Annotated in this window: 44 protein-coding genes and 2 pseudogenes (1 of these 46 running past the window's edge); 22 read left to right on the plus strand and 24 right to left on the minus strand. The window is 64.5% G+C overall.

Features of this window, described 5'->3' with window-relative positions:
• Nucleotides 1–784: pseudogene (locus GCT13_RS25680) on the minus strand (hypothetical protein); the annotation flags it as partial.
• 1,097 nt (nt 785–1,881) lie between these two features.
• Nucleotides 1,882–2,094 carry a hypothetical protein gene (locus GCT13_RS25685; protein WP_152762900.1) on the minus strand — a complete coding sequence of 71 codons (213 nt, stop codon included), beginning with the start codon at nt 2,092–2,094 and terminating at the stop codon, nt 1,882–1,884.
• 216 nt (nt 2,095–2,310) lie between these two features.
• On the opposite strand from GCT13_RS25685, the gene GCT13_RS25690 reads away from it, so the two are divergent.
• The 3 genes from GCT13_RS25690 to GCT13_RS25700 all read left to right on the plus strand — a co-directional run bounded on the left by GCT13_RS25690 (nt 2,311) and on the right by GCT13_RS25700 (nt 6,308).
• Nucleotides 2,311–3,270, plus strand: coding sequence for a substrate-binding domain-containing protein (locus tag GCT13_RS25690; RefSeq protein ID WP_152762902.1), 960 nt, complete (start codon nt 2,311–2,313; stop codon nt 3,268–3,270).
• 89 nt (nt 3,271–3,359) lie between these two features.
• Entirely contained in the window at nt 3,360–4,625 is a 1,266-nt protein-coding gene (locus GCT13_RS25695; protein ID WP_152762904.1) for a leucine-rich repeat domain-containing protein, read from the plus strand.
• Between the two features lie 303 nt (nt 4,626–4,928).
• A complete protein-coding gene (locus GCT13_RS25700) occupies nt 4,929–6,308 on the plus strand; it encodes an MFS transporter (RefSeq protein WP_152762906.1) in 1,380 nt (459 codons plus the stop codon).
• An 83-nt stretch (nt 6,309–6,391) separates the two neighbouring features.
• Here GCT13_RS25700 and GCT13_RS25705 read toward each other — a convergent pair.
• A pseudogene (locus GCT13_RS25705) lies at nt 6,392–7,039 on the minus strand (FMN-dependent NADH-azoreductase).
• A gap of 123 nt (nt 7,040–7,162) precedes the next feature.
• Here GCT13_RS25705 and GCT13_RS25710 point away from each other — a divergent pair.
• Together GCT13_RS25710 and GCT13_RS25715 are read left to right on the plus strand one after the other, a co-directional pair.
• Nucleotides 7,163–8,065: a LysR family transcriptional regulator gene (locus tag GCT13_RS25710; RefSeq protein ID WP_152762908.1), complete on the plus strand. Its 903-nt coding sequence runs from the start codon at nt 7,163–7,165 to the stop codon at nt 8,063–8,065.
• 62 nt (nt 8,066–8,127) lie between these two features.
• Nucleotides 8,128–8,721 carry a CDP-alcohol phosphatidyltransferase family protein gene (locus tag GCT13_RS25715; RefSeq protein WP_173819623.1) on the plus strand — a complete coding sequence of 198 codons (594 nt, stop codon included), beginning with the start codon at nt 8,128–8,130 and terminating at the stop codon, nt 8,719–8,721.
• A 13-nt stretch (nt 8,722–8,734) separates the two neighbouring features.
• Here the strand turns inward: GCT13_RS25715 and GCT13_RS25720 are convergent, their stop codons facing one another.
• The 4 genes from GCT13_RS25720 to GCT13_RS25735 all read right to left on the minus strand — a co-directional run bounded on the left by GCT13_RS25720 (nt 8,735) and on the right by GCT13_RS25735 (nt 23,855).
• On the minus strand, nt 8,735–9,040 hold the full coding sequence (locus GCT13_RS25720) for a DUF4148 domain-containing protein (protein WP_152762912.1): 306 nt from the start codon (nt 9,038–9,040) through the stop codon (nt 8,735–8,737).
• A gap of 363 nt (nt 9,041–9,403) precedes the next feature.
• Nucleotides 9,404–10,921: a sensor domain-containing diguanylate cyclase gene (locus GCT13_RS25725; protein ID WP_193727762.1), complete on the minus strand. Its 1,518-nt coding sequence runs from the start codon at nt 10,919–10,921 to the stop codon at nt 9,404–9,406.
• A 239-nt stretch (nt 10,922–11,160) separates the two neighbouring features.
• Nucleotides 11,161–22,893 carry an LWXIA domain-containing protein gene (locus tag GCT13_RS25730; protein WP_152762914.1) on the minus strand — a complete coding sequence of 3,911 codons (11,733 nt, stop codon included), beginning with the start codon at nt 22,891–22,893 and terminating at the stop codon, nt 11,161–11,163.
• A 314-nt stretch (nt 22,894–23,207) separates the two neighbouring features.
• On the minus strand, nt 23,208–23,855 hold the full coding sequence (locus GCT13_RS25735) for a DsbA family oxidoreductase (protein WP_152762916.1): 648 nt from the start codon (nt 23,853–23,855) through the stop codon (nt 23,208–23,210).
• Nucleotides 23,856–24,027: 172 nt separating this feature from the next.
• Here GCT13_RS25735 and fusA point away from each other — a divergent pair, with 172 nt between their 5' ends.
• A complete protein-coding gene (fusA, locus tag GCT13_RS25740) occupies nt 24,028–26,073 on the plus strand; it encodes an elongation factor G (protein ID WP_152762918.1) in 2,046 nt (681 codons plus the stop codon).
• Between the two features lie 125 nt (nt 26,074–26,198).
• Here the strand turns inward: fusA and GCT13_RS25745 are convergent, their stop codons facing one another.
• The 6 genes from GCT13_RS25745 to GCT13_RS25770 all read right to left on the minus strand — a co-directional run bounded on the left by GCT13_RS25745 (nt 26,199) and on the right by GCT13_RS25770 (nt 32,825).
• Nucleotides 26,199–26,888, minus strand: coding sequence for a DUF2894 domain-containing protein (locus GCT13_RS25745; protein WP_152763068.1), 690 nt, complete (start codon nt 26,886–26,888; stop codon nt 26,199–26,201).
• A gap of 35 nt (nt 26,889–26,923) precedes the next feature.
• Complete coding sequence (locus tag GCT13_RS25750) at nt 26,924–27,571, minus strand: OmpA family protein (RefSeq protein ID WP_152762920.1); 648 nt, start codon at nt 27,569–27,571, stop codon at nt 26,924–26,926.
• Nucleotides 27,568–29,667 carry a DUF802 domain-containing protein gene (locus GCT13_RS25755; protein ID WP_152762922.1) on the minus strand — a complete coding sequence of 700 codons (2,100 nt, stop codon included), beginning with the start codon at nt 29,665–29,667 and terminating at the stop codon, nt 27,568–27,570. Before GCT13_RS25755 ends, GCT13_RS25750 begins: the two co-directional genes overlap by 4 nt.
• Nucleotides 29,668–29,677: 10 nt before the next feature.
• A complete protein-coding gene (locus tag GCT13_RS25760) occupies nt 29,678–30,430 on the minus strand; it encodes a DUF3348 domain-containing protein (RefSeq protein WP_152762924.1) in 753 nt (250 codons plus the stop codon).
• Between the two features lie 217 nt (nt 30,431–30,647).
• On the minus strand, nt 30,648–31,664 hold the full coding sequence (locus GCT13_RS25765) for an alcohol dehydrogenase (protein WP_152762926.1): 1,017 nt from the start codon (nt 31,662–31,664) through the stop codon (nt 30,648–30,650).
• A 213-nt stretch (nt 31,665–31,877) separates the two neighbouring features.
• Entirely contained in the window at nt 31,878–32,825 is a 948-nt protein-coding gene (locus tag GCT13_RS25770) for a DMT family transporter (RefSeq protein WP_152762928.1), read from the minus strand.
• A gap of 248 nt (nt 32,826–33,073) precedes the next feature.
• Between GCT13_RS25770 and GCT13_RS25775 the strand changes: the two genes are divergently transcribed.
• A complete protein-coding gene (locus GCT13_RS25775) occupies nt 33,074–33,415 on the plus strand; it encodes a zinc ribbon domain-containing protein YjdM (RefSeq protein WP_090870449.1) in 342 nt (113 codons plus the stop codon).
• A gap of 94 nt (nt 33,416–33,509) precedes the next feature.
• On the opposite strand, the gene GCT13_RS25780 is transcribed toward GCT13_RS25775, so the two are convergent.
• Complete coding sequence (locus GCT13_RS25780) at nt 33,510–34,019, minus strand: DUF1269 domain-containing protein (protein WP_152762930.1); 510 nt, start codon at nt 34,017–34,019, stop codon at nt 33,510–33,512.
• 148 nt (nt 34,020–34,167) lie between these two features.
• Entirely contained in the window at nt 34,168–34,452 is a 285-nt protein-coding gene (locus GCT13_RS25785; RefSeq protein WP_152762932.1) for a hypothetical protein, read from the minus strand.
• Nucleotides 34,453–34,703: 251 nt separating this feature from the next.
• Between GCT13_RS25785 and GCT13_RS25790 the strand changes: the two genes are divergently transcribed.
• The 4 genes from GCT13_RS25790 to GCT13_RS25805 all read left to right on the plus strand — a co-directional run bounded on the left by GCT13_RS25790 (nt 34,704) and on the right by GCT13_RS25805 (nt 38,078).
• A complete protein-coding gene (locus GCT13_RS25790) occupies nt 34,704–35,189 on the plus strand; it encodes an adenosine-specific kinase (RefSeq protein ID WP_152762934.1) in 486 nt (161 codons plus the stop codon).
• Between the two features lie 73 nt (nt 35,190–35,262).
• Nucleotides 35,263–36,189: an ATP adenylyltransferase family protein gene (locus GCT13_RS25795; RefSeq protein ID WP_152762936.1), complete on the plus strand. Its 927-nt coding sequence runs from the start codon at nt 35,263–35,265 to the stop codon at nt 36,187–36,189.
• A gap of 35 nt (nt 36,190–36,224) precedes the next feature.
• Nucleotides 36,225–37,259, plus strand: a complete 1,035-nt coding sequence (locus tag GCT13_RS25800) for a Vgb family protein (protein WP_152762938.1) — start codon at nt 36,225–36,227, stop codon at nt 37,257–37,259.
• A 189-nt stretch (nt 37,260–37,448) separates the two neighbouring features.
• Nucleotides 37,449–38,078, plus strand: a complete 630-nt coding sequence (locus GCT13_RS25805; protein WP_152762940.1) for an MlaC/ttg2D family ABC transporter substrate-binding protein — start codon at nt 37,449–37,451, stop codon at nt 38,076–38,078.
• 86 nt (nt 38,079–38,164) lie between these two features.
• On the opposite strand, the gene GCT13_RS25810 is transcribed toward GCT13_RS25805, so the two are convergent.
• Nucleotides 38,165–38,845, minus strand: coding sequence for a haloacid dehalogenase type II (locus GCT13_RS25810; RefSeq protein ID WP_152762942.1), 681 nt, complete (start codon nt 38,843–38,845; stop codon nt 38,165–38,167).
• 69 nt (nt 38,846–38,914) lie between these two features.
• Nucleotides 38,915–39,544 carry a CGNR zinc finger domain-containing protein gene (locus tag GCT13_RS25815; RefSeq protein WP_152762944.1) on the minus strand — a complete coding sequence of 210 codons (630 nt, stop codon included), beginning with the start codon at nt 39,542–39,544 and terminating at the stop codon, nt 38,915–38,917.
• Between the two features lie 174 nt (nt 39,545–39,718).
• Here GCT13_RS25815 and GCT13_RS25820 point away from each other — a divergent pair, with 174 nt between their 5' ends.
• From GCT13_RS25820 to GCT13_RS25830, 3 genes are all read left to right on the plus strand, one after another.
• On the plus strand, nt 39,719–40,573 hold the full coding sequence (locus tag GCT13_RS25820; RefSeq protein WP_152762946.1) for an alpha/beta fold hydrolase: 855 nt from the start codon (nt 39,719–39,721) through the stop codon (nt 40,571–40,573).
• 71 nt (nt 40,574–40,644) lie between these two features.
• Nucleotides 40,645–41,616 (plus strand): zinc-binding alcohol dehydrogenase family protein, encoded by a 972-nt coding sequence (locus GCT13_RS25825; RefSeq protein ID WP_152762948.1) that lies wholly within the window; start codon nt 40,645–40,647, stop codon nt 41,614–41,616.
• Nucleotides 41,617–41,648: 32 nt separating this feature from the next.
• The gene (locus GCT13_RS25830; protein WP_152762950.1) at nt 41,649–42,419 is read left to right on the plus strand and encodes an SDR family oxidoreductase; all 771 of its coding nucleotides are present in this window, start codon (nt 41,649–41,651) and stop codon (nt 42,417–42,419) included.
• A gap of 64 nt (nt 42,420–42,483) precedes the next feature.
• Here the strand turns inward: GCT13_RS25830 and GCT13_RS25835 are convergent, their stop codons facing one another.
• Both GCT13_RS25835 and GCT13_RS25840 read right to left on the minus strand, forming a co-directional pair.
• Nucleotides 42,484–43,197: a DUF2182 domain-containing protein gene (locus GCT13_RS25835; protein WP_152762952.1), complete on the minus strand. Its 714-nt coding sequence runs from the start codon at nt 43,195–43,197 to the stop codon at nt 42,484–42,486.
• A gap of 185 nt (nt 43,198–43,382) precedes the next feature.
• Entirely contained in the window at nt 43,383–44,147 is a 765-nt protein-coding gene (locus GCT13_RS25840; protein ID WP_152762954.1) for a DUF899 domain-containing protein, read from the minus strand.
• 129 nt (nt 44,148–44,276) lie between these two features.
• Here GCT13_RS25840 and GCT13_RS25845 point away from each other — a divergent pair, with 129 nt between their 5' ends.
• The 3 genes from GCT13_RS25845 (at nt 44,277) to GCT13_RS25855 (ending at nt 46,871) form a co-directional block, all read left to right on the plus strand.
• Nucleotides 44,277–45,497: a helix-turn-helix domain-containing protein gene (locus tag GCT13_RS25845; protein ID WP_152762956.1), complete on the plus strand. Its 1,221-nt coding sequence runs from the start codon at nt 44,277–44,279 to the stop codon at nt 45,495–45,497.
• A 60-nt stretch (nt 45,498–45,557) separates the two neighbouring features.
• Nucleotides 45,558–46,229, plus strand: coding sequence for a Vgb family protein (locus GCT13_RS25850; RefSeq protein WP_152762959.1), 672 nt, complete (start codon nt 45,558–45,560; stop codon nt 46,227–46,229).
• Nucleotides 46,230–46,502: 273 nt separating this feature from the next.
• Entirely contained in the window at nt 46,503–46,871 is a 369-nt protein-coding gene (locus GCT13_RS25855; protein ID WP_152762961.1) for a hypothetical protein, read from the plus strand.
• A gap of 152 nt (nt 46,872–47,023) precedes the next feature.
• Here the strand turns inward: GCT13_RS25855 and GCT13_RS25860 are convergent, their stop codons facing one another.
• The 5 genes from GCT13_RS25860 to GCT13_RS25880 all read right to left on the minus strand — a co-directional run bounded on the left by GCT13_RS25860 (nt 47,024) and on the right by GCT13_RS25880 (nt 52,405).
• On the minus strand, nt 47,024–48,025 hold the full coding sequence (locus tag GCT13_RS25860; RefSeq protein ID WP_152762963.1) for a LysR family transcriptional regulator: 1,002 nt from the start codon (nt 48,023–48,025) through the stop codon (nt 47,024–47,026).
• An 85-nt stretch (nt 48,026–48,110) separates the two neighbouring features.
• Complete coding sequence (locus tag GCT13_RS25865; RefSeq protein ID WP_152762965.1) at nt 48,111–48,938, minus strand: hypothetical protein; 828 nt, start codon at nt 48,936–48,938, stop codon at nt 48,111–48,113.
• The gene (locus GCT13_RS25870; RefSeq protein ID WP_152762967.1) at nt 48,935–49,849 is read right to left on the minus strand and encodes a substrate-binding domain-containing protein; all 915 of its coding nucleotides are present in this window, start codon (nt 49,847–49,849) and stop codon (nt 48,935–48,937) included. Before GCT13_RS25870 ends, GCT13_RS25865 begins: the two co-directional genes overlap by 4 nt.
• A gap of 88 nt (nt 49,850–49,937) precedes the next feature.
• Complete coding sequence (locus tag GCT13_RS25875; RefSeq protein WP_090870416.1) at nt 49,938–50,375, minus strand: c-type cytochrome; 438 nt, start codon at nt 50,373–50,375, stop codon at nt 49,938–49,940.
• A gap of 212 nt (nt 50,376–50,587) precedes the next feature.
• Nucleotides 50,588–52,405, minus strand: a complete 1,818-nt coding sequence (locus GCT13_RS25880) for a methanol/ethanol family PQQ-dependent dehydrogenase (protein WP_152762969.1) — start codon at nt 52,403–52,405, stop codon at nt 50,588–50,590.
• Between the two features lie 385 nt (nt 52,406–52,790).
• Between GCT13_RS25880 and GCT13_RS25885 the strand changes: the two genes are divergently transcribed.
• The 5 genes from GCT13_RS25885 to mch all read left to right on the plus strand — a co-directional run.
• Entirely contained in the window at nt 52,791–53,177 is a 387-nt protein-coding gene (locus GCT13_RS25885; protein ID WP_152762971.1) for a 4a-hydroxytetrahydrobiopterin dehydratase, read from the plus strand.
• Between the two features lie 382 nt (nt 53,178–53,559).
• On the plus strand, nt 53,560–54,633 hold the full coding sequence (locus GCT13_RS25890; RefSeq protein WP_152762973.1) for a beta-ribofuranosylaminobenzene 5'-phosphate synthase family protein: 1,074 nt from the start codon (nt 53,560–53,562) through the stop codon (nt 54,631–54,633).
• Nucleotides 54,634–54,829: 196 nt separating this feature from the next.
• Nucleotides 54,830–55,759, plus strand: a complete 930-nt coding sequence (locus GCT13_RS25895) for an NAD(P)-dependent methylenetetrahydromethanopterin dehydrogenase (RefSeq protein WP_152762975.1) — start codon at nt 54,830–54,832, stop codon at nt 55,757–55,759.
• Nucleotides 55,760–55,778: 19 nt separating this feature from the next.
• Complete coding sequence (locus tag GCT13_RS25900; protein WP_152762977.1) at nt 55,779–57,053, plus strand: ATP-grasp domain-containing protein; 1,275 nt, start codon at nt 55,779–55,781, stop codon at nt 57,051–57,053.
• On the plus strand, nt 57,028–57,671 hold the 5' portion of the coding sequence (gene mch / locus GCT13_RS25905) for a methenyltetrahydromethanopterin cyclohydrolase (RefSeq protein ID WP_152762979.1). 478 nt of this gene lie beyond the right edge of the window; the window shows 644 of its 1,122 coding nt (coding positions 1–644); its start codon is at nt 57,028–57,030; its stop codon lies beyond the right edge, outside the window. The genes GCT13_RS25900 and mch overlap by 26 nt, the downstream gene beginning before the upstream one ends.

The following is a 57,671-nucleotide window of genomic DNA, read 5'->3' on the forward strand; positions in this document are numbered from 1 at the left end:
GCAGCGTGGCCGTGAGCGCGCCGTAGCCCGACCACGTCGACGTACAGGAGATCGTGTTGGTCTGCACGCCGGCGTTCACGGGGAAGCTACCCTGCGTCTTGATCGCGCCATTCGAATCGGCAATCGACCACACCACGGTATCCGCGTTCGGCGCGTTCGTCGTGATCGCGAGCTTGAACGGCGTGTTGTTCTGAAATACGCGCAGGCCGTCGCTCGTCGGCGTGTCGGCCGTGATCAGGCCGTTCGGCGTGCCGCCCGCCTGTTGCGTTGCCGTGCCGCACGAAAGCGTCGAGCTGCCCGACGGCGACGGCGACGGAGCGGGTGCCGGGGCGGGCGTAGGCGTAGGAGTCGGAGTGGGCGTCGGAGTCGGTGCGGGTGCCGGTGCGGGTGCCGGTGCAGGTGCAGGTGCCGGAGCGGGCGCAGGTGCCGGAGCGGGCGCAGGAGCCGGTGCCGGCGACGGGGTGGCCGCGACAGCGCGCACCCAGCACGCCTTGTCATAGCCGACTGCAGGGTCCGTCTGCGAAACTGCGCCGACATAGCAGCCGACGCCGTTGCTAAAAGTACGCGGAGCCGTCAGCATCGCCGATGGCGAGTTAGGCGGCACGGCCCCGAACACGACTGCGCCCGTTCCGAGGAACGAGCAGTTGGCGTTTTCCTGTCCGCACAGCGTGTATTGCTGGCCTGCGACGGTGATCGTCGTGGTCTGAGCCTGCACGTGTTCCGCACCGAACGAGGCCAACACGGTTGCCGACGCAACCCCCAGTAGTTTCCAATATCTCATCATTGTCCGTATGTTTCGCTGAAAAGCAGTTGTCCCCGAAGGTCCAGCAAGATCGATCGGAGTCGTCCCGCCTTGGCGTTATCGAATAGAAGGAGAAGTGAAACGGAGAACACACCGCCTGCGTTCATTGCCTGAGCCGCTTCTTCTTGCGTCGGTTGTGTCTTCACGCATTTGCACGAACACGCACTGCACACAAACCCGCAAACTTGCACCCGTTACAGCTTTTGTTGCGCACTTCGTTACGACGAAGTTCATGGTCCGTCGTCCGTTCTGTGACAGGAAAATATCCAGCGATGCCGTTTTTCAGAAAATTTAGGATCACTGATTGACACGCAAAGTACTTCGCGTTTCTTTGGGCAACACAATGCCATCGCCAAACCTCATCGGTTCAACGACACTCGACACAATCCTGCAAATTGAACAGCCAAGATCCATGCGTCGGTTTCTCGCAAACGAGAACCGGGCAGGAATTGACAACCGGACTTCAAGAACTTCAGGAACCGCCTCTTCGCCGCTGTTCACGGCAAAGTGATGCCTGGCTATGCGCCACGCCCTCTCCAGCAATTATTACCCTGTGGATGGCGGCTTAATGCTTGATCCGGTATTAATTACAGAAAATTTTTTGGGCAGACGAATTATAAACGTTTCATCCTTGAAACGTGAACCGCGCAAATGCAGAAAAGGACTAATCTCAATAGCGCGGGGAGAAATCGGCCCGGTATTTTCTTGATCGGCGGAAGCTGGGGGCGATCTGCCTACGAAGGCCCGATAAAAGGTAAATCTATGATCGATCTGGATATTTTTTTGCAACGGGCGTTTTTATAATATTAATACGAATATCCCTTCAGTGTCTTTCCAAGTGTAATTATTTAATAAATCCGATAGATCACTTCGAAATACGCGACATTATTTTACTTCAGCCATTTACGTAAATAGGCAGGAATTTCCATTAGCGCATTTCATTCGTTTCGTCCGCGCCTCGCAATCAATTCAAACAAGGCGAACATGCCGGTAGGAACGCTCCTCGCACACTTCGCATTCCAGAAGAATTGATTCGGCTGTGACACGCCCGAATGTCTACAGAACGAATCTGCCCGGTGTCACGAACCGCTATCCCAGTGCCTCTTGCCGATCGATCTGAGTATCGAGTATCCGCGGGCAGTCAGATGCAGATGCGCATGACCCGATCCGAGCTTTTCCAGCGAAACCAACTGGCGCTCGTACAACGCGTGCAAATCGTCACGGTCCAGATCGTCCGGATATCGCGTCGTGCCGATCAACATGAGCGCCGCGATCTCGTGTGGACTGAGCATGATTGTCTCCATCGGCTTGATGTCTGTTCAGCGCCTGCACATCGTGTGTGCGGCAGGTCACGTTTCAAGAATAGAATCTCGCCACAGCTTGTCGACGCGCACTTTGTCGCATGCAAAGTTCTTCGTATTCCCCGTAATACCTGCCCTCGCATTGCTGGCATACACTGTCGTATCCCCGCCCGCGCAAACGCCTCGCCGCCTCCAGTTCATTCAGTCATGCCTCACCAACAACGCCGTCGTTTCATTGTCGCGAGCGCGCTTGCCGCCATAGGTACCGTCGTTCCCAAACCATCAAAAGCCGCGAACAGCAATGGCACGATCGCCCTTGCGCTGAAGTCGATTGCCGACCCGTTCACGTCGTCGATGATCGACGCAGCCCGCGCATTCCAGAAGCACTCCCCTTACCCATTCGAACTCGTCGTGCAGGGCACTGCGACGGAAACTGATGTCGACGGCCAGATACGTATGGTCGAGAACCTGATCGCGCAACGCGTCAGCGCCATCGTGCTGGCGCCGATCCATTCGAAAGCGTTGATCCCCGTCGTGAACGAGAGCATCAGGCGCGGCATCATCACGCTGACCATTGACAATCCTCTCGATCCGGAAGCATCGAACGCCGACGGCATGCGCATCCCTTTCGTCGGCCCGGACAACCTTCGCGGAGCGAAACTGATCGGCAACTATCTCGCGCAAAAGCTGCATGGCGGCGACCACGTCGGGATTGTCGAAGGCGTGCCGTCGGACCGCAACGCGCAACAACGCACGACGGGATTCATGGACGAGATGAAGGCTGCGCATGTCGAAATCGTTGCCGTCGAAGCGGGCGACTGGGAATACGCGAAAGGCAAGCGAGCCGCTGCTGCGATACTCGCGCGCAAGCCGGAGATACGCGCGCTGCTGTGCGGCAACGACAATATGGCGATGGGTGCAGTCGACGCGGTTCGCGACGCGCGCAAGACAGGCAGCGTATTGATCACCGGCTACAACAACAGCAACGCGATCAAGCCGCTGCTGAGGAACGGCAGCGTGCTTGCGACCGTCGACCAGTTCGCCGCAAAGCAGGCGGTGTATGGCATCGACGTCGCGTTGCAGGCGTTGCTGCAACAGCGCAGGCAGGAGGACTTGTCCGCATACATAGAAACACCCGTGGCTCTGGTTACGCGCGGCAACGCCTGAATCACGCCGACGCAATCGGGCACGGCGACCGAAATCATCGCAACGCTGTTCGTGTATAAAGAGAGCAATCCAAAGCAAACGGAGCCGCCATGCCCGACACGCCAACCCAGGATTCGAAACCGTCTGCCGAAGCCTTGCGCGCTTCGATCCCGCCACGCGCAAAGCCGTGGATCATCGGTGGCGGCATCGCCCTCTTGCTTGTGATCGTGTTCTCGATCCTCAGGCCTTCGGGAGAAAAGCGCGACCTGCGCGAGCTAACCGATCTCGGATTCTCGATCGACACGTGCATCGACGGTAATCGTTCATCTGCCATTCCCACGTCCGAATGCGTTGCGTTACGAGCGAGGCCCGCACTGACCACATCACAGCTTGCGACAGCGCTGCCGCACCTGAAGGGACTCGATCGCAGGCTCGACCTGAATCTTGCCGGCACCCAGGTCGACAGCATCGATTCATTGAACGGACTCGATGCGCTCGAATCGCTCGATCTGACGGGCACCTCCGTATGGCGCATCGATGCGCTAAAGGGGATGCATTCGTTGAAACGGCTCGTGCTTCACCGAACGGAAGTTGAGAACATTGATGCGCTAAAGGAATTAACGGGATTGCAATCGCTCAGTCTGTGGGATACACGGGTTGCGAATCTCGACGCGTTGAAGAATCTCACCAATCTCCAACTGCTCGATCTGCGAGACACGCAGGTTCGCGATCTCGATCCGCTCGAAGACTTGCCTCATCTGGAAACCCTGAAGCTGGGCGGTGCGAGAAACGTCCGCGACATCGATCCGCTCAGCCAGTTGACCACCTTGAAGACGCTCGATCTCAACGAGACCCAGGTCGACAGTATCGGTGCGTTGAAGAAGCTGCGCGATCTGCAAGCGCTCTATCTCGCGAACACGCCGGTGCGCAACATCGACGCGTTGAAGGGAACGCCGTCGCTGAAAACGCTGGTGCTCGACGGCTCCAGGGTCGAGAACATCGATGCGACGCGCGGACTGACCCAGTTGGAAACGCTCGTTCTTGCACGCACTCAAGTCACCCGCATCGATGCGCTCAAGGATCTAAAGAAGCTGCAAAGGCTTAACCTTGCGGATACAACGATCGACAATATCGACGCGCTCGGAGGTTTGAAAGAGCTTCAATCGCTGAATCTCTTCCGCACGCGGGTTCGCAACATCGACGCGTTGAAAGGCATGACCAGTCTGCGAGAACTGTATCTCGCGAACACGCCCGTCGATGAAGTCGACGTGCTAAAAGGCCTGACCGGTTTGCGCGAAGTCGTGCTCTACGGCACCCGCGCACGAAACGTCGACGAGATCAAATCGGCGCTGCCGAAGACCCGCGTCGTCTGGTGATCGTTCCGTCAGCGCTCGACGTCGAAACGTTCGACGTCGAAGCGCCCGGCGCCTGTTCCCTCATTACATACTCTTTACATCCCGCGACGGCCGCTTCTCGCAGACGTCCGCGCACGCATGTGCCCCCATCCGCTTTCCCTTGATGCGCCTTACGCGCAGGCCTTGGGACGCGCATTCGAACGCCGGCGATACAGGGGAAATCCCCAATACGAACATCGTCCTATGACAAAAGGAAATATATCTGGCGACGTTACCTTAGATCACATCAGCGACCCGACGGGCCGCAGCTAAGCGAGGAAGCCAATGCGTTACGCGCAACCCTGGAATGCCACTCCCGCCGCTCCGTCCTTCCGGGACGAAGCCGATCAACGTGAACGCGCAACCGACGCGTCAAACCTGCTGAAACGTGCCATCACCGCCGCAGCGCTCGGCAATGCAACCGAGTGGTTCGATTACGGCATCTATGCGTATGGCCTCGCCTATATTTCGGCGGCTCTCTTTCCCGGCAACGCCGCAAGCGCGACTCTGTTCGCTCTCGGCACGTTTGCCATTTCGTTTCTGATCCGTCCGCTCGGCGGCCTCTTCTGGGGTCCGCTCGGCGACCGACTGGGACGCAAGCGCGTGCTCGCGCTGACCGTTCTGTTGATGTCCGGCGCGACGCTGCTCGTCGGCGTGATTCCGTCTTATTCGTCGATCGGTTGGCTCGCGCCCGCTGCGCTGATCGTGCTGAGAATGCTGCAAGGCTTCTCGACGGGCGGCGAATATGGCGGCGCCGCGACGTTCATGGCCGAATACGCACCCGACGATCGACGCGGCTTTTGCGGCAGCTTCCTCGAGTTCGCGACGCTGGCCGGCTTCTCGCTCGGCGCGCTGCTGATGCTCGGCTGTTCGCTCGTGCTCGGCGATCAGGCGATGCACTCATGGGGCTGGCGTCTGCCGTTCCTCGTGGCCGCGCCGCTCGGCCTCGTCGGCTGCTATCTGCGTTCGCGCCTCGAAGAAACACCCGTGTTCCGCGAAATGGAAGAGAAGGCGCACAATAAGAACGAGCAGGCCGTTCCACTGAAAACGCTCTTCGTTCAATACAGCAAGCCGCTGTTCCTGCTCGGCGGGCTCGTCGTCGCGCTCAACGTCGTGAACTACGTGCTGCTCGCGTATATGCCGACGTTCATGCACAAGCAGTTGGGCGTCAGCGAGAACATGTCGTTGCTGATCCCCCTGATCGGCATGCTCACGATGATGGCCTTTCTTCCCTTTGCGGGTTCGCTGTCCGACCGATTCGGACGCAAGACGATGTGGTGGTTCTCGCTCGTCGGCCTGTTCGTCGCAGCCGTGCCGATGTTCACGCTGATGACGCACGGCGTTGCAGGCGCGCTGATCGGCTTCGCGGTGCTGGGCCTTCTGTACGTGCCGCAGCTCGCAACCATCTCCGCGATGTTCCCGGCGATGTTCCCGACTCAAGTCCGCTATGCGGGCATGGCCATCGCCTACAACCTGTCGACGTCGATCTTCGGCGGCACCGCGCCGATCATCAGCGACTGGCTCGTGGACAAGACGGGCAGCGCGCTCGTCCCCGCTTACTACATGATGGGCGCATGTGTGGTCGGTGCGATCGCGTTGCTGTTCGTGATCGAGACGAAGGGCTGCTCGCTGCGCGGCCAGACGTTGCCGGGAAACAAGCGCTGATGTCACGCACGTGATGCACGAAGTCGAACGACGGGCGCAGCAGCGCCCGTTTTTCATTTGCACGCGCGGTTATCGGTGGATCGCTATCGACGATGCGCTGAAACGGCAGACGCCAACGCTACCGCCTGCTCACGCGCAGCCTGTCTCGCCGCGTGATCCACTTCTGCGCCGAACAGCGTCTTCTCGACGACGATCGATTCGATGTCGGTAACGCCGACGAAACGCAGCCACGCTTCCACATACGGCCGCTGAAAATCGAACGACTCGGCGGACGTGTTCGACTGCTTCGAATAGTCGAGCCCTCTCGCATAGATCACGGCCGCCTTCTAGTCTTTCAGCAATCCGCCGAAGCCTCGCTCGTCGAACGAGAACAGAATGCCCCGCTGCGACACGACATCGATGAAATGCTTCAGCTTGTATGGGATCGAAAAATTCCACAGCGGCACGGAGAAGAGCAGCGTATCGGCCGCATGCAGGCGCTGCGCAAGCTGACGGATATCCGCCCATGCCCGCGCCTGAGCGTCGCTGAGCGGCGTGCCGCTCAGGTCCGCATACTTCGCATCGAGCGCATCGCCGTCGAATTCCGGCAATGCCGTCGACCGCAGATCGAGCACGTCGATCCGATGATCGGGATGCGCGTCGCGCCAGGCGTCCAGATACGCACGCGCAACGTCGAGCGACGCAGACCGCGTCTTGCGCGGCAACGATTCGATATGCAGCAAGGTCGGCATCGGAGGGCTCTCCTGTGTCCTGCGCATTGACCGGCCTTCACCACAACATATTTCGCGACAAAATATAAACGAAAGTATTATTGGCCTATTCAGTCTGGATCGCACTGAATCGGAGAAGCGCCGATGTTCGATACCGTCCTGCTGCGCTCATTCGTGGCCGTCGTTCAGGAAGGCAGCTTCACGCATGCCGCCACTCGACTCAACCTCACGCAATCGGCTGTCAGCGCGCATCTGCGCCGCCTCGAAAAGCAGGTCGGCCGCGATCTGCTTTCGCGCACGACGCGCTCCGTCACGCTCACGGCGGACGGCGAGCTGCTGTTGGGCTACGCGCGCGCGATCCTCGCGCTCAATCAGGATGCGCAGGCGCAGCTATTTCGCGGACCGAGCGAGGGCGCGATCCGTGTTGGACTGTCCGAAGATCTCGCCAACGTCAGGCTGATGAACGTGATGCAGACCTTTGCGGTGCGCTATCCGCGCATCACGTTCAGCGCGAGGGTCGGCATCCCGGCCGAACTGCTTCACGCGATGGACCAGCGCGAACTCGATGTCGTGATCGGCGGACGCTGTGCGGATGCGCGTCCCGGACGCATCCTGTGGCGCGAGCCGCTCGTGTGGGCCGGCGCGCAATGGGCATCGCTGACGCCTCGCGCGCCCGTGCCGCTCGCGCTGTTCCCGCAGCCGTGCCCGTATCGCGAGGCCGCATTGGCCGCGCTCGCTCGCGCGGGCCTCGATCATCGGATCGCGCTGGTCTGTTCGAGCGGTTCCGGTTTGCTGGCCGCCGCGCAGGCCGGCTTTGCCGTAACGCCGATCCCGCATACGCAGCTCGTGCACGGCTTGCACGTCGTCGCGCCGGATGCGGGCCTGCCCGCGCTGCCCGATGTCGAGTTCACGCTGTTCGCTGCGGCGGGACCCTCCGCGCCTGTCGCCGACGAACTGGGCAATGCGATCGTGCTCGCATTCGCGCACAAAGGCGAAGCGCCATTCGCGCAAGGCACGCGCCTTGCGCCCGACAGCGGACAACCATGAGGAGAATGACGTTGCCACGTTCACCGCTCGACAACACCACACCCGGCAAGAAGCGATTCTCGATGATTCGCGAGTTTCATCTCGCCGACTGGTTCACGCTCGGCAATGCGATCTGCGGCACAGGTGCGCTGTTTTCGATGATGAGCTACATCGGCAGCGCCGACGTCATGCACATCTATTTCGCGTGCGCGCTGGTGTTCGCCGCACTCGTTTTCGACGTGCTCGACGGACGCATCGCGCGCTGGCGTCAGACGTCTTCGCTGCTCGGCAAGGAACTCGATTCGCTTGCCGATGTGATTTCATTCGGCGTCGCGCCTGCCGTGATCGGCTATGGATGCGGCATGCGCGGTCTTTACGACCGCTTTCTGCTCGCGTATTTCGTTGCATGCGGCGTGTCGCGGCTTGCGCGCTACAACGTGACAGCCGATGCGATGTCGGGCGGCACCGGCAAAGTCACGCACTTCGAAGGCACGCCTATTCCGACATCGTTCGCCATCGTTCTGCTGCTCACCGTCGCTGCATGGCAAGAAGCGCTCGGCGCGCAATTGTGGCTAGGCGAATGGCGTATCGCGGGGCACGTGCTGCATCCGTTGACGCTTGTCTTTGGCATCTCGGGATCGCTGATGATCAGCCGGATCCGGATTCCAAAGCCCTAAACGCGTCGGTTCATCAATGATGCGAGAACAACGACGTGCTCGTCGTTGCTTTCGACGGCGCACCCGATTGCGAGAAGTTCAACGGCATCGTCCCGTACGCTTCCGTTGACTCGCGCGCGACACCCGTCTGCGCCGCCGCGTAGTCGGGGTAGTGCACTTTCGATTGATGCAGCGTGCCGTCCTTCCCGGCCTGAACGATCTGCGCCTGAACATCGCTGCGCGTGGTCGGGTCCTGGGTGGACTGCGCGGACTGCGCATACGACATCGCAGGAATAGCCAGCGCGGCGACAATCAAAGAAACGGTGACTGAAGCTTTCATCACGCTCTCCTTTTGAGCTTGCGAATCTGAAACAGGGCAATCAGCCCGGCAACCATCGCTTCGTCATTCAAAGGACATATGGCGCCTGGGTCTTTCGTGCCGTTCCAGTTCAGATTAGGGCGCTTAACTTAAAACTGCCTTAGCCGCGCCATCGAATTGCGTTCGATCCACTGCATGTCGAAGCGGTGAATGACTCGCGTGATTGATTGTCGTCATGCGACGCTGACCAAAAACTGACCAGTCGATGACAATTCTGTCATCTGCCGGACAAACGTTGCTGGTGCAACTGCGCAAGCGCGCTTGTTTCCCCGCGCGGGGAGTGCGAAGAGGCGGATTTTCGAACAGCCGTGGAGTGAACGTGCGCTAGCCGTTCGAGACCCGATAGGTGCCTCTGCCCGCCTGCTTGGCGTTGTACAGCGCCTCGTCCGCGCGCCGGATCAGGCCGTCGACTGACTCGTCGTTGGCCGCGAGCGCAATGCCGATGCTGGTGCCGATGCTGATCGCTTCGCCCGTCGACAGGTGATAAGGCATCGCAATCTCGCGGATCACACGTTGCGCGAGTGCGACGATGGAAGGCAGCGTCGCGTAGTCCGCGATGATTGCGAATTCGTCACCGCCCAGGCGCGCGACCAGTTCGCCTGGGCGCAGGGTGCGTGTCAGGCGCAATGCGACCGTCTCCAGCACTTCGTCTCCTGCGCAATGACCGAGCCGGTCGTTGACCTGCTTGAAGCCGTCGAGATCGAGATACATCATCGCGATGGCGGCCTCTTTGCGCTTCGGCGCAGAGGCAAGAATGCGCCCCAGCCGATCGCGCAGTTCACGCCGGTTCGGCAAGCCGGTGAGCGAATCGTGCCGCGCAAGATGCAGGATTTGCGCTTCGCTCTCGCGCCGTTTCGTGACGTCCTCGATGATGATGACGGCGCTGCCGTCGGGCACCGGGTTGCGGGTCATTTCGAGCTGGCGGCCGTCACGCAGCTCGAGATCGAGCGGGCGGCCTTCGTCGGAAAGCCATGTGGCGCATCGTTCGACCAGTTGCTTGCGCAGCGTCTCGCCGAACTGCGCGAGCCCCACCTGGCCGATGAACTCGGGCAGCGGCACATTGAGCTTAAGCGTCTCGACGGTCGCGCCAAAAAGCTCCGCCGTCCGGCGATTCGCGATGATGACCTTGCCGTTGGAATCGATCGTGCACAGGCCGTGCGGCATGTGGGCCAGCGCGGCATCGAAGCGGGCCGCCAGCTCAGCGTGGCGCTGCTCGGCCGTCATCAGCGCGACCAGGCCCTCGTAGTGGCGCCCGACCACCGACACCATCGCGCCGATATACGCGACGAGAGGTGGGAGCAGAATCCACAGGCCGCTCTTCGCCGCGAAAAGCGCGCCGACGCCGATCGGAATCGCGCCGAGGCAGATCTGCGCGATCGCGAGCCGCGGCAGTGCGGCGTTTCGTGAAGCGATCCCGCCGAGGATGCCTGCCGTCACCATGATGGCCAGCAACGCAAGCTGCCTGTCCGCCGACATCACGCACGCCATCGTGCCCAGACCGAACACGAGGCACGCGACGAGGCCGACGGGCGCATAGCGCGTCGCCCACGCCGCAGGATGCACGACGCCTGCGCGGCTGCGCACCAGATACAGACGCACGATGCCGAGGCGTGTGAGCAGCAGGCCGATATCGGCGACGAGCCATGCCGCCGTCCATGGCTCGCGCAGACGGACGAACGCGACCAGCGCGACGAACGCGCTCGCGATGCCGGAGAGGAACAGAGGCCGGACGTTATCGAACAGCGTCGACAGCAACGACGCGCGGATCGACGGGCTGATGATGCACTTTCCATGTGCTGGCGTCGCCAGGAACGGATCGAACAGGGAAGGTCTCTCTGACATGGGTGGGGCCGTGGCCAAGAATGTCGAACTCCGGCTCATGGCAGGCATGCTTCGCTTTCTGCCTTCGCCTTTTGCCCTTGATCTCTGCATTAACGGCACGAATTCGCAATTCTTGATTATTACCTGATTATGGACCGTTTGTTCCTCTCCTTACAAAACGACAGCTCACGAAAACAAAAGCCCCTTCGCATGAGCGAAGGGGCGAAATCGTTTCTGGTGCAATGAAAATGAAACGCGCGCTATCCGACGATGATCTTCTCGCCCGGACGGATCTGCGTCGGATGCTTCGCGACTTGCGGGTTCAGTTGCAGGATCTCGTTGTAAGCGGCGACGTCCTGCTCGCCGCGCGTCATATGGCGCTGATCGTCGCGTGCCACGTGCGCGGCATCGAGCAGCGATTTCCGATTGCGCTCGGCGATGACCCATAACGAATCGTTTTCGACGACGAAATACGCTTTCGGCGGCGCCGCCGTGTTCTTCGGTTGCCCCGTGGATGGCTGTGCCGAAGGCGTCGGCGGCTGGGTCGGTGTCTGCGTAGGCGTGACGGGCGCCTGCGTCGCGCCAGCGCCTGGCGTGCCCGTCACGCCAGGCGCCGGCACGGCGGACACGCCCGGCTGCGGCGCATTGCCGTTGAGATTCGCGCTCGCGTGATTCTGCCTGTTCTGGTTGTTACTGGAGCCGCCGCTGAAGAAGCTCTGGATCAGCGTCCCTGTAAAAATGCCGACGGGCACGAGCGCGAGCATCGTCGGGAAGCGGTCCATGCCGGGCGTCGCGTTGGGAAATTGCGTATGCAGGCGGCCCGCGCCGAGTATCGTCGCCGACGTGATCGCGATGCTGCCCAGCCACGGGTGTCCGCTGCCCAGTTGCGCAATCCCGCTCGCGAAGCCCGCCGCCGTCGCGACATAATCGCCTGCTGCCTGCGCGAAGCGCGTCGAGCGGAAGCGCTTCTCCGCATTCACGTGGTACGCGCTGTTGAAGTACACGATGCCCGTGTAAGTCGCCGTCAGCCCCGCGCCGATCGACGTCAGCAGCGGCGCAAGCGCCGGGTGTCCGACGAAGGTCGCGACGTTCGTCGCCATCGTCGCGCCGTAACTGATGACGGCCGCGCCACGGCCCAACAGGCCGAAGTGATGACGGGGACTGCCGCGATGCAGGCCCTTCAGCGACGTGCCGCCCACTACGGCCTGCATCTGCGCAAGCATGTCGGCTGCGATCGCCTTCGTATGCGCATGCGCTTCCTCGAAGGTCAGCATGCCGGCGCGCTGCATCGCGCGCAGCTGGCCCGCCTTGACCTTGCCTTCTTTCGCCAGCAGCGCAAGCTGCTCGACGCGCTGCTTGCTGATCTCGTTCGGCCCCAACTGCCTGCGCAAGCCGCGTTCGAGCCGGTCCACCACAGCGTCGAACACGCGCGGATCGCCGTTCTTCAGGCTCTCGACGGCCCCCTGATGCAGCGCCTGGAACACGCGCCCGCCTCGCGTGCCGGCGAGCAGCGACGTCGTGGTCTGGTGCAGCCCTTCGCTGCCGAACGTCTTCAGCAGATGCAGCGCGTTGCCGCCGAGAACCCCCAGCGAAGGCAAGCCCGCGCCGACCAGCGCGCCCGTCTGGATCAACCCCTTGCGCCCGCCATAACGGCCATGCACGCGCAGCGCGTGCAGTTCCGCGCTCGCGCGGTCTTGCGGGTCGATCGGCTCGGCCGTCAGTTGCGCCGCCGTCTTGCGGCTCGCGCTGATCGGCTTCGTGCCGTCGTTGCGCAACGCCGGATCGCCGACGACTTCGTCGCGCCAGTATTCGACGGGATCGGTCGCCGCGCCCGAGGCAGGCGCCGGCTTCGTCTTCACGGGCGCGAGGTTCAGATGCACGCCGACCTCCGCGTCCCAGTCCTTTGCGAAATCGCGCGCGAGGCGCTGTGTCATGCTCGCGCGGTCGGCCGCTCGCCAGTCCGGCGACGCGAAATCGATCGTGGCCTTGCGCGCGCGGTTCAGCAGCGCCGTCGTATTGCCTTCGCATAGCTGGCAGCGCAATGCATCGATTTCTTCGGGCGTCATGCCCTCGGCGCGGCCCAGGCGCGCGACCTCCGCGAACAGCAGCTCCTGCTGATCGGCGAGCGTCTGCTCGTTGACGCGCTCGAACACGCGCGTGAGCGCATCGGCGCCATGCAGCCGCGCGAGCCTGTCGGGCGCGCGGCGCGCGTAATCGACGATCGTCCGCGCGAGCGACGTCGTCAGATCCTGATTGGCGATGAAGTCGGCCCCGTGCGTGCCGTACGACAGCCCCATATGCACCCAGTCGAGCGCGCCGCGTTCGAGCACCGCCCTCAGCAGCTTGACCTGGCCCGAGCCCGGCACCGATTCGGGCACGGCATCCCAGCCGTGGAACGTCACCGTCACGGTCGGCGCGATGCGGTCGGGATGATCGATCGCCCACTGTTCGAGCGCGCCGAAGGTGCGCACGTACTCGTGATAAGTGTCGTCGGTACCCGCCTGGAAGCGCCGGTCGCCCTTCGCGACGAGCGCGCGCGACGGCGCCGTCTCCAGCCGGATCGCAAAGCCCGCCTTCGACGCCTCGTCGAGCCAGCCATGCAGATGCTGCAACTCGTCCAACGCGAGCGCCTTGCCGTCCGAATCGGGCGCGGGCTCGATCACGTTGTGTTCGGCGTCGTACGTCGCGTGCTGCTGGTCGCCGAGCGCCTTCACGTCCTTCAGGAACTCGCGGTCGTGGCTCTTGCCGAGCGCGGCCGCGAGCGAATGCGGATCGACGACCAGCGACACGATCGGCATCACGCCGCCGTAACGCTTCACCTGCGCGGTGAAAAGCTTCGGGTCGTCGCGCAGCGAGTACGCACGCGACATCGGCGCAAGACGCCGCTGCAACTCCGGCGCGAGGCGCACGAACAACTGGATCATGCGCCGGTTCGCCACTTGCGCGACGCTGAAGCGCCGCCCGAGCCTTGCGCCGAGCATCGGCACGCTGCGAAACGGCATCGTCGTGACTTCGCGCGCGACGTACAGCGCATTGCCAAGCGACGTCCACAGCTTGCTGTCGACCATCACGGTCTGCGCGGTGCCCGTGAGCTTCAGGCGGCGCTCGTCGGGCAGCGAGCGTCGTGCGTTGTACGCCTTGACGAGCGCGTGCGTCGCGAACCATTTCTTTGCATCGGACGAGCCGTGCCGCAGATTCGACTCGGCCACCGTGGTACTCGCGAGGCCTGGCTGATAAGGCTGGATGTCGAGCGCATCGGCCGATTGCGCGAAGGCTCTGAGCGATTTCCCCGATTTCCACGCGACGCTCACGCGGCGTTGCGGATTGAAATGGTCGATCTCGTTCTTCGCCTCTTCGATGCCCTGCCTCAAACGTTGCGACACGGCTTGCAATGAACGCGCCCTTGCACCACTCGCGCCGCCCGCGCCGTTGCTCCGGCGTGCCTTCAGCTGCGCCTCGAACTCCACCTTGCGCGTGCGCGCCGCTTCGAGCTGCGTGGCGCCGACGTGCTCGAAGAACTGTTCGGGCTTCAGGTTCGTCACGAGAAAATGAATGTTCGCGCCATAGCGTCCGCGGCCGATCGGCATCTGGTCGACAGGCACGCCGCGCGCATCCGGATTGTTTGCCTTGCGCAACTCGTCGAACCACTGCAACGATTCCCCGCGCCTCGCAATCACGCCGATGGGACGGGTCAGCGCCTTCACGAGCGGCCCCTCGGTGTCGTACACGTACACGTGATGATCGGCGGCAAGCGCGTCGCTGTCGAATGCGCGTTGCAGATGCAGCGCGTTCTGTCCGCTGAAATCGGTTGCTTCGAGCGGTTTGTCTTTCGCGGGCAGCAGATTCGGCGCAAGCAGCGCATCGTCCTGCGCGGAGCGGGCGGCGGCACGGGTCATGGCCTGATTGACGGCTTGCGTCGCCGCCTGCTGACGGCGCAGCAACGCGACGGCCTTGCGCGCCGCTCTGCCGACATGGCGCGGCGCGTTCACTACGAGCTTCGTGCCGATTTCCATGCCGCGCTGGCCGACGTCGCCCAGCTTCATGCGCGGCGGCTTGTCGGTGTCGATCGTCTTGCCGTCGGCGGCGGCCTTTGCGGCCTCCTTGCCCAGAAAGCCGCCCAGGCTGTCGACGCGCGACGGTTCGAGCGCGCTGACGGCGAACTTGACGCCGCGCCGTCCCGCGCGGTTCACGGGAATCCCTTTCGCGCGGCGCCGGAACGCGTCGCTCAGATCGTGTGGCGCGATCTCGGTATCGCCGAACGGCGTCTTCTCGTGATAGCGCCAGGTGGGCTCGAACGACGTCGCCGCGGCAACGAGACCTTGCGCCACTTCCGCATCGGACTTGAGCGTCGCGTAGCCGAGCACCTTGCCCGTGTTCTCGTCGATCGCGTAGATGGTCTGTTGCGTGTCCGCTTGCGCGGCCTCGGCGGCGAGCTTCGGACGCCTGAAGGCGGCCTTGTGCGCATTGGCGAGCGCGGCGATGTCGTCGATCACCTGATGGTCGATCGCGCCGTTGCTGCGTGCGGCTTTCCATGTCTGCCGCGTGTTCGACGCCTGTATCTCCGACGCGCCGCCAAAGCGTGCCAGCGTTTCCGCCGACACAGGCGACACATAGAAGTCGTAGCGCGCGCGTTCGTTGCGCCCGGCGCCGCCGGAGCGCAACAGCTTCTTGAGCGTGGATGAGCTCAGCGTTTTGCCGGGAAGCATCGCGGGCGCGCCGAGCTTGCCGTGCGCATCGGTTTTCATCTCGGCGAGGAACTCGGGCTGAATGTGTTCGCCGCCGTCCGCCGGCCGCGCGCTCTTTCTCGCGATCAGCACATGCGCGCTGCGCCCCGCTTCGTGCTCGAGTTCGTTGAGCTGCGGCACATGAGCGCCGTCGATGCGTGTCAGCTTGCGCAGGTCGTTCGCGTCGAGCCACGCGCCCGCCTGGTCGGTCAAGCGTTGAGCGGGCGCGGCCGCTGCCGTCGAGCGGGCAGGCGCGGCCGTCGAACCGGCCGTCGCATGAGGCGCCGCGCTGCCCGCCGCCGCAGCCGCGCCTGCCGCAGCGCCACTGCCGAGCGCGTTGCCCGCATTCTGGCTGCGCGCCTGCTTTTCGTACATCTGCCGATAGTCCGCATGGCCGGGCAACGACGGCTTGACACTGCCGAACGCATCGGCGAGCCGCTGCATCGATGCCGCGTCGTTCGCGCTCACGTGGCCGTATGTCTGCTCGATCGCATCGGGCAGTTTCAGCTGCGCGCCGATGTCGACGTTGCCAGGCGACGCCGCCTTGATCTGATCGCGCACGGTGAACGCGTTCAGCTGCGCGCGCGCCTCGCCGGCGAGCGCACTGTCGACGTAGGCATCGACACTGCCGGGATCGAGCCCGGTCCCGCCTTCGATGAGATCCGTCGCATGGCCCGCTTCGTGCGCGAGCGCGTAGACCATCGCGCCCGCCTGCTGGAACTTGCCGTCGATCACGATGCGCTTACGCCCGCCATCGACGCGGCTGCCCTCGCCCGCACGTCCGCGCACCGCCTTCCAGCCCGCCTGCTTCCAGAGCCGCATCTGCTCGCTCAACAGATCCGAATGGCCGACGAGATCGAGCGCCTCCTTCGGAAGCGGTGCGCCGCCGAAGCGCATGCGCACACGCGTGATCAGCGCCGGCTTCTGTGCAAACGCGTCGGGCTGCAGCACTTCTTCGGCTTCGGGATGCGCCAGTTCGATATCGCCGTCGCTCACGCCGCGTTGCGGCTTCGTTTGCACGGAAGGCGTTTCCGTCTGCTCGTCCTGCTGCTGACGCTCGACTCTCGCGCGCGCAAGCCCGATCAGCTGATCGATTCTCGCGAGGCTTTGGGGCGTAGGCGGCGTTTCGGGCGTGACGGCTTGCGCATCGGCCAGATCGAACGTGCCGTCAGCGCGCACGAGGAATTGCAGGTCCGTGATCTCGATGTTGCGCTCGACCAGCCAGTTGCGCGTCGCGCTCAGGCTGTCGATGCTTCGCTGCGTGAAAAGGCTCGTGTCGTACACGGACATGTAGCCGCCGCGCGGCGCTTTGAGCGCGGCCGTGGTCAGCGCCCGGTCCGATGCGCGGTACGTGTCCATCACCAGCGCGGGCAAGCCATGAATCTGCGTGACGCCGTGAATCTTCGCGAGATGCGGCGCACCGAGCGTCTTCAGCTGGTCTGTGAGCGCAATCATGCGCTCGGGCGAATCGCGCGTCAGCGCATCCGAGGACCGGTCGCTGCTGCCCGTCCGCATCACGTGATCGCCGATCTCGCGGTACACGACGACCGTCTTGTCGTCGAGTCGCAACGCCGTCTTCTCGCCGCCCGCGCCGAGCAACATGCCCAGATGAGCATGCGGATCGATCGGCGAACGCGAGCCGTCGGCGTGTGTCACGTGGAAGGCGTTGGCGCGCGCGTCGAACTCGACGGGACCGTCGAGCCCTGTGTCGATGCGGCGCGGCGCGAGCGTCGCCCACTCGGCGGGTGCTTCGGGGCGCGGCGTCAGCACGTAGCTACCCGTTATGTCGGCGACAGCCTGCGCGCGCTCGAATCCGTGCGCATTCGGCCGTGCAATGGGCACGACGATCGCGGGTTGATCGTCGAGCACCCAGTCTTCGAAGAGACCGTCGTGCAGTGCCAGTTCATGCGGCGACCCCGTGAGCAGCACATCGACGAGATCGTCGGGCAGTTTCACCGCGCCCTTGAGCGGCGCATCGCCCACTGCGCGATTCAGGTTCGCTTGTCGCGCATCGCGCAATGCAGTCAGTTCGTGAAAGTCCGTCGGCAACGGCAAGCCCTCGGGCGGCACGTTGCGCGCATCGCCTGAGTCTTCCGTATGCGGTGCGGGCATCGTGCGCGCTGCCTGTTGTGCGTCGCGTGCGTCGCGTGCGTCGCGTGCGTTGCGTGCATCGCCTTTTGCGCGAGCCGCGCGGTCATATGCATTGCCGTAGAACTCGGCGTACGTGATGCCGTCGCCACCCGACACGGGCGACGCGCCGAACGCGTCGGCAAGACGCGCAACCGTGCGCGTGTAGCCGTTCTGCGGCGTCCACGCATCGGCCTCGCGCTGGATCAACTGGGGCAGGCGCACGTTTCGCGCAATATCGCCGCCGCTCAGCAGATTAATCTCGTAGCGCGCTTCGAACGCGTTGATCTGCGCGCGTGCTTCAGCTTCGAGCGCCTTGCGCGTAAAGCGGCTGCGTCCGCTGTAGTCGAGGCCTGTTTGTCCCTGGATCGATTCGACGGCATGCTTCGCCTCGTGCGCGAGCGCATACGTCATGCTGCCCGCGTCGCGTAGCCCGCCATCGAGCGTGACGCGACGGCGCTGCGTATCGACGCGGCTGCCGCTGCCTACGCGCCCGACTTTCACGCGCCAGCCGCTATCGTTGAGCATGCGCAGCTGCTGCGCGAGCGTGCCGGATTGCTGCGCCAGCGCGCTGACTTCGTTCGGCAACGGCGCGCCTCCGAAGCGCATCTGCAGACGCGCGAAGAAACCGGGTTGGGACGCATCGGCGGGCGCGTCGACTTCCATCTGCGGATGCGCGAACACGAGGCTGTCTTCGTCGACGGCATTCGCCCGCGCGTTGTTTTCGCGCGCAACAGGCGCCTCTTCCTGCTCTTCGGCATGCGATGGCTGTCGCGCCACATACACGCCCGCTCGCGGCGGCGCTTCTGACTCGCGCGCGCCCGGCACGGCCTCATCCGCGCCGACGTTCGCATCGATCACATACAGCCCGCTCGCGCGACGCACGTAGCCCGCTGCGGCGGCCGGCGTGCCTGGCGCCGTATCGACGGACGTCGCGCCGTCCGCTTCCGGCTGCGTTACCGTACGCGCGGTTGCGGCGACGATTGCGGTCTGGTTCAGTCCGTTCGTGAACTGCGGCGCGCGCGTGCCAGTCATGCCGTCGTCGAGTACGACGATCGGCTCGTCCCGCGAAGCGGACCGGTCGACGGCTTGCCGCAACGGCGCGGCGCGCGCTTCATCTGCTGCTGGTGTGGAATCATCGGGCTTCTTCGACGGCGCGACAGGTTCGCTCAGCGTGTGACGCACGACATACAGCGTGCGATTGCCTATCTCCGTCTGCTCGACCACGGGTGCGGGCATCCGCAGTTGGCCTGTCGCGATGCCCAAGCCGTTGCTGTCGGCGGCTTCGGGCGACACATCGATCCTGTTGAGCACCGACCAGACGACGCGCTGCCGGAACGTCGTCGGCGCCTGCGCTTCGTCGGCATTGCCGCGCGCGAGCGGGTCATCGACACGCCGCCAGGCCGCCGCGCTCGCGGCACGGCTGCGGCGATCGGTGCGCATCGCGACATCGGCTTCGCTCGCGTCTTGCCGGCTGCGTTCGCGCACTCTGTCGCCCGCGCTCGCCGATGCGCTGCTCGTGTTGCGCGCCGTCGCGGCGGCGCTCTGCACCGTCTGCGCATCGACGCTCTCGTTTCGCGGCCGCGCGACGGGTTGCGGCGTGCCCGAGTCCGCGCTTGTGTTCTTGCTTGCGCCTGCTTGCGGCGCCGTTTCATCCGGCACAGTCGCGGGGCCGTCGTTCGACGATTCATCCGGATTGCGGCCCGCAATCTGCGCAACCTTGTTCGCCGCATCTTCCGGCGACGCGAGTTCATCAGGATGACTGAGCGACAGCCGATCCGACAAAGACAACTGACCGTCCTCGTCGACCGTGACGCGCTCGCTCGTCTCGTAGCTCTTCAGCGATGGCCGGCGCACGAGATTGCCCGGATTGCGATCGAGAATCGAGATGCTGCCGTCGCTGTCGAGCACCGCGCCGCTGCCCGTCTGCGCCGCGCGCCCCGTGTTGCCCGCCGCGTTGCCGCGATTGAGCACGCGCACGGGCAAGCCCTCGTAGGTCAACACGCGGTCGCCCGCCATCAGTGTGCCGTCTCGCGCGACCGTCACCGGATGACCATCGAGCGTCGCCGGCGCGCGGTCGAGCGTCAGCGCGTCGGTGCGCGCGGCGACGCGCGCGACACCGACCTGCTGACCGTCGAGCGACATCGTCGTGCCGTCGGTGCCGCGCGCGGCGAACTGCGAGAACTTGCGCACCGCGCCCGTCGACGTCGCCTTCAGCACGTCATGTCCCTTGAGCAGCGCGACGTTCATCACGAGCGACGACACGTCGCGCGAGATGTTGCCCTTGCCGGTGAAGCTGTCGTAGACGAGCTGGCCGCCCGCTTCGATCGCGCCGCCGAATGCCGTCACCTTTGCCGTGACGTTCGTGCCTTTGGTGAGCACGCTCGCCGTCTTGTCCGCGTCGAGGCCGACCGTCGTCACGGCCTTCGAGAACAGCTTCGTGCCGACCAGTTCCGGCACCGCCTTCGCCGCGCCCGCCGCGCCGAGCGGCACGAGGTTGATGTAATCGGCGCGCGCGCCCGCGTCGAGCGGGCTGATCGTCTGATCGTGATACGCGCGGTCGGCGAGATCGTAGCCCGCGTTGACAGCGGCGCCCGCCGTCGCACCGATGATCATGTCCGTGCCGACGACGTCGAGCGCAACGCCAAGCGGCGCAGCGACGCCCGTCGCGTCGAGTATGCCGCCCGCCACGTCGAGCACGACCCCGCCGATCAGCGTGCCAAGATTCACATTGCTCGCGCCTATCGTGTGCAGCGCGCTTTGCAGGAAGCTGTCGTGATGCGCTTCGCTCTGCTTGACCTGAAGCGTGCCGTGGTCATAGCCCGTCGCGATGTCGACGGTGCCATCCGACGACAGATGGTTGTGCTCGATATAGTTGTCGACGCTCGAATATTGCGCGCCCGTATCGTCGATGTAGTGCGTATCGCCGCCGCCTTTCGGCGTCACCTTGAAGAGCGCCGTCTGCACGACGCCTGCATCCTTTTGCGCGTAGACCATCGGCAGCACGCTCACCTGCGCGTCGTCGCCGCCGTACTTGTGAATCTCGCCGTACACCGAGTCGATGGTCTTGAGCGCATCGCCGTCGTATTGCACGCCTTGCGCGGGCGCATTCTTCATCGTCGGCAGGCCGAGCGCCTGTCCGATCAGATTGCGCTGCGCATCGGGCGTCATCTTGCTGAAGTCGTACGCGGCGCCCTTGTTGGTGGCGGCGCTCATCTGGTCGAGCATCGAGTGAGACATCTCGCTGCGATGCGACGCGTAGAACTCATCGAGCGCCTTCGCGTAATCGGCCTTGTCGGAATCGCTGACGGGGTTCAGCAGATTGTCGGCGAGGCCTGCCTGGAAGTTGTCGAACAGCACCTGCTGATGCGTGCCCTCCGACATCAGCGACAACTGGTTCACGCGATCGTTCGCGTTTGTCACGGCGGCGCGCGCATCGGCAAGCTGCTTCGAGTACGGATTGATCTGATACGGCACCTGCACGTCGAGCGATACGTTGGCGGGCGCGGCCGTTTGTTGCGGCACATTGAGGAGCGGCGGGAGCGGCGTCTGCTGCGTGCCGCCGCCGTGCGTCTGGTTCCATCCGTCGTACTGGATCTGCGCGAGTTGCAGCGTGTCGTTGGCCTTGCCTAGCGTATCCTGCGCCAGAGTGAGCTGGAACTGCGTCGCGCGATCGGAGACAGCGTCCGTCAGCCGCTTGTCCGCGGCCTGCACCGCCGATGCGATCGTCTTCACGCCTTTGATTTCGAGCGGCATCGGATCGTTCGCGACGCACATCGTCCGATGGTCGTACTGGTTCTGCATCCCGTTCGCGGCGTCGCCATATTGCGCGGCAAGCGACTGGCCATACGCGGCAACGAAGCTGTCATGCGAAATGCCCGCCTGCGTTTGCGCCTGATACAGCGTGTTGCCCGCATCGTTGAGCGCGGGGTCGCCGTCGGGCTGCAGGTTATGCAGATGCGGATTCGCCGCATACGCAGCGCGCGAAGCCTGCTGCGCGGCATCGTAGTCGCTCTGCGCGGAACCGGCCGCGCGCTGGTCGTAGAGCATCTGCAGATAGGCGCCGCTCGTCTGCGCGTTCGTCTGTGCGTGCGTCAGCAAGGTCTGTTGCGCCGCGACCGTCGTGTTCATCACCGTGGGACCGAACTTGCCGGACACGGCATCGTAGGTCTGCTGCACGTCGGCGAGATGCGACGCATCGCTTGCCGCGCTGAGGCATGCGTTCGCGTAGTTCGCATCGTCGGCGGCCTGGCTGAGGTTGGTGTCGGCCGTCTTCGCGTCGACGGGCGGCGGCGCGTTGACTTCGAGGCCGAGCGGCGCGAGCTTGTCGTTCAGTCTCGCGAGCCCGCTGTCCATCGCGCCGCTGTAGTCCTTGTCGGATGCGTGCGACTGCAACTGCGCGTACGCAAGATTCGAGTTCGCGATGTCGGCGCTTTCGCGGCCTTGCGCCTGGCTGTATGCCGCCGACGCCTTCTGCCACTTGTCGTAAGCGCCCAGTTGCTCGGGCGTCTTGCAGTCGCTCGCCGACGGCGGGTTTTTCGGATCGAAGCCCGGCATCGCTTTCTGCATCGCGGCCGTCGCCGCGTCGTAATCGCTTTTCGCAGGCGCGACGGCACTCTTGTCCGCGTCCGCCTGCTGCGCGTAGGCGATCATGTAGCCCGCGTCCGTCGTGACTTCGAGCTCGCGCCCCGCCGCCGTGGTTGCCTTGTGCGCGTTGTCGTAATCGGTCTGCGCCTTGTTGATCGACGTCTGGCTGGCCGTCGGGTCGCCTTGCAGACCGGTGAGGGTCGTGTACTTCGTCTGCTCGTCGGTGGCGGCGTTGTCGTACTTCGTCTGCGCATCCTGGATCGCGGACTGCGCGGCCTTCGTGGTCGGATCGTCGACGGTTATGTCGGGTGGCGGCGGACGGTATTGCGCGGCGAGCGTCTGGATCAACGTCGTCGCATCGTTGATTTCCCCATTGGTCGGCTTCGACGGGTCCGTATTCGCGTTGACCTGCACGGTGATCTGCGGCGCAGCGGGAGGACGTTGCGTATTCGGCTGAGTGACCGTCTGCGGCAATTGAGGCTTGGGCTTCGGAAGCGTTGCGTCGAGGAATTGCATCCAGTTGACGCCCATGCCAACGCCATCGATTTTGAGCATGCAAGTCTCCGTACGACGGGCCCGCGTGCGCAAACGCGGGAACGAACGAGGCCATGCGCCGCGCGCGGCGCTGACTTCGAGTGTAACGAGCACGGATGGCGTCTAAAGGGGGCGATCTCGTAGCGGGATGCGGGCGCGGGCGGGATAGCGCCGCGTCCGCTACGAAATGCGGTGGCGTACGAATCGCACGAAGCAAAACAGAGCGCTGCTGTCTGCGCACGGCGATGCGTGCGCAGACAGCGATGAAACAGTGGCCTTCACATGATGCGCTTGCGGCGTAGCGCCCGGCTCACGGGTTCACGCGACGAGAACTACTAGGCTTGCGGTTCGGCAAGAATCTGCTGGATGGCCTGCTCGAACGCTTCGGGCGGCTGTCCGCCCGTCACCAGATAGCGCTGGTTGAAGATGATCGACGGCACCGACTGAATGCCCAACGACTGAGCCTCGTTTTCCTGTGCACGCACATCTTCGGCATAGTCGGTGCTTTCGAGCACGGCACGTGCCTGCGCTGCATCGAGCCCCACCGATTGCGCGGCTTCGACCAGCACATCATGATTGCCAGGGTCCTTGCCCTCCGAATGATACGCATGCAGCAGCGCGAGCTTGAGCGGCAATTGCTTGCCTTCGATGCCGGCCCACTGTAACAGCCGATGCGCATCGAACGTGTTGTACACGTGCTCGCGCGGCCCGAACTCGAAGCCGACGCTTGCGCCGCGCTCACGGAGCGTCGCTTGCGTTTCCGCGATCTGCTCCGGCGTGCGTCCATATTTCTTGCCGAGATAATCGACGATGCGCTCGCCTTGCGGGCTCATCTCAGGATTCAACTCGAACGGATGCATGACGATCTGCGCATCGACCTCGTCGCCGAGACGCGATAGCGCAAGCTGCAATGAAGACAGGCCGATAGCGCACCAGGGACACGCGATATCGGAGACGAAATCGATTCTGAGCGGTTGGGTCATTGGCCTTTCGATCAAGGAAGTTGGTGGAGATCAGCCCACCTTAACAGAATCCGGCGAGATCGTTTTATGCCGCGCCGCAGCACACCTGTTCGCTCGCGAATCGTCGCCCCAGGTGGCGGCCCGCGCCGTTTTCACGAATAATGGCCGGACAACTGTCGCAGGGAGGACGGACATGGAATATCCACCCGAAGCCATCCGCACCATTGCGTTGGTCGGCCATGCCGGGTGCGGCAAGACCTCGCTGATCGAGGCGCTGCTGCATCAGGGAGGCGCGATCCATGCGGCGGGCAGCGTCGACAAAGGCTCGACCGTCTGCGACTTCGATCCGCTGGAGCGCAAATACCACCACTCCCTGACCTCCGCGATCACCCACCTGCATTACCAGAACACCCGCATCTACCTCGCCGACACCCCGGGCTACCCCGACTTCTCCGGTCTCTCGATCAGCGCGCTGCCCGCTGTCGAAACGGCTGCGATCGTGATCAACGCGCGCACGGGCATCGAGATGACCACGCGCCGCATGATGGCGTGGGCGGAAGCGCGCAAGCTGTGCAGGATCATCGTCGTGAACGGTATCGACGGCGAGAAAGTCAATTTGCCCAATCTGCTCGAAGAGATTCAGGAGACCTTCGGCAAGACCTGCCTGCCCATCAATCTGCCTGCGCAAGGTGCACAAGCGGTGGTCGACTGTTTTTTCAATCCGTCCGGCGAAGCCGATTTCCTGTCGGTCGAATCCGCGCACGACGCGCTCGTCGATCAGGTGATCGAACTCGACGCGAAGCTGATGGAGCTTTACCTCGAACAGGGCGAAGCAATCGAGCCCGAGCAGTTGCACGAGCCGTTCGAGCGCGCGCTGCGCGAGGGACATCTGGTGCCCGTCTGCTTTACGTCGTCGGCGACGGGCGCGGGCATTCAGGAACTGCTCGACGTGTTCGTGCGGCTGCTGCCGAATCCGCTCGAAGGCAACCCGCCCCTTTTCTATCGCGACGTCGATGGCCGGCGCGAGACGGTGCAGGCCGAGCCCGATCCCGAGAAGCACGTGCTCGCGCATGTGTTCAAGATCGTGATCGACCCCTACATCGGCAAGATGGCCGTGTTCCGCATCCATCAGGGCACGGTGCGGCGCGACAGCCAGCTTTATATCGGAGACGCGCGGCAGCCGTTCAAGGTCGCGCATCTGATGATGTTGCAAGGCAAGGACCACGTGGACGTCACGGAGGCCGGCCCCGGCGACATCTGCGCGACCGCGAAGGTCGATGAGATCGGCTTCGATGCCGTGCTTCACGATGCGCCCGAAGACGGCAACATCCATCTCGCGCCGCTCGCGTTCCCGACGCCGATCTACGGTCTCGCGATCGAGCCCGAGCGGCGCGGCAACGAGCAGCGTCTGTGGGAACTCCTGCAAAAGCTCGCGGCGGAAGATCCGTGCCTGAAGATCGACCATCCCGTCGGCACCAACGAAACGGTCGTGCGCGGGCTCGGCGAACTGCATCTGCGGCACATGCTCGAACGGCTCGCCGATCAGTACAAGCTCGCCGTCATCACGCGGCCGCCGAAGATCGCATATCGCGAGACCATCGGCGGCAAGGCCGAGGGCCATCACCGGCACAAGAAGCAGACGGGCGGCGCGGGACAGTTCGGCGAAGTGATGCTGCGCGTCGAGCCCCTGCCGCGCGGCGCGGGCTACGAGTTCGTCGATGCCGTCAAGGGCGGCGCGATTCCGGGCCAGTTCATCCCCGCCGTCGAGAAAGGCATCTTGCAGGTGATCGAGAGCGGACCGCTCGCGGGCTTTCCGATGCAGGACGTGCGCATCACCGTGTTCGACGGCAAGAGCCATCCCGTCGATTCGAAGGAAGTCGCGTTCGTCACGGCGGGCCGCAAGGCGTTCATCGATGCCGTGCTCAAGGCCCAGCCGATCCTGCTCGAACCCATCGTCGATATCGAAGTGATGACGCCGGAAACGACGATGGGCGACATCATCGGCGATCTGTCGGCGCGGCGCGCGCAGGTCCAGGGCACGCGCAATCTCGCGGGGCACGCGGTCGTGGTGGCGGGCAAGGTGCCGCTGTCGGAGCTAGCGGATTATCAGTCGCGCCTGAACGCGATTGCGGGCGGGCACGGCAACTACAGCATCGAACTGAGCCACTACGATCCCGTACCGCCGAACCAGCAGGACAAGCTCGCTTCGCAGTACAAGAAGCAGAGCGACGCGGCGTAGCAGGCATCGCGCCCGCACGTTTCAGTGCGTCAGTGCGTCAGTGCATCGGTGCATCAGTGCATCGGTGCGTCGGTGCATCGGTGCGTCGGTGCGTCGGTGCGTCGGTGCATCAGCGCATCGGTGCATCAGCGCGATCGGCTTCGCGCGCTCTTCTTCGTGCTCGCGGCGCGAGGCGCATCTTTGGCCGGCGATGCAATGCCGCCTGTCATCTGCTCCATCCACGACAACGCGTCGACATACGACAGGAACTGCTGCAGATATCCCGGCGATAACTCGCGCATCAGCGAGAGCGACCGGTGCACAAGGCTGCTCGAATTGAGCGGCCCCGCGTTGCCGGGCACCTGTTCGAGCGACTGGCGCAACTGCTTGTCGGCGCTGAGCTTCGACCAGGTTTGTCTAAAGTAATCGAGTGTTTCTCGCTGTGGGTTTGACGAGACGCGTTGCTGTGCATGAGTAGTCAGCTGGCTGTTGACTTCCGCCGACGAATGGCTCGCCGTGATGTAATCAGCAAGCTTGCCTAGCGGGCCGCGAGCGCGCGCAAGGCTGTTGCCAACCGCATCGGCATCTGCGTCGGCATCGCATGCGGCGTTCTCGCGGTCCAGATCAGCGGCATAGGCGTCGAGCAGCGCCGACAGGCGCTCGTCGAGAATACGCCGCGCTTCGCCGTGATGAGCGGCTGCACGCCGCGCCATCGCGTCGATGAAATGAAAGCGCATAGGGTCGAGACGATCGGCGCGTTGCTCGCGCCATGCGTCGAGTGTTGCGCGCGCGTGGGTTTCCCCTTGCAAGCCTTGCTGAGCTTGCTGGCCGTGCATCTCGCCGTCCGCGCCACCTCGCATGTCGCTCTCACTCACGGCGCCCGCCCGCCGCTCGACGAAGCTGGCCTCGGCACCGCCGCGATTTCGACGCGCCGGTTCCTGGCCCGTCCCACGTCATCGGCATTCGAGCTGACCGGTTGCTCCGACCCGAACGCCGCGGCAAACACCGACGAAGCGGGGATGCCCGCGTCGATGAACGCGCGCGTCACCGTCAGCGCGCGCTGCGCCGACAGTTCCCAGTTGTCGGCGAAACGGCGGTTGCCCGCGCGCACCTGCTGGTCGTCGGCAAAGCCGCTGACCATCAGGATCTCGTCGCGCGACTTCAGATAGGTGGACAACGGCCCCGACAGGCTCTTCAACAGTTCGCGGCCCTGCGGCTGCAACTGGTCGGAGTTCAGCGCGAAGAGCACGCTGCCGCTGATGCCGATGCGTCCGTTGACGAGCGTCACCCGCCCCGCCGCCAGCGGCCCGGCGAGCGCCTGCTCGAGCGTTTTGCGGCGCTGCGCTTCCATCTGACGCTGCCTGACCTCGTCGTGAAGCCTCGTCGTCAGTTCGAGCTGCATGCCGATGACGCCCACCAGGATCAGCACGAACGCACCCAGCAGCACCGACATCAGATCGCCGAAAGCCGCCCAGATGGGCGTCGTCGGCTCCATGCCGCCGTCGATTTCGTCGTTCATGCCGACTCGGCTCCCGCCGACGCCCGCTGCGCGGCAAGCTGCTGCAGGTCTTCGACGATCTGCTTCTGCGACAGCATGCTCAGATCGATCACTTCCTTCGCCTGCGCGACGTAGTAGGCAAGCTGCTCGTCGCTGCGCATCAACGACTTGTCGAGCGCGGCTTCGATACGCTGCAGGTGGGCCGTCAGCTTGTCGTTCGACTCGCCGAAGAGCTTCACGGCCACGCCGAACGCCTCGCCGAGGCTCGCTACTTCGACGGCGCTGCCCGTGACTTGCGCGGCCACGTCATTGAGCTTGCGGGTTTCGGCCTCGACCTTGTCGGTGAACTGCGTGCCGACGCGGGCGAGCATGTCCGCCGACGTCGCGACGAGCGCATCGACGGCCGTGCGCTGTTCGGTCGACGCGTGGTTCACGGCGTCGAGCAGGGTATCGAGTGTTTCGAGCAGGCGGCTGCGCTCTTCGAGCATCGCGTTGTCGCGCGCCATGCTGTCCGTGAGCTTCTGGCGCAGTTCCGCGATGACTTCGGCCGCGGCTCGCGGCGCTTCCGACGCGGCCTGCACGAGCCGGGAAATCTCCGCGATCGTGCCGCTCGCATGCGCCTGCGTCTGGGCCGAAATGTCGCTCGCCGTGCGTGCGAGCGTGTCGCAGATGTCCTGCTGGCGGGTCGCGGCGCGCGCGCCCGCTTCTTCCCATTCCTTGCTCAGCGTCGCGGCGACTGCGCCGAGCGACTCGCGCCACGCCTCCAGACGCTCTTCGTCGCGACCGGCCCATTGCGCCTGCAAATCGGCGTGCGACTGATCGACGGCGCGCAGCAGCGCCGCCGCGTGCTGCTCGAATGTCGCCGCAGCCGTCGCGAGCGCGTGATGGTTGCGCTCCGCGATGGACTCGCTTGCGCGCTCCTGCCGCGCAAGCGCGTCGTTCCACGCTTGCGAGACGCCGCCCGCCGTGGCTTCGAGACGCGTCGACACACCTTCGAGCAGACCCGCCGAGCGTTGCTCGAAGGTCTGCGTGAACTGATCGAGCGACGCGCGCAAATCCTGCACCAGCGATTCGCTCGACCGCTGATGTCCTGCAAGCGCCTTGTTCCACAGGTCAGCGACGGTCGTCGTCGTCGACTGGAAGCCGCTCGACAGCCCGTCGAGCTGTTGCTGCACGGCGTTCGTGACGGTCTCGCGCAACGCGGCCATCTCGCGCGCGTGACCGGCCATCGTGGCCTCCATCGCCGGTTGCAGCGCGGCGCCGGCAGCGCGGGCGCTCTCGGCCGCGCTCTCCTTCAATGACTGCGCCACCGACGACGCGAGGCGCGCATACGCCGCTTCCGTCTTGCCGTGGAACGCGTGCTGGCTGGCGGCGAGGCGCTCGTTCAGCGCGAGGCTCTGGTGCTCGATGGCCGTCATCATCGTCTGCAGACGGTCGACGAGCGTCGGCATCATCTCGGCCTGCCGCTGCATGAGCCCGAAGGTGTCCTCGCGCTGCTGGCTCTGCGAATAGATGCGCAATGTGGTCGCGATCTTCGCGTCGAGCTGTTGCGCGGCGTGAGCCCGCTCGCGACGGCACAGCGCGGAGAGCAGCCCGAGCATCGCGGACGTCGCGACGCCTGCAATCGACGTGCCGAACGCAAAGCCGAGCCCTCTGACGGGCGCCGCAAGCGACTCGCGGATCGCCTGAAGGTCCGTCGCGCTATCGAGCGCCACGCCCGTGCCGCGCAGCGTCGTGACCATGCCGAGCAGCGTGCCCAGCATGCCCAGCAACACCAGCAGGCCGACCAGGTACGGCGTGAGCGCCGGTCCCGGCAACGCGACGCGCTCGCCCTCGATGCGCAGACGCACCGCGCTGCGCAAGCTGGCATGCAGCCCGTCGAGCCAGGCGGACAAACGGGGCGGCGTCCCCGACAGATCGGCGATGGCGGCCGTCAGCGTCGAAGTCGCCTGCTGATAGCGGTGCAACTCCAGCGCGCCCGCCACATAACAGGCGGCAATCACCATCGTGACCGTCAAGGCCAGCAGATTCGATCCGACATAGCCCGCGCCGACCCAACCCACAGCAACGAGACCCACCAAAAACACAACGACAAAATCAATGCGATATCTGGACATGTTGTCCCAGTTAGCTGATGCGAAGGGCCGCGAGCAACCCTTCGACCGGTTGAAAACGAATCTCCAGTTCGGCGAGCAATACGCCCTGCATGTCCTTGCGGAACACGTCGAGCCACGCGCCGGGCTTGACGGCTGCTTTGGCGCCTTCAGGAGCGTGGGTGTCCGCCAGTTTGTGCAGCGCGTCCTGCTCGGCCTGGCGCAAGCGCTCGAAATGCGTGCCGAGCATGCCCGGCACGGCGGCCAGCACGTTGTGCTCGCGCGCGCCAAGCGCACGCTCCATGATCGCGTCGACGACCGCGAGCCGCGTCATCTCGGGCGTCTTCGCTGCCAGCATGCTCCGCAGCCGACCGCGCAGATTGCCGATCGCGGTTTCCATCGACTGCTGCATCGCCAGATAGCGCTGCCGGAAATCCGCGTAATCGGGGACCGGTTCGGTCGGCTCGCTCTGCGCGGACAGCGGCACTGACCCGCGCCGGCGGGCCGAAGCGGACGCATTGTCGCCAGCGATGGCTCTCGCGAGCGATGCGCGCACCTGCGCGCATTCGCTGTCGGCGCTGCCGTGCAGCCGCGAGCCGCCGGCGACGGCGGGCGGATTGCCGTTCAGCGCCGTCGATAGCGCGATCGCGTCGGTCCAGCCGAGCCATTGGCTCAACTGGTCCGACAGCGACTGGCTGGATGCGGGAACGTCGACGGCTGTCAGGCGGGCCAGCAGCCGGACGAGCGACGGGCCGCTGACGGCTGCGCGCTGAGGGGCTTGAACCATACAACCGGAATCGTAAAAAGGCAGCAGTTTACACGCTGGCGGGGTGGCCGCCGCCAGCCGGGAACGATTTCGGCGATACGAAACCGGACGTTGACCGCGAAAGCCCCGTGCATCAAGGGCGAGCGAGGTTCATGGCCGCCATTGCCCGATGTGCAACGGCGGCCATGTGCGCTCCATCGGCCCGCGCTGATTCGGCTGATTCCCAGCGTGGACCGCGCTAGCTCATCGTCAGCACGACGCGAAAGCGCGCGGCGCCGCTCATCATGCGATCGTAGGCTTCGGCGGCGCGTTCGAGCGGATAGGTCTCGATCATCGGCTTGACGCCGGACAGCGCGCTGAACGCGAGCGTATCCTCCGAATCCACCGATGTGCCCGACGGCCAGCCCTGCACCGCGTTGCGGCCCATGATGAACTGCACGCTCGGCACCTCGATCGGCTTCTCCGCGACGCCCACGATGATCAGCTTGCCGTCGAGCGCGAGTCCGCCGAGCGTGGCCGTCATCGCGTCGCCGTTCGTCACGGTCGCGAGCACCACTTTCGCGCCGCCCAATGCGCGCAGCGCGTCGGCGACATTCTGCGTGCGGCTGTCGATGTAATGGTGCGCGCCGAGCTGCTTCGCGAGCGGCGCCTTGTCCTCGCCGCGCGCGATCGCGACGGTGCGGAAACCCATCCGCTGCGCGAATTGCACGCCCAGATGCCCGAGGCCGCCGATGCCGAGGATCGCGACGACATCTCCCGCGCGCGCCCCGCTGTTTCGCAATGCATTGAATGTGGTGATGCCCGCGCAGAGCAGCGGCGCCGCATCCACATCGTTGAGTTCCGCCGGCATGCGCGCGAGCGCTTCGACGGGCGCGACCAGGTATTCGGCGTATCCGCCGTCATAGCTGATGCCCGGCACCTGCGCGTTCTCGCACACGACGAAGTGGCCACGCCGGCAATTCGCGCAATGCCCGCAGTGGCCGCCATGCCAGCCGACACCGACGCGCTCGCCCGCCTTCCACCCTTCGACGCCCGCGCCCAGCGTATCGATCACGCCCGCCACCTCGTGTCCCGGCACGCGCGGATACTGCAAGCCCGGCCACAGCCCATCCTTCGTCATCGAGTCGCTGTGGCAGATGCCGCACGCCTGAACCTTGATCAATACATGACCGGGACCGGGCGCGGGCACGTCGCGCTCCACGATCTCCAGCGCCCCGCCGGGGCCGCCGACCTGTACCGCTCTCATCTTTCGCATCGAATTTGCTCCAGTCGAAGAACAGTCACTCCAGCGCGGCCAGGCTCGCGTCGGCCATACCTTCAGACACGCCGCATCGCGACGCAACCGGCTGGTCCGACAGGGATAGTAGGTGGAGAAGCGTGCGCCCGCAATTGAACGGTCGAATCCGGGCGACCCCAGGCGCTCGCCGATGGCAATCTCGAAGGCGATGGCCGATGAACGCTGGCGTGCTTACGCGGAGCCGATTTTTCCGCGGCGTCTTTGTCGTGTGAACAGGTTGTACAGCCACTCGCGGCCATTGACGACCATCATGCCCGCGAGCACGAGCACACTGCCCGCGAGAAAGCCCGGATCGAGCCGCTCGTGCAGCAGCAGCGCGCCCATCGCGACGCCGAATATCGGCGACATGAACGACAGCACGCCCAGGCGCGACGCAAGGTAGATTCGCAGCAGCCAGAACCAGACCGCATAGCTGACGAAACAGACGACGATCGCCTGAAACCCGAGACTCGTCCAGACGAGCGGCGTGCCGTGAAAATGGAACTGGCCGGTGATGGCCGCGAACGGCAGCAACACGACGAAAGCCCATGCCAGCTGATAGAAAAGCGTCTGCGTCGCGGGCGCTTCGCTGAGACGCGTCGCGCGAACCGCGACTGTCGTCATGCCCCACGCGGCGCCACCGCAGATGCCCATCAGGTCGCCGAGAATCCAGTTCGACGACGACGGATCGCCGCCGCCCTTCGCGCCCGGGCCGACAAACGTGACGACGATACCGACGAACGCGATCGCGATGCCCGTCCATTGCATGCGCGTCAGGCGCTCGGAAGGCAGCGCCATTTGCAGGCCGACTGCGGCGAACATCGGCGCGGTGTAAAGGAACACGGCCATGTGAGATGCCGTCGTCCATCGCAAGCCTTCGGCCACGAACAGAAACTCGGCGGCGAACAATATGCCGACCAGCGCCCCCGGCCTCAGCGCAACGCCCGGCAGCCAGTTGTCGCGGACGATCATCCTGCCGAACACCCAAACCAGCACGGCCGCGACGCCCGAGCGCATCGACACCTGAAGCAGCGGCGAGACATCGCTCGCGATCGATTTCATTGCGACCTGTTGCAGGCCCCATATGAGGCACAGAATCACCATGCTTGTAACGGCAAAGCCGTCTAGAGTTTTTCTCATTGATGTTCGTCAGCAGGTCTGGTGCGAAGCTGATTTGCTCATGGCTCGCGAAAGGAGCTAGATTTTCGGCGATTAGCGCTGCGATGTCGAATTTGCGCTCGCGCTGGCGCGGCTGTCACGCTCATTGCGGACGAGTCCGGCGTGCTTCGAATAACGGCTTTCGTGCCCCAGGTCGACGGGCGTGCCACACGACATCGCTATACTCTCGGACTTTCATTATTCGCGTCGTCGCGCACCAAGGATTCACTATGACCGCATTGCCCCCTTGCCCGAAATGCCATTCCGAATTCACGTATGAAGATGCGGGCGTCTTCATTTGCCCCGAGTGCGCGCATGAGTGGACAGCGCAAGCCGCGGGACCGGCCGAAGCAACGGCCAGGGTCTATCGCGATTCAGCCGGCAACGTGCTGCAGGACGGCGATACCGTCACGGTCATCAAGGACCTGAAACTGAAGGGATCGGGCGGCGTGATCAAGATGGGCACCAAGGTGAAGAACATTCGTCTGGTGGATAGCGATCACGATATCGACTGCAAGATCGACGGCTTCGGCGCCATGAGCCTGAAGTCGGAATTCGTCAGGAAAGCATGACGGGTTTTACGCCATTGCGATTCTATGGGTCCGGGAACGAGTCGTTTCCGGACATACGGTGATTCGCTGAGTGCTCGACGCGAGCAATGCGCGCTCACGGAAAAATCGGCGTGGTGGGCTCGGCGCCTTCGAGATCGGCCTTCGGAAAATGCTGCGCGACCATCTGCTCGATCTCATGCTCGCGCGAGCCGGGGACGTCGGCCATGATCAGTATCTGGCCGTCGCGTATCGCGTCGCGGAAGCGTGCGAGTCGCGCGTTCGGTTCATCGACGCCGATCATCGCCGCCGTCCATGCGCCGAAACCCGCGCCCGCCAGCGTCAATCCGACGACAGCGCCGCCAGCAATCGCCAGCTCCGCCGGCGGAAAGACGAGCGCGACGAGTCCGAGCAGCGCGCCCGTCGCGCCGCCGAGCGCCACGCCGCGCTCAAGTGCATGCACGACGTCGCTGCTTTGCAGCAGGGATGCCTGAGGCAGTTGCTCGAGGGTAACGCTGTGATTCGCGAGAACGTGGATGTGGCGCCATGTGATGCGCGCCCGCAGCAGATCGTCTACGATCGCCCTCGCTGTCAGCGCGTCGGGTACGAGAAAATAAAGGCGTCTCATGTCGGCTCTCCGTCAAACTTGCGGTGATCCGCAACGGGATGATGCCGTTCATCGTACGCCTGTTACCGCCCGCCAGCGCATGCCCGCCCGTCAACGTCATGGCGCTCAGGCGGCACTGCGCAACGGCAGACGGGTTGCGCCGCAAACGTCAGCCGTGTCCTGTCACGAATTTTTTCGTCGCGTGATAGCCGTGCCTGGTTGCATCGGCGACCGAATGTCCCGCCGATTTCGCGCCGTGGCCAATTGCATGACCGGCAGACTTTGCGCCGTTGCCCACGGCGTGCACGGCATGGCCCACCGCGTGGCCCGTGTCCCGGCCCGCCGTCCTGGCGTCTTCCTTGAACTGGTGCGCGCCCGAAGCGAGGCTCGCATGCGCCAGCGGACTGGCGATGACCAGCGCGGCGACGATGATCGAAATTCTGGTCTTTTTCATGGCCCCAATTGTCCCACGCCAAATCATTGCGCACGGTATGGGACTGGTAAGCATTCGTCCTTGTTTGTATCGCGATGTTTCCGCTCGCGTCGCGCGAAAATATGCGTTCTGCCCGGCGCTTTCGCTGATGCGCGGTTGGTACTAGTCTAGAAGGCGGGTCCAAGGCGGACGGCATGTGCTGCGTATCAGCCACGTTCGTCCGTCTTCGACGCGTTCTCACGTCGTTCTGCCGCAACGGAGCGAGGTTCGCCATGCAATTGTCCGCCGTCAAGGTCGTCAAGCCCGAAGCGACCAACTTCATTCTCGGGCAAAGCCATTTCATCAAATCCGTCGAGGATATTCACGAGGCCCTGGTCGGCACCGTGCCCGGCATCAAGTTCGGCCTCGCGTTTTGCGAGGCATCCGGCAAGCGGCTCGTCCGGCGCTCGGGCACCGACGAAAGTCTCGTCGAGATGGCATGCCAGAATGCGACGAACGTCGGCGCGGGCCACAGCTTCTTCGTGTTTCTCGGCGACGGCTTTTTCCCCGTCAACGTGTTGAACACGATCAAGTCGGTGCCCGAGGTGTGCCGGATATTCTGCGCGACGGCGAATCCCGTCGAAGTGCTGATCGCGGAAACGGATCAGGGGCGCGGCATCGTCGGCGTGATCGACGGCTTTTCGCCCGTCGGCGTCGAGAGTGCAGACGATGTGCAATGGCGCAAGGATCTCTTGCGCACCATCGGATACAAGCTGTAGCGGCTGCGCGTTCGCAGACATCGTGCACGCATTGTGCACGCATCGCGCGCGCCGCCTCGCCAGCCGACCAGACATGGAACAACGACGACGCCTCGCGCCGGGCACGCTATGGCCGGCCATTCTTCGACAGACGGAACATGCGCTACGCTGCGGCGCGCTGCAACCGGTCGACACGCAACAGGCGGTGATCGAAAGCGGCGGCATCCGCTTTCTCGTGCGGCAGGTGTCGAGCCTGACGCGCAAGGAGCAGCAGCGCGCGCAGGCAGCAAAGGTTCAGACGGCGAAGCGCCCTTCCGTGAACCCGTTCCTGCCATACGACTCTGATCTGTTCGTCGCCGACATCTCCGACACGCATCTCGCGTTGCTCAACAAGTTCAACGTCATCGATCATCATCTGCTGATCGTCACGCGCGCGTTCGAGCGCCAGGAGGCGCTGCTCGATCTCGCCGACTTCGAAGCGCTGCTGGCGTGCATGGCCGGGTTCGAGGGCATCGGCTTTTACAACGCAGGCGCCGAAGCGGGCGCGAGCCAGCCGCACAAGCATCTGCAGATCGTGCCGCTGCCGCTCGGCGATGCCGGTCCGTCCGTCCCCATCGAGCCAATGCTCGCGACGGCTGTCATCGAAGGCCCGGCGGCACGCGTGCCGGGTCTGCCGTTTCGGCACGCGTTCGCGCGGTTCGAACCCGATGCGACGGCTTCCGCCGATGCCGCCAGGTTCGCGCTCTCCTGCTATCGCACACTGCTCGAAGCTGCGGGCGTCGGCGCAGTCGACATCGACGGCGAGCGCTGTCACGCGACGCCATACAACCTGCTCGTCACGCGCGAGTGGATGCTGCTCGTGCCGAGATCGGATGAGCGCGCCGAAGGCGTGTCGGTGAACGCGTTGGGATTCGCGGGATCGCTGTTCGTGCGCGACGCGGCGCAGATGGATGTGATCGAGCGGCTCGGCCCGATGACCGTTTTGCAACGCGTCGCGCTGCCTGCAAACGCGTCGCCGTGATGCGAGTGATGCGTGCCGATGCGAAGGAGGCGGACATGCTGAAGGTCGTCGCGATGAATCGGATCGCGGCTACGCTGCGCAAGATTCTCGAAGCCCGTAACGTACGCGTTGCCGCGTTCGCGCTCGCGTGCGTCGCGATCGTCTGCGCAGCACAGACGCCGCCCGCTTCGTTCGACAGCTTCGCCGTGCCGTCGGGCAGCGCGCCGCACGACGTCGCGCCGTCGCCGGACGGCACCGTGTGGTTCACCGCGCAGGCGCGAGGCTCGGCGGGACGGCTCGACCCGCGCAGCGGCAAGATCGACAGCATTGCGCTCGGCAGCGGATCGGCGCCGCATGGCGTGATCGTCGGACCGGACCAGGCGGCGTGGATCACGGATGGCGGCCAGAACGCGATCGTGCGTGTCGATTCGAAGACACTCGCCGTCACGCGTTTTCCGTTGCCCAAGGACCGGCCGAACGCCAACCTCAACACGGCCGTGTTCGACAAGCAGGGACATCTGTGGTTTACGGGGCAAAGCGGCATCTACGGCGAGCTCGATCCGAAGCGCGGCACGATGCGCGTGTTCGACGCGCCGGACGGTGCCGGCCCGTACGGCATCTGCGTGACGCCCGACGGCGGGCTGTATTTCGCGTCGCTCGCGGGCAGTTACCTCGGCCACATCGATCCCGCAACGGGCGCCGCGCAAGTCATCGAGCCGCCGACGCCGGATCAGGGCGCGCGCCGCGTCTGGTCCGATTCGCAAGGGCGCGTGTGGGTCAGCGAGTGGAACGCGGGAGGTGTCGGCATGTTCGATCCGTCGACGCAGCGCTGGCGCGAATGGCGTCTTCCCGGCGACAAACCGCATGCGTATGCGATCTTCGTCGATGATCACGATATCGTCTGGCTCAGCGAATGGAGCGCCAACGCACTCGTGCGCTTCGATCCGCACACCGAGCGGTTCGACGTGCTCCCACTGCCGCGCGACCACGCGAACGTGCGGCAGATGATGGGCCGTGCGGGCGAAGTGTGGCTGTCCGAATCCGCGACCGATCATCTCGTGCGCTACCCGTCGCGGGCTGCGAAAAACTAACAGACGACTGACGGGCGACTGGTGGACACGACCTCATCGGCGCACGCGCGCATCGTGTGCCATGCCGCGAGCAGCTTGTCTGCCAAAAACGGCCGCCGCCCCTACAATAGGCTTCGCCACACGATCTCGCGCGCGCCGCGTCGAGCGCGACCTACACAATCACATGACGAGTTCGCCGATATGAGACTCATGAGACTCCGATTTCTCGTTGCCTTTGTCTTTGCCGTCTTTGCGTTTTGCACGGGCGCATCGGCGCAGACCGTCGACAGTTCCGATCCGCAGGCGTTGATCAAGACGGTCACGCAGCAGGTGCTCGACGAAGTGCGCAAGGGCGCGATCGAGCCGACCGACATCCCGCGCATCATGGACATCGTGAACCGGGACATCCTGCCGTATATCGACTTCGAGCATACGACGCGGCTCGCGGTAGGCCGCTACTGGCGAACGGCGACGCCCGAGCAGCAGAAGCAGCTCGTTCAGCAGTTCCAGACGCTGTTGATTCACCTGTATTCGGGCGCGCTCGCGCAGCTTCGCCCGGACCAGCAGATCGAATATCCGCCGGTGCGTTTTTCGCCGACCGATACCGACACCGTCGTGCGCACGATCGCGATCACGAATGCGCAGCCCGTCGAGATCGATTACCGTCTGCGCAAGACCCCGCAAGGCTGGCGCGTGTATGACCTCAACGTGCTCGGCGCGTGGCTCGTGCAGACCTATCGGCAGCAGTTCGGCGAGACAATCCAGCAGAGCGGCGGCATCGATGGGCTGATCCGCTTTCTCACCGACCGCAACGAGCAACTCGCGTCGGGCAAGCAGTGAATCTGCAAGGCTCGACGACATGAATATGTTCGAGTACGTTCGAGCCTCGAATGCGAAGCGGTCGATCAAACGCCCGGCGCGTTGCGTTATCCCGCTGCGCCCAACAGCTTCACCAGTGCATCGAGCCCGTTCACTTCCCAGTCCGGCTTCTGGCCCATTTCGTCGAAGACCTTGCCGCCGCGGTTGACCCACGCCGTCGGAAAACCGAAATAACGCGCGCCCGTCGCGTCCCACGCATTCGACGACACGAACAGGATCTCCGTCCGGTTCAGCCCGAATGCGTGCTCCGCCAGTTCGTACGCACGATTGTCCGGCTTGTACACACGCACGGGATCGACGCTCAGCAGATGATCGAAGCTGTTGCGCAGCCCCGCATGGCCGACCACCGCGCCTATCGAATGCGGAGAGCCGTTCGACAGGATCGCCAGCTTCAGGCCGCGCTGTCGCAGTTCGCGCAATGCATCGGGCACTTCCGCGAACGGTTGCAGATGCAGATACGCATCGGACAGCGAGCGGCACGTTTCGTCATCCAGCGCGAGCCCGAGATGGCGGCTCGTATAGCGCAATGCTTCTTCCGTCACGTGCTCGAACGGGATATAGCGGTTCATCAGGCTGCGCAGCCACGTGTATTCAAGCTGCTTCTGCCGCCATACGTTGCTGATTTCCTGCCCGCGCCCGGGAAACTGCTCGTCGCATCGGCTGGCAACGGAGTGAACGTCGAACAGCGTGCCGTAGAGATCGAATGCAATCGCTTTGATGTGGTCCATGCCATGTCCTCCAGATAAACGTGAAGCCTTCCATCCGGGCCTTAACCCGCAGGCTTTAACCGGCAGGCTTTAACCCTTCGCTTCCTTCAATCGCGCGCGATGCGCCGCCACCTTCGCGCGATTGCCGCAGACCGCCATGCTGCACCAGCGGCGCGCGTGGCCTCGCGTGTGATCGGCGAAGAGCAGCGTGCATTTGGGTCCTTCGCACGCTTTCACGTGCGTGAAGTCCTCTTCGCTGACGAGCCTTGCGAGTGCTTCTGCGATCGGCATCAGTAACGACTCGGCCGATTGCCATTTGCGCGTCATGCGAAACGTCAGCGCCGTCGCCTCGTCCTGCCCGTTCGCGACGATCTGGCCATGCTGTTCATCGCGTGCGAGCAACTGGTTGAGCGGCTCCAGCTCGCGCAAGTCCTTGACAGCGAGCGAGCGCCCTTTTCTCTTCTGCACGTATCCCCTGAACCATTCGCGCAAACTGCGCGCCTTCGCGGCGACCTCGTCGAGTTCCGCGGACGTGGACTGCGCGCGTACGGCCGCCAGCACGTCAGCCGGCACCATGCCCGCCTGTTCGAGCCAGCCTAGCAGACCTTCGCCGTCGCTGATCCAGTCGACGGGCTCATCAACAGGGGTCGCAACCGAGTTCAGGAAGTCAAGGCCGGGCGCATCGGCCAGGAACATCGCCGGTATGAGGCGGTAATCCATTTGCGTGTCGGTTGTGTGTTGACGATGACTCAATCGTAACCGCTAAAAATCTTCTTGACAAGTTACACCCTCAATTCGTAACCTGTATATCAGCTTTTTAAAGGTTACACGGAGCGAGGCGAAACACCCCGATCCGGAGTCAGCAGAAACCCCAACCCTTACGGAGAGAACGCCATGCCCACGATTGCCCATCGCCATGCCGAGGTTGACGGCTTCAACGTGTTCTATCGGGAAGCCGGCCGCCCCGGCGCGCCGAAGTTGTTGCTGCTGCACGGCTTTCCGAGTTCGAGTCACATGTTTCGCGACCTGATTCCGCTACTCGCACAGCGCTTCCACATCGTCGCGCCCGATCTGCCGGGATTCGGCCAGTCGGATATGCCCGAGCGCAGCGCGTTCTCGTACACGTTCGACAACATCGCCAATGTGATCGACCGCTTCACCGAAGTAATCGGCTTCGGCCGCTACGCGGTGTACGTCTTCGATTACGGCGCGCCGACGGGCTTCCGTCTCGCGCTCAAGCACCCCGAGCGGATCACGGCGATCGTTTCGCAAAACGGCAACGCGTATGTGGAAGGACTGAGCGACGGCTGGAATCCGATTCGCGCGTACTGGCAGGACCCGTCGCAGGCGAACCGCGACGCGCTGCGCGCGCTGCTGACCAAAGAGACGACCGTCTGGCAATACACGCATGGCGTGCCCGACACCGCGTCGGTTTCGCCCGATGGCTACTCGCTCGACGACTACTACATGAGCCGCCCCGGCGCGCATGAAGTCCAGCTCGATCTGTTCGGCGACTATCGGAGCAACGTTGCGCTGTATCCGGCGTTCCAGCAGTACTTCCGCACGCATCAGCCGCCGTTCCTCGCCGTGTGGGGCAAGAACGATCCGTTCTTCCTGCCCGCCGGCGCCGAAGTGTTCAAGCGAGATATCCCCGGCGCGGACGTGCGCTTCTTCGACACCGGCCACTTCGCGCTCGAAACACATGCGCAAGAAATCGCCGCTGCCATTTCCGAATTCCTGATTCGCTGATTCGCGGACGCGCATCGTCTGCTTCATCACATTGCGTCGACTGACGCTGCATCTACCTTAGGAGAAACCTCATGCGTGCAATCGTGCTCGAAAAATTCGGCGGCCTCGATAGCCTCGTCTATACGGAACTGCCGGAACCGGAACCGCTGGAAGGCCACGTCGTCATCGAAATCAAGGCATTCGGCATCAATCACGCCGAGATGCACATGCGGCGCGGCGAGTGGGCCGAAGCCGCGAAGGTCAGCGGCATCGAATGCGTGGGCATCGTCAAATCGTGCCCGGGCGGCGAGTTTCCCGTCGGTGCGAAGGTCGCCGCGTTGATGGGTGGCCTCGGCCGCACGATCAATGGAAGCTACGCGGAATACACGCGCGCACCCGTCTCCAACGTCGCGCTGATCGAATCCGATCTGCCTTGGGCCGAACTCGCGGCGATTCCGGAAACGTATGCGACGGCATGGACGTGCCTGTTCCGCAACCTCGAAATCAGCAACGGACAGACGCTGGTGATTCGTGGCGCGACGTCGTCGTTTGGACAGGCGGCCGTCAATCTCGCCGTGAACGCGGGCGCAAATGTGATCGCGACGACGCGCAATCCGGCGCGTTTCGCGATGCTCGAAAAGCTGGGCGCATCGCGCGTCGAACTGGAAGGCCCCGATCTGTCGCAGCGCATCGCCGAAGCAAAGCACATCGACGCCGTGCTCGATCTCGTCGGCAACAGCACGATTCTCGATTCGCTCGCGATGTTGCGGCGAGGCGGCCGCGCGTGCCTCGCGGGCTGGCTCGGCGGCCTCGCGCCTATCGCCGATTTCAATCCGCTGCTGCAAATGGCGAGCGGCGTCTACCTGACGTTCTTCGGCAGCTTCGTGTTCGGCACGCCGGGCTTTCCGCTCTCTGACGTACCGCTGCAAGCGATCGCCGCCGATGTCTCGGCGGGCCGTCTCAGCGCGAAGCCGTCGCGCGTGTTCGGTTTCGATGAGATTCGCGAAGCACATCGCGTGATGGAAGCGAACGAAGCGGGCGGCAAGATGGTCGTCGTCCACTGACGCGCGATGATCGACGAAACCGGGAGACTGACATGTCCAGCAAAGTAGCGATCGTCACGGGTGCGAGCCAGGGCATCGGCCGTTCGACGGCGATCAGGCTCGCGCGCGATTTCGATGCGATCGCGCTCGTTGCGCGAAACCGCGAGAATCTGGAACAGACAGCGGGCGCCGTCAGGCAGACAGGCGCGCGGGCGCTCGCCATCGACATCGATCTGTCGTTACCCGAAGCGGCTCGACAGGTTGTCGACGCAACACTTGCGTCGTTCAAGCGGATCGACGCGTTGCTGAATATCGCGGGTGCCGTGCCGCAAATCGATGTGTTCGACATGACCGATGACGAATGGGATCGCGGCCTCGCGTTGAAGCTGCATGGCGCGCGGCGTCTGACCGTCGCGGCCTGGCCGTCGCTGAAGGAAACGTCAGGGTCCGTCGTGATGATGTCCGGCAACTCGGCACTTTTTCCGAAGGCGCCGTATGCGGCCGTCGGCACGATCAACGCGGCGATCATCGCGCTCGCCAAAGCGTTTTCGGATCGCGGCATCGCCGATGGCGTCCAGGTCAACAGCGTGCTGCCCGGACCCGTGATGACGGGACGCCGCCGTTCGTATCTCAAGCACTGGGCGTCGCTGCATGAGATGACAGTCGAAGAAGCGACGGCGAAGTTTCCGATGGAAGCGGGCATCGCGCGGTATGGCACGCCGGAGGAAATCGCCGAGCTGATGGCGTTCATCGTATCGCCGGGCGCGCGGTGGATGACGGGCACGACGCTGCGGATGGATGGAGGAGAAGTGAAATCGATCTAAACGCTGAAGACCGGCAACGCGTTGTGCGTGTGCCGGCCTTTTCTAAGGCAAGCGACAAGCCGCATCAACCGAACGCGAATGCACGCGCGATCATCGTTATACCCATCGCCACGACGACCACGCCGATCGCTCGCGCAACCCGCTCGCCTGCGGGTGCGAGACGTTCGGCGGTGATGGCTGCCGTCACGAAGGCCATCGCGTATAGATTCATGATGCCGTCGATCAACAGCACAGCCGTCAGGCCGGCGCAGCAATAGCAGCAGTGCACGCCGAGGCGAAGGCCATGCAGCCAGGCCGCGCGGGCGTCGGTTCGCGACGCGCAGCCGCTCACAGATGTATAACGGCAGCACGCAAGATAACGCGCCTTCCACGCACTGAACTGCACCACGCCTGCGATGAGAACAGCCACACCCGCCGCGACGGGAACCGCACGCGCGAGCGCCGGGAAGTGCAGCGCGAGCGCCGTCGTCGCTGCGCCGAGCGCAAACACGGCCACGCCCACCACCGTCCAGACGAAGAAGTAGCCGACGCTCACGAGCGCCGTCAACGGTGCGACGCGTCTACCGTCCCGTCCGTTCCTTCCGTCTGTCAGGCCGACCGCCTCGTGATAGCGCCACAGCACGGGCGCGAGAGACGGCAGCATCATCGCGATCATCATCACGAGCCACATGCCGACAAACGACGCCGCGGCGCGCGGCCATTTCTGCCCGCACATCGGGACCCATGTCATCGACAGGGACCAGCCGCCCGGCATCGGCATTTCGCCCATCGCCGACATCGACGTGCACCAGACGATCGTCGATGCCGCGCAGACAGCGAAGAAGACCGCAACGATGGCGAAAAAGGTCCACCGCGAGGGCCGCCGCGAATCCCACGACGAATTACGCGAAGAATCCCGCGACGAAGCCACCCGCCGCGAAACGTCGCGCCCGATGGCAGCGCCGATGGCGTCCACGATGAGCCTCAGCGCTGCGCGTATTCGTCGTGACGACGCCACCAGATGCCCTGCTCGTTGCGCCCTCGCGGCGCGCGATCGAGCCACTGGTATACGCCCCACAGACCGTCGAGACCGCGCGCATACGTCGAATACGTGTGATACACGACGCCGTCCTCGATGACGAACGTGCTCATGCCCGGCCGGTCGCGCGAGTAAGTCGGCGCGTCGGTGCCGCATATGGCCGCGAACTGGACGACGGGTTCCGGAGCAGGCTCGACGTCCATTGCATGTCCGCCGCGCTCGAAGTTGTATTCGACGGTGCCGGCGCGCTGCTGCTCCGCGGTGAACGACACGTTGAAGTCGAAGTTGAAGTCGCTGCCGCTCGCCGACGCCCACGGAAACGTCCAGCCCATCCGCTTCCTGTACGCTTGCAGCCTGGCGAGCGGCGCACGTGAAACAGCCGTCAGCATCACATCGTGATTCGCCAGATGGACGGCGAAGCCGTTGAAGCCGTCCGCGATCGACGAGCACGACGGACAGCCCGCCGTATAGTCCGGCCCGAACATGAAGTGGTAGACGAGCAGTTGCGAGCGTCCTTTGAACAGCTCCGCGAGCGTAGCGCGCCCGTCATCCGTGTCGAACGTGTACGTCTTGTCGACGCGGACCCAGGGCAGCGCCTGACGTTGCCGCGCCAGCTCGTCGCTGCGCCGCGTCAGCGCCTTTTCCGCCTCCAGCAGTTCGAGCCGTGCCGCCAGCCATTGCTGGCGTGTACCTGTTGCATGAGTGGTCATCGTGGGTTCCTCCGTTGAATGTCGTGCGCCGATCGATGCTTCGCCGATGCGGCGTGTTCGTGAATCGACGTGTGCTAGATTAGGACCGCCCATCGGATGGATGGGAGTGACAAATGTGACGGGATTCGGATGGACTCACTCATCGACGCCGCGGCGCGCGCGCTCGCGGCAGGTGATCCCCTCGGCGCGCTGAACCGCGTCGCGTTGCGCGACGACGCACCGGCGCTCGCGTTGCGCGGCATCGCGATGGCGCAGCTCGGCGATCTCGTTCGCGCGAAGGCGCTCGTGCGAAGCGCGGCGCGCGCCTTCGGTCCCAAAGAGGCCGTCGCCCGCGCGCGATGCATCGTCGCCGAGGCGGAAATCGCACTTGCTTCGCGCGACCTCGGCTGGCCTGCGAAGTCGCTCGACGCCGCGCGCGCGACCCTCGAAGCGCACGGCGATCATCTCAACGCGGCGCATGCGCGGTATCTGGAAGTCAGGCGCTTGCTGCTGATCGGCCGTCTCGACGAGGCCGAGCGCCTGCTCGACGGATTCGATCCCGCGCCCTTCCCGCCCGCGTCGAGCGCCGCGCACGAGCTGATCGTGGCCGGCATCGCGATGCGCCGGCTGCGCACGAAGACGGCACGCGCCGCGCTCGCTCGCGCCGGGCGCGCCGCGCGTCACGCGGGCATTCCGGGGCTCACGGCAGAAGTCGAAAGCGCAGCGCGTCTGCTGGACTCGCCTGCTGCGCGGCTCATTGCGCGTGGCGAAGAGCGGCTCCTGCTGCTCGACGAAGTGGAGACGCTGATGGCGTCGAAAGCGCTCGTCGTCGATGCATGCAGGAACGTCGTGCGCGATTCGGGCAGCGTCGTCGCGCTCGCGACGCGTCCCGTGCTGTTCAATCTGGTTCGCGTGCTCGCCGAAGCCTGGCCCGCCGACGTGCCGCGCGACACGCTCATTGCCCGCGCATTCCGCATGAAGCACGCCGACGAGTCGCATCGCGCGCGCCTGCGCGTCGAGATGGGACGGCTGCGCACGATGCTCGGCGCGCTCGCCGCTGTGACGGCGACGCCGCGCGGCTTTGCGCTCGTGCCGCGGCGCGCGCCCGAAGTCGTCGTGCTGGCGCGGCCCGTCGAAGAAGAGCACGCGGCGATGCTCGCCTTTCTCGCCGATGGCGAATCGTGGTCGAGCTCGGCGCTCGCGCTTGCGCTCGGCGCGAGCCAGCGCACGGTGCAGCGCGCGCTCGATTCACTTGCGGCGGACGGCAAGGTGCAGTCGTTCGGACGCGGGCGCGCCCGCCGCTGGATGACGCCGCCGATGCCCGGATTCGCGACGGCGTTGTTACTCCCCACGCCGCTCCCCATCGACTAGGATGAGATGGCTCGACTGTTCACCGACCACTTTCACTTCTTCACCGACCAGGATGGCAGCATGAATCGATCAGCCGCTGAAATCGTGCGTGAATATGGACCCTTTCCGGGCGTCGACAGCGTGCATGGCGTCACGTATGACGGCCAGAACGTGTGGTTCGCCGCCGGCGATACGCTGCAGGTGCTGGACCCCGAAAGCGGACAGACGACGCGCTCGATCGGCGTCGACGCGGACGCGGGAACGGCGTTCGACGGCCAGCACCTGTTTCAGATCGCCAACGACCGCATCCAGAAGGTCGATCCGCAGACGGGCCATGTGCTCGCGACAATTCCTGCGCCCGCCGGCAGCAACTCGGGGCTCGCGTGGGCTGAGGGATCGCTGTGGGTCGGGCAGTATCGCGAGCGCAAGATCCATCAGGTCGATCCGCAGACGGGTGCGATTCTTCGCACCATCGAATCGAAGCGCTTCGTCACGGGCGTGACGTGGGTCGATGGAGAACTGTGGCACGGTACGTGGGAAGGCGACGAGAGCGATTTGCGGCACGTCGATCCGCGCACGGGCGAAGTGCTCGAAATGGTCGAGATGCCGGAAGGCATGATGGTGTCGGGGCTCGAATCCGATGGCGCCGATCGGTTTTTCTGCGGCGGCGGGGACAGCGGGAAATTGCGTGCCGTCCGGCGGCCGAAGCGCGAAAGCGATGCTGGAGGTACGGTCGGCACGGCGAGGGGGTGAAGGGTGGGTGGAGCGCGCGTCAAAATAAATGTGACGAGGATCTCTCCTTTACATCATGCCTTTTATTAGATCGCGCGAACGTACGGACTCGTCCGTAGACCGCGCCAGCACATTGCAACGATCTGTAAGCCAGCGCTTCGCTATCGCAAGGCGCTCAACCCTCCGCACAACACCCTCGAAACAGCATTTACAGACGATTACACATTCGCGACACCATACTGGACGGCCGCTCATACAATCCGTTGCATCCGAAACGGCATCAGGGAGACAGCAATGATTCGATCGAAAACAGCCGCCGCCGCTGCGGCGTTGTTCCTGGCCTGCGCGTCCATGCCTGCATTTGCGCAGGGCGGAGGCAATGGTGGTGGCAACGGTGGAGGCAATGGTGGTGGCAATGGCGGTGGAAACGGTGGCGGCCACGGCGCCGGCATCGGAGCCGGGATGGGCCACGCGGGCGGCGTGTCGGCGAGCCACATGAGCGCCAAGGGGCTCGCCAATACCAACGGTCACGTCGCGGCCGACCGCGACAAGGGACACGACCGGGCCACCGATCGCGCGAGCATTCACTCGCAAACGCACATCGGCCAGCACGTCAATCGCGGCAATCATACGGCGACGGGACGCACGGCGACACGCACGTAGTTCGACGTAGTACAGGGGCTTCACGGCGGCCGTTCCCGTCCGGCCGCCGATGATGGATGACACCCCACTGCAAGCCTGATCGGTTTCGCTTGCTCTTCAAACTTGCGTCCGCGCGATCGAAGCCGAGGTCGACGCCGAGATCGACACCGCGCTCACCCCCGCTCCACCTTCTCCACTCGCTTCGCACTGCGCGCACGCTGCGCAGTCGCCGACGACAGCGGCTGCATCAACTTCGCATACTCCTGCTCGAGAAACGGCTCCGCATGTTCGAGCAGAAAGCGCCGAAACATCACGCACGTCGGCGACAGTTGCTTCGAGCTCAGATGCACAATCTGCCACGTGCGCTCGACAGGCGTGCCGTTCACGTCGAGCAGCGCGATCTCGCCCGTACGCAGTTCGAGCGCGAGCGTATGCAGCGAAATGAGGCTCACGCCCATGCCCGCCATCACGGCCTGCTTGATTGTTTCGTTGCTGCCGAGCGTCACGCAGCGCGCCGGTGTGAACAGATGCTGCCGGAACGTATGCTCGGCAACGGCGCGCGTGCCCGAACCCGGCTCGCGCAGCAGAAACGTATCGCCCGCCAACTCCTGCAAATCGAAACGGCGCGCGTGACGCAACGGATGCGTGACGGGCGCGATGATCACATGCGGATGGTACGCAAGCGGCTCGGCTGTCGTGCCCAGTTCCGGCGGCGGCCGGCCCATGATCGCGAGATCGGTTGCGTTGTCCTGCAGCAGCCTCAGCAGCGTTTCGCGATTGCCGACGGAAAAATGCACGTCGACCTTCGGAAACTGCTTCGAATACAGCGCCAGCAGCTTCGGCGCGAAGTAGGTCGCGGAACTGACGATGCTCACCGCGATCGTGCCGCTATCGGCTTGCGCGAGCGAGGACATCGTGTCTTCGGCGTCCTTGATCTCGCCGAGAATGCGGCTCGCGTGATGTGACAGACGCTCGCCCGCTTCCGTCAGCGTCAGCCGCCGCGCGATGCGCTCGAAGAGCGGCATGCCGACCGCCTCTTCCAGTTGCCGTATCTGCATCGACACTGCGGGCTGCGTCAGATGCAACTCTTCCGCCGCGCGCGCGAAGCTCGGCAGACGGCTTGCGATCACGAAGATCTGCAGTTGCCTGAGCGTCAGCGAGCGGATCAGATTCATGATGCGTTTTCCCAAACGCGTTTCGACGGGCAGCGAGCACGCCGCCCGTCATGTCACGCGGCGTCCATCCAACACTCAGCGAAAATCAGCGGCTCGCACGCGGCGCGTTGGAGGGCGTCTTCGGTGTCGAAGGCGCGCCGCGCGCGGGTGGCGACAGCTTGCGCACCGACGTCTCGAAGCTCACCGATTCCGTCTTCACGGGATGCGTGAAATCGCCGTTGTCGCCGGGCACCTCGGTGAGCAGCAATGACACGCCGCCAGGCACGCCATCGGCGAGAACGAACGTGTAGCGCTTGCTCGTGTACTTCGGAAAGCGCGCCGCGTTCGGATCGTTCAGATACGGTTGAATCACGATCTTGCGCGCCTTCACCGGCTTGCCGTCCACTTGCGCCGTCGCATCCGTGATGGGCGGCCCCGCCGCGAGTGCGAGCCGAACGCGCTGCTGGAAGTAGCGGCGCTGTCCGCCCGTCAACTGCTCCATCTCCGCGATGTCGCGTTCGAGAAAATACAGAATGATCGGGTTGCACGGCAGATCGCCGGGCACGGTCACCTTGCCGCTCGCATCGCTGACCGTCGCGTCGCTCTTCGCGTTGTCGTCACTCGCGACGAGCACGCGAACCCGGTCCGTCGACTTCTCGGGCGGCGCCGATACGACGAGCGAATAGTCGAGCTCAGTCTGCGACGCGACGCCGTGCAGATGCGGCGTGAGAAACAGCAGCTTTTCGGCGGGCGCGATGGGTGTCGTATCGGCGGCGAGCGCGGCTTGCGGCATCACCAATGAAACGGCCAACGACGCACTCGTCGACACACCCAGCGGCGCCGCGACCGCCGCCATTGCCGCCGTCGCAACAGCGCCACGCACGGCAAGCGCACGCGCAACCCCGCGTGCGCATCCTGCCCGCTTGCGCGTCATTTCGGCGAGTCCGTTGCGACGGGCGCGCTTGCCAGCGGCAGCAGCGGCACATCGTAGCTGGTCAGTATCTGGTCGATATTGCCCTGATGCGTGGCGATCCACTGGTCGATCTTGTCGTGCCATGCCTTCTCGCCGTTACGCACGCCCATCGAGATTTCATAGTCGAAGCGGATGCCCGGCTGCGGCGGGAACGGCACGAGCTTCACGCGATCGCTCGCCTGCTTCGTGAAATAGCCCGCAATCGGCCCCCAGACGAACACCACGTCGACATTGCCCTGCGCCAGGTCGCGCTGGATCATCTCGCCGGGAAACTCGTTCGGGTCGCCGCTTTGCGCGCGATACGACACAGCCTGGTCGATCAGATTGTTCGACAGCAGCCAGTCGACGGCAGGCGTCTGCGTGAAGATGCCGAGCTTCAACTTCTTCAGCTGATCGGGTGGCAGCTTCAGCAGATCGGTTGGCGTGTTGATGTTCGCGAACTCGGGGCGCTTCTGGAACACCATCGCATACGTCGAGTGCAGCCAGGGCCGCGTGGTCGCCGTCATGTCGTAGCCGTGCGGCACGCCGATCACGAGGTCGCATCTGAACTGCTCGGTGTTGGGCAGCTTCTCGCGCAGCGTATGCCGCACGAAGCCCATGCGCTGCGGGAAATACGTGTATTCGAGCTTGTAGCCGAAGTCTTTGGCCATCGCGGCCGCGATCTTGTTCTCGTAGCCCTCGCCCTTCTGGTTCGAGAGCGGCATGTTGTTCGGATCGGCGCACACGCGCAACACCTTGTCGGCGCCATCGTTGTTCGGCAGGTTCGGCGCGGGCGCACCCTGCGCGCGAGCGGCTGGCCCGCCGACACAGGCCCAGCACACCGTCAGCATGGCACATGCAACATGGACGGCTAAACGTCTGCGATCGGACATGGAGGTCTCCCGGGTTTGCGTCATGCGATGCTCGGCATACGGTCACTCACGTAAGCGCGTCACGAAGAATCACATGACGTCATGAAGCTCATTTTGCATCGATCGCCTGCAGATCGCCCGGTTTGATCTTGCCGTCGGAGCGGCCCTTCAGGTACGCGTAGAGGTTTTCCCAGTTCTTCTGCATCATCGAACTCGAACTGAAGTCGGGCATGCCCTTGTCGACACGTCCGCCGAATACGGTACGGTGAAATTCATTCTTGTCGAGTGTCTTGAACGCATCGATCAGCGACGGGCCCACGAGGCCCTCCTGCTTCGCGCCATGACAGCGCTCGCAGGCAAGCGCACGCCACGTCTTCCAGCCCAGCAATGTATTGTTGTCGACCTTGTCGCCATCGACGACCTTGTAGGCGACCTGCTGGACCTGAGGCGCACCCGACGACTGCCCCCAGCTATTGGTCATAACGACAGGTAATGCGCCCAATCCCAGCAACGTACCTGCAAGCGACAGCACAACACGGCCTTTCATACGTTCGTCTCCCTTACTCTGGTCTCACGCAACGTCGTTCGTTGCGTGTTTTCGATTGAACCTGCTCTTCGACTGCAAGGTGGCCGCCGTGCGGCGCGTCTGCGTTCGACGCGCCGCCGGCGCCCTCGAGTCTTGATCGGAGCCGAAGACCGCATGCGGGCATCTTCGGCTACGTCACTGCTGCTGCGGAACTGCTTCAGGGTCAGCGCTGATCAACCCTTTTCGCCTGGAATCGCGAACACGAACAGCGTGCCGCCGAGCGCCGTGTACTTCGCCAGTTCACGGTAGCCGCCGACAGCGCCCAGGCCTTCCGTCGACTTCTGCAGGCCGGCTGCCATGCCGATGCCCGCCCAGCCGCCGATGCCCGAGTACACGCCGATGTACTGCTTGCCCTGATACTGATACGTGAACACGTTGCCGATGATTCCCGACGGCGTCTTGAACTTCCACAGCTCCTTGCCGTCCTTGATCCGGACTGCCTTGATGTAGCCTTCCAGCGTGCCGTAGAAGGCGATGCCACCCGCCGTCGCCAGCGCGCCCGACCACACCGAGAACCGTTCCGGCTTCGACCAGACGATCTTGCCCTTCGACGCATCCCACGCGATGAAATTGCCCATCGCACCGTTTTCGTTAGGACCGGGATACATCGACAGCGTTGCGCCAACGTACGGTTGTCCCGACACGTAATCGACGTCGAATGGCTCATAGTCCATGCACACGTGATTCGTCGGCACGAGGAACAGACTCGACGACGGATCGAATGCCGCCGGCTGCTCGTCCTTCGAACCCAGCGCGGCCGGGCAGATGCCCTTCACGTTGTGATCGGGGCCCGCTTTCTGCGTCGAATAGGCTGCGTTGCGGATGGGCAGACCGCTCTTCAGGTCGACGCTATCCGCCCAGTTCACGGCCGGGTCGTACTTCTGCGCAACCAGCAGCTCGCCTGTCTCGCGATTAAGCGTGTAGCCGAAGCCGTTGCGGTCGAAGTGCACGATCGCGGGCGTCTTCTTGCCGTTCACAGCAATGTCCGCGAGGATCATCTCGTTGACGCCGTCATAGTCCCACTCGTCGTGCGGCGTCATCTGATAGACCCACTTCGCCTTGCCCGTGTTCAGGTCACGCGCGAAGATCGACATCGACCACTTGTTGTCGCCGGGACGCTGCGTCGGATTCCACGTGCCCGGATTGCCCGTGCCGTAGTAGACGAGATTCAGCTTCGGGTCCCACGCGTACCAGCCCCACGTGGTGCCGCCGCCGAGCTTCCACTGATCGCCCTTCCAGCTCTTGATCGACGAGTCCGCGCCCACCGGCTGCAACTTGCCGTCGGCCCAGGTCATCGTCTGCTGCGGATCGAGCAGCATCTCGTTGTCGGGGCCGGTGCTGTAGGCCATCCACGCCTGCTTGCCCGTCTTGATGTCGTAGGCGATCAGACGCCCGCGCACGCCGAACTCGCCGCCGGAGATGCCCGTCAACACCTTGTCGCCGAATACGTGCGGCGCGTTGGTGTTGGTTTCACCCGCCTTCGGATTGCCGTTCTGTGCTTTCCAGACGACCTCGCCCGTCTTCGCGTTCAGCGCGACGAGCGTCGTATCCGCCTGTTGCAGGAAGATCTTGCCGTCGCCGTACGCGAGCCCGCGGTTGACGGTATCGCAGCACATCACGGAGATCACGGCCGTGTCCTGCTTCGGCTCGTACTGCCACAGGAAGGTCTGATCCTTCAGGCTGATCGCGATGACCTTGTTGGGGAACGGTGAGTGGATATACATCGTGTCGCCGATCACGAGAGGCGAGCCTTCGTGACCGCGCAGCACACCCGTCGACATCGTCCAGGCGACCTGGAGTTTGCCGACATTGCTTTCGTTGATCTGCTTGAGCGGGCTGTACCGGTGATTCGCATAGTCACCTGCCTGCGACGCCCAATTCGAGGGGTTCTTGAGCAGCGAGTCCAGTTGCGGATCGGCATAAGCCAGGAACGAGTTCAGCGCCGTCGCAACCAACACCGCCAGTCCGAGAACCAGGGTGCGTACGTTCATGTCTCCTCCAGAATGATGTACTGGTTAAACCGTCCAGTTACCGTTGACACGCTACCGGGTCGCTCCAGCCGCGCCGCTGGATGCAGGTAACGCCTTGTGCTGGGCCGGGTCCATTGCTCGGCTCATGCGTATGACGGCGGATCGCATATTCCATGCCGGTCGCTTTCGCACGCTGCCACGTGGGGCTGTGGCGTCAACGTGTTCCGCTTCGCAAGCGACGGCGAGACATACTGTGTCAGATACGCAAACAATCCACGGCCCCGCGGGACGCCTGTCAGCGGATTGCAATGCGGCTTTGCCCCGAAACGGAGGCCGGCACCGAATCGCCATCGGCACTAAGCTTCCATATGCGAGATCCATCACATGACACGAGCGGAGGCCCGCGATGACGCAAAGCGAACAGGTGTATTCCGACGAGGAAATCCAGAAGAGGCTCGAAGGCCCGTTGCAGCACTGGTATCTGGAAGACGGCTGGTTGCGGCGCAAGTACCGCACGGAAAGCTGGAAAGGCACGCTGATGGTGGTCAACACGGTCGGCCACCTCGCCGAGGCCGCGTGGCATCACCCGGATCTGACGGTGTCGTATGCGTTCGTCATCGTGAAGCTGAAGACGCACACGGCGAAGGGCATCACGGACAAGGACTTCACGCTCGCCCGCAAGATCGAGGAAGTGATCCAGTGGCAGCCGGGCAAGGAGGGCGGTCCGCTCGAAGGTACGCCGTCGGACGATCAGCGTTTCCGCTATATCAAGTACGACGCGCCGAAGAGCTGAAGCGTTAAAAAGTCGAGGCGGCGAGAACGGCGCGCGCGGTCCTTCGGCCATGCGCGCGTGGAGCGCGACGCTGCCGTTTCGCAGCGAGCCGCGCGTGACACGCCGTGCCGCGATCGTGCAGCGCCGCGTAGCGGCTGTCTGTCACGCAGCTGTATCGCTGCTGTGTCATGGCTGTATCGCATTCGACACGCGATGTCGCTGCGAGCACGTCGACGGCCGCGCGTTGCGGCGCGCGATAACACCGCGCCGCCTCGCTGGAAGGCGTTGAGGCCCACGCCGATCCGCGCCCCATCGCCAGTGGTACGGCTCTTGCCTGACGATGGGAACGCCCCGGCTCGTCTGGCCGCCCCACGCACACCCCATTCGACAAGGAAGCTTTCGCATGCGGATGTCATCCGAACGCACGTCGGCCTTGCCAGCCCTCTCTGCGATCACCGTCGAAGCGCCCGGCCGCCTGCACATGGGCTTTCTTGATCCGGGCGCATCGCTCGGACGCGCGTTCGGCAGCGTCGGCGTCGTAATTGAAGGCTGCTGCACGCGCGTCACCGCGCGGCACGCCGACGACCGGCTGATCGAAGGCGAGCCCACGCCCGCGCAGCGCGAGCGCATCGAGCGCTATCTGGCGCAGCTGCACGACGCATACGGCGGGCCGCCCGTTTCCATCGCAGTGGAGCAGGCCGCGCGCGCCCATTGCGGCATCGGCTCGGGCACGCAGCTCGCGCTCGCGGTCGCGACTGCGTATGCGCGTCTCGCGGGCATCGACGCGACGAGTGCGGAACTCGCGCAGCGGCTCGGACGCGGCGTGCGCTCCGGCATCGGCGTGCTCGGCTTCGATCACGGCGGGCTGATCGTCGATGGCGGCCCTGGCCGCCCGGCATCCCGCAGCGGCGCGGATGCCGGATCGTCCGCGTCCCGCACCGCGATGCTGCCGCCGCTGCTCGCGCGCCAGCCCTTTCCCGACGACTGGCGCATCGTATTGATCGACGACACCACGCGCGAAGGCCTGCACGGCGAAGACGAACGGCGCGGCCTCGCCGCGTTGCCGCCGTTTCCGCAGACGCTCGCCGCGCACGTGTGCCACCAGTTGCTGATGCGCGTGCTGCCCGGCATGGCGCAAGGCGATTTCGATTCGTTCGCGGCCGGCGTCAGCGCGATCCAGCAGTCGATCGGCGAGTACTTCGCGCCCGTACAGGGCGGCGTGTATTCGAGTCCCGCCGTCGCGGCCGCATTGCGGGCGATCGGCGCGAACCAGACGGCGGGCATCGGGCAAAGCTCGTGGGGACCGACGGGCTTCGCCTTCGTGCAAAGCGCGCAGCGCGCCGACGAGGCGCTCGCCGCCGCACGCGCGGCCGCGCGCGCGTTTCCGGGCATCGTGTGCTCGGTCACGCGCGGGCGCAATCACGGCGCGCGCTTCTATGCCGTCCAGCAGCCGCACTTCGGCGTCGACGCCCGATGAGCCGCCCGATGAGCCGCCCGATAAGCCTCCCGATAAGCCGCCCGATAAGCCGCCCGATAAGCCAGCAATGAGCCAGCAATGAGCCCGAATCCGTCCTGCTCAGCCCGAATCGCCGCGCCCGCCGCCGGATCGAATCTGCGCGGCCCGACGGGTCGCGCGCACCCCCGCTACCGACACCCCCCAATGAGCCCACGCCATGTCCACAACCACCACTGAAAGGCCTTACATCCTGCACATGTTCACGCCGACGCCGCAGATGAGTCCGTTCGACGTCAACATGGCTGCCGATGCCGGTTATCAGATCGTCGTGCCGTACTGCGAGGTCGACGTGCGCAACGTCGTGCAGCTGACGCAGGACGCGATCTTCTCGCGCGGCCCGAAAGGCGTGTCGCGCACGGGCATCTTCATCGGCGGACGCGACGTGATGCTCGCGGCCGACATGCTCGACCGCGCGCGCGAAGCGATGGTGCCGCCGTTCGAAGTCTCCGTGTTCGCCGATCCGAGCGGCGCGTATACGACATCGGCGGCGCTCGTCGCGCTCGTCGAATGTCATCTGAAAGCGCAGTACGGCGAAGAACTGAAGGACAAGCAGGTGCTGATACTCGGCGGCACGGGCGCCGTCGGACGGATCACGGCGGCCATCGCGGCGACGCTCGGCGCGCATGTCACCATCGCGAGCCATTCCGATGCGGCGCGCGCCGAACGCGCGAGCCAGGACGTCGACGAACGCTTCGGCATCAAGACGACGGGCGTCGGCACGAGCACGCCCGATACGCTGCATGCCGCGCTCGCGCGCACCGATATCGTCTTCGCGACGGCGACGGCGGGCGTGCAGGTCGTGAGCGCCGCCGATCTCGCGCACGCACAGCGCCTGCTCGTCGCCGCCGACGTCAACGCGGTGCCGCCCGAAGGCATCGCGGGCGTGAACGTGATGGACGACGGCAAGCCGCTCGCGGGCGCCGCGCGGCCGGACGCGATCGGCATCGGCGCGCTTGCGATCGGCAACGTGAAGTACCAGGTCGAGCATCGCCTGTTCACGCGGATGCGCACGGCCGGCAAGCCCGCCTATCTGGGCTTCACGGAAGCGTTCGACGAAGCGCGCGCCGTCGTCGCCGAGCGCAGCTAGCGCGCGGCGGAACGAGGCGATGTCCGTGATCTCCGCGACCGCCGACCACTTCGCCGAGCCGCGCGCGCGGCCCGGTGCAGGCGCGCCGTTCGTTGCCGTGGCGGGGCTGTCGGCACGCATGCTCGCGCAGTCGGCGGCGCATGCGGGTTATCAGGTGGCCGCGCTCGATCTGTTCGGCGACCGCGATACGCGCCTTTACTCGAAGGTGTGGATCGATGTCGGCGGACAGGGCTTGTCGATCGATCGCGGCAAATTGCGAGCCGCGCTGGAGCGTGTCGCGCGCTTGCCGCGTCTGCTCGGCTTCGTGACGGGCAGCGGGCTCGAACCGCATATCGACTTCCTGCAACGCGCGGCGCAACTGCCCCGGCTGATCGGCAACGATGCCGACGCGACAGCCGCCGTGCGCGAGCCGCGCCGCTTCTTCGCACTGCTCGACGAGCTGGGCATCGCGCATCCTGACGTGGCGTTCGAGCGGCCCGAACATCCCGAAGGCTGGCTGCGCAAGCTGGCCGATGGCTGCGGCGGCACGCATATCCGCTCTGCGGTAAACGCAGATGCAGACACCGACTCTTCCTGCTACTTCCAGCGAATGAGCGCAGGGCTTTCGATGTCGGCGCTCTTTCTCGCCGCGCGGCGTGAAGCGTCGATCGTCGGCTATGCGGAGCAGCTTTGCGTTGCGAGCGGCGCGTTGCCTTATGTGCACGCGGGTTCGCTCGGGCCGGTCGATCTGCCCGCGCGCGTGACGGAACAGATCACATTCGCCGTGCGCGCGATTGCATCGCGCGCGAATCTGCGCGGTCTGCACAGCCTCGATTTCCTGCTCGACGGCGAGTCGGTCAGCGTGCTCGAAGTCAACGCGCGGCCTTCGTCGACGATGGCGCTGTACGAACGCGCATCGCGCGACGCGTGGCCGCGCGGTCTGCTTGCCGCGCATATCGACGCCTGCCTGCACGATCGCCTGCCCGACCCTCGCGTGAATGCGTCGATGAATGTGCCGATGAATGTGCCGATGAATGTGCCTTCATGCCGCGTCGCACAACAGGTCGTGTTCGCACCCGAAGCGTTCACGGCCACGCGCCGCTTCAGCGACACCTTGTACGTCGATCCCGTCTGCCACGACATCCCGAACGCTGGCACGCGGATCGAAGCGGGGCAGCCCGTCTGCACCGTGCTCGTCACGGGCGATTCGCGCGGCGCGCTGCAACGCGAGCTGCAACGTCAAACCCAGCGTCTCCTGCAACGCATCGAAACCTGCGCCGAGCCTTCCCATGAATTCGTCGACTCACATGGCTGAACCCAACGGCAATACTGGCATTACGCCTCCCATCGCCCGCGATGCGCCCAGCGTCAACGCGCTCGCCTCGCCGCTCGTCGCGCAGCTTCTGGCCGACGCCGCGCGGCTGCGCATCGCGTCGTCGCGTCATGCGTTCGGGCCGACCATCGTCGATGCGGGTGTCTCGATGCCTGGCTGCGTCGAAGCGGGCGTGCTGATCGCGCGCATCTGCATGGGCGGCCTCGGCCGCGTCGAGACCCGCGTGAGCACCGAACTCGAGCCGCTCTGGCCCGCGACGATCGAAGTGCACACGTCGTCGCCCGTGCTCGCTTGCCTCGGCAGCCAGTACGCGGGCTGGAGCCTGTCCGCGACCAAGGAGCAGAACAACGGCAAGAAGTTCTTCTCGCTCGGCTCCGGTCCGGCGCGCGCGCTGGCGGGCAAGGAGACGCTCTTCGACGAACTCGGCTATCGCGATCGCCACGACGCGGGCGTGCTCGTGATGGAAGTCGGCCAGCCGCCGCCGCAAGCCGTGCTGGAGAAGATCGTCAACGATTGCGGCCTCGCGCCCGGCCAGCTGACCGTGATCGTCACGCCGACACACTCTGTCGCAGGGACGGTGCAGGTCGTCGCGCGCGTCGT

Source organism: Paraburkholderia franconis (assembly GCF_009362735.1).
Taxonomy (GTDB): Bacteria; Pseudomonadota; Gammaproteobacteria; order Burkholderiales; family Burkholderiaceae; genus Paraburkholderia; species Paraburkholderia franconis.

Coding starts and splice junctions, on each gene's coding strand:
- GCT13_RS25730 (WP_152762914.1), bottom strand. CDS start 22,893: ATGCTCAAAATCGATGGCGTTGGCATGGGCGTCAACTGGATGCAATTC.
- GCT13_RS25735 (WP_152762916.1), bottom strand. CDS start 23,855: ATGACCCAACCGCTCAGAATCGATTTCGTCTCCGATATCGCGTGTCCC.
- GCT13_RS25870 (WP_152762967.1), bottom strand. CDS start 49,849: ATGTCCGATCGCAGACGTTTAGCCGTCCATGTTGCATGTGCCATGCTG.
- GCT13_RS25875 (WP_090870416.1), bottom strand. CDS start 50,375: ATGAAAGGCCGTGTTGTGCTGTCGCTTGCAGGTACGTTGCTGGGATTG.
- GCT13_RS25745 (WP_152763068.1), bottom strand. CDS start 26,888: ATGCACGGCCAGCAAGCTCAGCAAGGCTTGCAAGGGGAAACCCACGCG.
- GCT13_RS25825 (WP_152762948.1), top strand. CDS start 40,645: ATGCGTGCAATCGTGCTCGAAAAATTCGGCGGCCTCGATAGCCTCGTC.
- GCT13_RS25790 (WP_152762934.1), top strand. CDS start 34,704: ATGCAATTGTCCGCCGTCAAGGTCGTCAAGCCCGAAGCGACCAACTTC.
- GCT13_RS25860 (WP_152762963.1), bottom strand. CDS start 48,025: ATGAATCTGATCCGCTCGCTGACGCTCAGGCAACTGCAGATCTTCGTG.
- GCT13_RS25700 (WP_152762906.1), top strand. CDS start 4,929: ATGCGTTACGCGCAACCCTGGAATGCCACTCCCGCCGCTCCGTCCTTC.
- GCT13_RS25760 (WP_152762924.1), bottom strand. CDS start 30,430: ATGGTTCAAGCCCCTCAGCGCGCAGCCGTCAGCGGCCCGTCGCTCGTC.
- GCT13_RS25800 (WP_152762938.1), top strand. CDS start 36,225: ATGCTGAAGGTCGTCGCGATGAATCGGATCGCGGCTACGCTGCGCAAG.
- GCT13_RS25815 (WP_152762944.1), bottom strand. CDS start 39,544: ATGGATTACCGCCTCATACCGGCGATGTTCCTGGCCGATGCGCCCGGC.
- GCT13_RS25785 (WP_152762932.1), bottom strand. CDS start 34,452: ATGAAAAAGACCAGAATTTCGATCATCGTCGCCGCGCTGGTCATCGCC.
- GCT13_RS25710 (WP_152762908.1), top strand. CDS start 7,163: ATGTTCGATACCGTCCTGCTGCGCTCATTCGTGGCCGTCGTTCAGGAA.
- GCT13_RS25780 (WP_152762930.1), bottom strand. CDS start 34,019: ATGAGACGCCTTTATTTTCTCGTACCCGACGCGCTGACAGCGAGGGCG.
- GCT13_RS25830 (WP_152762950.1), top strand. CDS start 41,649: ATGTCCAGCAAAGTAGCGATCGTCACGGGTGCGAGCCAGGGCATCGGC.
- GCT13_RS25845 (WP_152762956.1), top strand. CDS start 44,277: ATGGACTCACTCATCGACGCCGCGGCGCGCGCGCTCGCGGCAGGTGAT.
- GCT13_RS25850 (WP_152762959.1), top strand. CDS start 45,558: ATGAATCGATCAGCCGCTGAAATCGTGCGTGAATATGGACCCTTTCCG.
- GCT13_RS25805 (WP_152762940.1), top strand. CDS start 37,449: ATGAGACTCCGATTTCTCGTTGCCTTTGTCTTTGCCGTCTTTGCGTTT.
- GCT13_RS25750 (WP_152762920.1), bottom strand. CDS start 27,571: ATGAACGACGAAATCGACGGCGGCATGGAGCCGACGACGCCCATCTGG.
- GCT13_RS25765 (WP_152762926.1), bottom strand. CDS start 31,664: ATGCGAAAGATGAGAGCGGTACAGGTCGGCGGCCCCGGCGGGGCGCTG.
- GCT13_RS25685 (WP_152762900.1), bottom strand. CDS start 2,094: ATGCTCAGTCCACACGAGATCGCGGCGCTCATGTTGATCGGCACGACG.
- GCT13_RS25890 (WP_152762973.1), top strand. CDS start 53,560: ATGCGGATGTCATCCGAACGCACGTCGGCCTTGCCAGCCCTCTCTGCG.
- GCT13_RS25840 (WP_152762954.1), bottom strand. CDS start 44,147: ATGACCACTCATGCAACAGGTACACGCCAGCAATGGCTGGCGGCACGG.
- GCT13_RS25795 (WP_152762936.1), top strand. CDS start 35,263: ATGGAACAACGACGACGCCTCGCGCCGGGCACGCTATGGCCGGCCATT.
- GCT13_RS25820 (WP_152762946.1), top strand. CDS start 39,719: ATGCCCACGATTGCCCATCGCCATGCCGAGGTTGACGGCTTCAACGTG.
- GCT13_RS25770 (WP_152762928.1), bottom strand. CDS start 32,825: ATGAGAAAAACTCTAGACGGCTTTGCCGTTACAAGCATGGTGATTCTG.
- GCT13_RS25855 (WP_152762961.1), top strand. CDS start 46,503: ATGATTCGATCGAAAACAGCCGCCGCCGCTGCGGCGTTGTTCCTGGCC.
- GCT13_RS25895 (WP_152762975.1), top strand. CDS start 54,830: ATGTCCACAACCACCACTGAAAGGCCTTACATCCTGCACATGTTCACG.
- GCT13_RS25720 (WP_152762912.1), bottom strand. CDS start 9,040: ATGAAAGCTTCAGTCACCGTTTCTTTGATTGTCGCCGCGCTGGCTATT.
- GCT13_RS25835 (WP_152762952.1), bottom strand. CDS start 43,197: ATGTCGGCGATGGGCGAAATGCCGATGCCGGGCGGCTGGTCCCTGTCG.
- GCT13_RS25715 (WP_173819623.1), top strand. CDS start 8,128: ATGATTCGCGAGTTTCATCTCGCCGACTGGTTCACGCTCGGCAATGCG.
- GCT13_RS25885 (WP_152762971.1), top strand. CDS start 52,791: ATGACGCAAAGCGAACAGGTGTATTCCGACGAGGAAATCCAGAAGAGG.
- GCT13_RS25695 (WP_152762904.1), top strand. CDS start 3,360: ATGCCCGACACGCCAACCCAGGATTCGAAACCGTCTGCCGAAGCCTTG.
- GCT13_RS25880 (WP_152762969.1), bottom strand. CDS start 52,405: ATGAACGTACGCACCCTGGTTCTCGGACTGGCGGTGTTGGTTGCGACG.
- GCT13_RS25810 (WP_152762942.1), bottom strand. CDS start 38,845: ATGGACCACATCAAAGCGATTGCATTCGATCTCTACGGCACGCTGTTC.
- fusA (WP_152762918.1), top strand. CDS start 24,028: ATGGAATATCCACCCGAAGCCATCCGCACCATTGCGTTGGTCGGCCAT.
- GCT13_RS25725 (WP_193727762.1), bottom strand. CDS start 10,921: ATGTCAGAGAGACCTTCCCTGTTCGATCCGTTCCTGGCGACGCCAGCA.
- GCT13_RS25690 (WP_152762902.1), top strand. CDS start 2,311: ATGCCTCACCAACAACGCCGTCGTTTCATTGTCGCGAGCGCGCTTGCC.
- GCT13_RS25865 (WP_152762965.1), bottom strand. CDS start 48,938: ATGACGCGCAAGCGGGCAGGATGCGCACGCGGGGTTGCGCGTGCGCTT.
- GCT13_RS25755 (WP_152762922.1), bottom strand. CDS start 29,667: ATGTCCAGATATCGCATTGATTTTGTCGTTGTGTTTTTGGTGGGTCTC.
- GCT13_RS25775 (WP_090870449.1), top strand. CDS start 33,074: ATGACCGCATTGCCCCCTTGCCCGAAATGCCATTCCGAATTCACGTAT.
- GCT13_RS25900 (WP_152762977.1), top strand. CDS start 55,779: ATGTCCGTGATCTCCGCGACCGCCGACCACTTCGCCGAGCCGCGCGCG.